Here is a 57,671-nt window from a genome sequence, read left to right as displayed (position 1 = left end):
GGATGTAAACCGTCCGCCCGGTCGCGCGCCGGGAGAGTTCCGCAGCTAATTTCACCCGCTGCGCCTCGCCGCCGGAAAGGGTGGTCGCCGGCTGGCCAAGCTTGATGTAACCCAAGCCCACGTCCTGCAAGGTCTTCAGCCGCCGGTAGATTTTGGGGAAAGCAGCAAAAAATTCAAGTGCCTCGTCCACCGTCATGTCGAGCACCTCAGCGATGCTCTTGCCCCGGAATTTCACCGCGAGGGTCTCCCGGTTATAGCGCTGCCCTTTACATACTTCGCACGGAATATAAACATCCGGTAAAAAGTGCATCTCGATTTTTACGATCCCGTCGCCCCGGCAGGCTTCGCACCGGCCACCCGGAACATTGAAGCTGAACCGCCCGGGCTTGTAGCCCCGCACCCGGGCCTCCGGCAGCAGCGCGAAAAGCTCACGGATGTCGGTTAAGACGCCTGTGTAGGTAGCCGGGTTCGAACGGGGCGTCCGGCCGATCGGCGACTGGTCCACGTTGATTACCTTATCGACGTGTTCTATCCCCTCAAGGCGCCGGTAGGCACCCGGCAACTCCCGCGCCCCGTGCAACTCACGGGCTAACGCCCGGTAAAGGATATCGTTTACCAGGGTGCTCTTCCCCGAACCCGAAACGCCGGTAACGCAAACAAAAAGGCCAACCGGAAAGGCCACGTCGATCTCCTTCAGGTTGTGCGCTGCCGCTCCAATTACCTTCAGCCACCGCCCCGTCGGCCGCCGGCGCGGCCGCACCGGAATCGTCTTGCGCCCGCTTAAATACTGCCCGGTGAGGGAAACAGGGTGGCGCATAATTTCCGCAGGCGGGCCCGCCGCCACGACTGTCCCTCCGTGCGCACCCGCGCCAGGTCCAATATCGATAACGTAATCGGCATTCGAAATGGTCTCCGCATCGTGCTCCACGACGACTACCGTGTTCCCTAAATCACGCAGGTGTTTCAGCATGGCCAGCAACCGCGACTGGTCCCGCGGGTGAAGCCCGATGCTCGGCTCGTCGAGGATGTAAATCACTCCCATGAGTCCGGAGCCAATCTGCGTGGCCAGGCGAATCCGCTGCGCTTCTCCCCCGGAAAGGGTATTGGCCGCCCGGTCCAGCGTGAGGTAGTCGAGCCCCACATTGACCAAAAAACCGAGCCGCGCCTTGATCTCCTTCAAAACCTGCCGGGCAATCGCTTCCTCCCGCGGCCCAAGCTGCAACCCCTCGAAAAAGGCCAAGGCCTCGCTGACCGAAAGCGCCGTCACCTCGTGAATAGCCTTCCCGCCCACTTTCACCGCCAGGGCTTCGGGTCTCAGCCTGGTACCGCCGCAGGCTTTGCAGGGACGCGGCCGCATCATCCGCTCGATCTCCGCCTTTACGTAATCGGAACTGGTTTCCCGGTAGCGTTTCGTGAGGTAGCCGATGACACCGTCAAAGGGCGCCACGTACTCTCGCCGCCGCCCCGCCAAGTCGCGGTAAACAAAGCGCACTCGTTCCCCACCCGTCCCGTAGAGGATAACCGCTTTATGTTCGGGAGCAAGGCGCGCGTAAGGAATGTCGAGCGGAAAACCGTAGTGGCGGGCAAGCCCCTCCAAAAGATAAAACTGGCTGCTGTAATAGGACCAGCCGGCAACGGCCCCTTCTTCCAGGGTTTTCTCCGGCTCGACCACTAGTTCCGGATCAACCTCCAGCAGCGCCCCCAACCCGGTGCAGGCCGGGCAGGCGCCGTAGGGGCTGTTGAACGAAAAAAGCCGCGGCGAGAGCTCCGGAAGGGAAACACCGCAATCTGGACAGGCAAACTTGCTGCTGAAAAGGATTTCCTCGCCATCCACGACTGCCGCAACCGCCAGCCCGTCGGCAAGCTTGAGCGCTGTTTCCAAAGAGTCGGCCAAGCGGGAAGCAATATCCGGCTTGATTACCACCCGGTCCACTACAATTTCAACGTTATGCTTTTTGTTTTTGTCGAGGCGGATCTCCCCTTCGCCCAACTCGTGGATGGTCCCGTCCACCCGCGCCCGCACAAAACCCTGCCGGTGCGCTTCCTCCAAAATGCGGGCGTGCTCGCCTTTTTTGCCCCGGACAACAGGAGCCAGGATGTAAACGCGCGTTCCTTCGGGGAGAGCAAGCAGCCGGTCCACCATCTGGGAAACCGCCTGCTGCTTGATCGGCAGGCCGCACCGGGAGCAGTGGGGCTGCCCGATCCGCGCAAAGAGGAGCCGCAGATAGTCGTAAATCTCCGTCACCGTGCCCACGGTGGAGCGCGGGTTGTGGCTGGCCGATTTCTGGTCGATGGAGATGGCGGGCGACAACCCCTCGATGCCGTCCACGTCCGGTTTGTCCATCTGGCCGAGGAACTGGCGCGCGTAAGCAGACAGCGACTCCACGTACCGCCGCTGCCCTTCCGCGTAGATGGTGTCGAAAGCGAGCGAAGACTTCCCCGATCCCGAAAGGCCCGTGATCACCGTAAGCTTGTTCCGGGGGATGCTCACCGTGATGTTTTTCAGGTTGTGTACCCTTGCGCCTCTTACGACAATGGCTTCCTGCATTTCTTTCACCGTTATGAGCCTAAAGTTTGGGCTTCTGCCCCCTAACCCCTCGCCCCTACCTTCCTCTTCACCCTTCCGCCTTCGTCCTGCCGCCTTTTCTCTCCAGCGCCTTCCCGCACCGCCAGTTCCGCCCGCAGCTCTAACAGCACATCCCGCAACTGCGCCGCCAGCTCGAATTCCAACTGCTTCGCCGCCTCCCGCATCTGTTTCTCGTAGGCCTTCGCGAGCTGCCGGAGCTGCGCCACCGTCATCTCCCGCGGCCGCAGCGTATAAAGGCCTTTCTCCTCAGCGACCTTTGTCGCTTCGATCACGTCCCGCACGGGCTTTTGTGCCGTCCGTGGTTCGATACCGTGTTCATGGTTGTAGGCGAGCTGCACCTGCCGCCGCCGCTCCGTCTCGGCGATCGCCCGCTGCATCGAGCCGGTCACCGCATCGGCGTAGAGGACCACCAAGCCGTTCACGTTCCGGGCCGCCCGCCCGGCGGTCTGAATGAGCGAGCGCTCCGAACGCAGGTAGCCTTCCTTATCGGCGTCCAGGATGGCGACCAAGCTCACCTCCGGCAGGTCCAGCCCCTCCCGCAGCAGGTTAATTCCTACTAATACATCGCAAACCCCTAAGCGCAAGTCGCGGATAATCGCCATTCGCTCTAAGGTATCAATGTCCGCATGCAGGTAGCGGACCTTGATCCCCAATTCCCGCAGGTAGTCAGCCAGGTCCTCCGCCATTCGCTTCGTCAGCGTCGTCACCAGCACCCGCTCGCCCCGTGCCGTTCGGGTCCGGATTTCCCCCAGAAGGTCATCTATCTGTCCCTGCGTCGGCCGCACCACTAAGGGCGGGTCCACCAGCCCCGTCGGCCGCACGATCTGCTCCACCACCTGCGCGCTGTGCTGCACCTCGTAGTCTCCCGGCGTCGCCGAAACGAAGACCACCTGGTTCACCCGCTGGATGAACTCTTCGAACTTGAGCGGCCGGTTATCAAAAGCCGAAGGCAGTCGGAAGCCATATTCGACCAACGCTTCCTTTCGCGCGCGGTCGCCTTCATACATCCCGTGGAGCTGCGGGACCGCTACGTGCGACTCGTCAATAAAAATCAAAAAATCCTGCGGAAAGTAATCCAGAAGCGTATAGGGCGGCTCGCCGGGCGCCCGGCCGGTAAGGTAGCGGGAATAGTTCTCGATCCCTTTGCAGTACCCGACCTCCCGGAGCATCTCCAGGTCGAAGCGTGTCCGCGTCTCTATCCGCTGCGCCTCGAGCAGCTTCCCCTGCGCCTGGAACCACGCGACTCGTTCCGCCAGCTCTTCTTCAATCGCCGCCAGGATCGCCTCCCAGCGGTCTTCCGCCGTGACGTAGTGGGTCGCCGGAAAGAAAGAAACATGGTAGCGCTCGCCGAGAACGTTCCCCGTCAGCGGGTCAAACTCTAAGATACGCTCCACCTCGTCCCCGAAAAACGCCACCCGCACCGCCCGTTCCGACTCCGCCGCCGGGAAGACATCTATCACGTCGCCCCGCACCCGGAACTTCCCGCGCGTAAAATTGATGTCGTTGCGCTCGTAGCGGATCTGGACTAACTTCCGCAGCACCGCGTCCCGGTCGTAGCTTTCCCCGCGCCGCAAAGAAACCACCTGCGCCGCATAATCAACCGGGTTGCCGAGGCTGTAGATGCAAGAGACGCTCGCTACGATGATCACGTCCCGCCGCTCTAAGACCGCCGCCGTCGCCGCGTGCCGCAGTTTGTCAATCTCGTCGTTGATCAGCGAGTCCTTCTCGATATAAAGGTCGGCCTGCGGCAGGTAGGCCTCCGGCTGGTAATAGTCGTAGTAGCTGACGAAGTACTCCACCGCGTTTTCGGGGAAAAACTCCTTGAACTCGCTGCAGAGCTGCGCCGCCAGCGTCTTATTCGGCGCCAGCACCAGCGTCGGCCGCCCCACCCGCGCGATCACGTTGGCCATCGTAAAGGTCTTCCCCGAGCCGGTGACGCCCAAAAGCGTCTGCATCCGGTAACCTTTCTCGATCCCGGCCACCAACTTTTCAATCGCCTGCGGCTGGTCCCCCGCCGGCGCAAAGGGCGAATACAGCTTAAAAACAGCCACTTGAACCACACTCGTTTAAAGGCCCTGTTTTCTCAATTATACCACAAAACAACCGGCCCCCTTCCGGGGGCCGGAACCAGACGGCACCAGAAAAACCAGATACAAAAGCTTGTTAGCACTCCACCCAACCCGACGAGTACACCAGCCGCCGCCCGCCTGCGCCACATACGTTTTTCACTCCTTCACTTTAGGTGCCGGATGCGCTAGGCAGCATTACTAACCTGCAATGCCGTCAAGCCGGGCCCGCAGCGCCGCGTAAAACCTCTGCGGCTCCACCGGGGAAAGAACTTATACCCGCCTTCCGTCCTAAAACGAACAACCTGTCGAACGGCAATTCTATCCCGCATTGCAGGGACGCGGCGCCCGCAGGAACCGCACTATTGCTGCCGCCGCCTCCTCCCGCTTTACAACCGCCGCCGGACCAAAATCGCCGCCCGGCCACGGAAAGAGCCTCAACCCCCAGGCCAGCGCGGCGTAGCCCCGGTCCGCAAGCGGCACCCCGGCGGCATCCGCGAAGGGAAGCCGGTAAAGCTCCGGTAACTCCGCCACCTGCCGGTAGCCGAGGCCCCGCACCAACAGTCGCGCCAGCTCCAGGCGCTGGACCGGCCGGTCCGGCGCTATCTCCTTTGCCTCGATAATGCCGCGCAGCCGCGCCTGCTCGTAAGCCTCGCTGTACCAAGGCGCGCCTCCTGCCGCCTGCGGCACCGCGACCGGGCTTTGTGCCGCCACGATCATCGCCACTAATTCCGCCTGCGTCACGGGGTCGCGGGGCCGGAAGCGGCCTTGGCAGCCCTTGACAACACCCGCTTCCTTCAAGAGGCCGATCTCCTGCGCGAAGCGGCTCCCCGCCACGTCGCTGAAAGCGGGCGCCGGTTTCACCGCTACCGGATTCCCTTCGTAATCGATAAACTCACCGCTCTGCGCGTCGAGCCAGACCGCCGGGTAGCCTCCAGGCAGCTTCAGCGCGTAAACCAGGCGGATCTCCGCCTTCTTCCAGCCGAAAGGATCATCAGGATCGCTGAAAACCTCCCGCGGTGTCCCGGCAACCAGCCGGATGTAGCGGGGTTCAAAACCAAAGGCGTCGAGGTAACGCTCCAGGGCCGCTGCGGGGGTTATGGCCTCCGCCGGCGGGGGGAAGACCGCCCGGACCCACTGCCGGCTGTAGCCGATCACCTCGCCCGTCACCGCATCCACCTGTACCGACAGGGAGTTGCTCGGGCACGGCAAGCCGTTGACGTACCGCTGGTAAACGCAGTGGTAGGCGGGATTCGGGTAGGGTAGGGCGAAAAACTCGCACTGCGCACACCGCGCCTCCGGCAAAAGGGCCGGGGCCGCTTTTTTCAGGAACTCTTCCGCTATCCGGCGCGCCTCTTCCCGGTCGAGCTTCGCTTCCTGCCGCTTTGCCGCAACCACCGGCCGGGGCTCCTCGTTTTCCGTTGACATAACGTAAAGATGCAAAAGTTCACCGGTTACCGCGCTGACTACCGCATCGATGCGGAGCCCGCGGTCCTTATTGCTGAAAGAGAGCTGCCACACCTTCTCCTCCTGCCAGGGGCCGCCGACATTGAGGCTGCTCCGGTCGAGGTCCGCCGCGGCGGCCTGCGGCACAAGCTCTCGTACCACCGCCACCGCCTTCGCCGCCGGGAGCAACTCACCTACTGCTTCTATTTCCCGCTGCTCCGCCGGAGAAAAAGCCCTCTCTCCGCCTCCGCCCGGCACCCCGAACATCTCACCGAAAGGCGTGGCGGCAGGCGTCATTCCCGTGAGCACCTTCCCGGTGAAGGCATCCACCGCCAGTTCCTCCGGCTCCAGGGAATAAACCAGGTAAGGCCGCTGGCGCTCGGGGTTCTCCGGCGCTACGGGCACGAAGTACTGGAGGTGCGGCTGCACCTGCTCCCGGTAGCGCCGCAGCGCCTCCTCCCGCGGCAGCATCCCTTTAGCCGCGGGGAAGACCGCGTCCGCGGTCCAGCTCAGCGTGTACTCTATCACTTCCTTGGTGTTCCCGTCCACCACCACCCGCACGCCGTTTTCCGGAAAGGGGATGCCGTTCACGTAACGGACGTAAATAAAAGCATGCTGCGCTGCATCCCAGGAGCGCCCGGGTGCAGCCTCAAGCCGCAGCACCCCCCACTTCTGCGGGGCTAACCTTTTCACCAGCGCTTCCGCTACCGGCCGCACCTCCTCCCGGGAGTAGCGCGGCAGGCGGCCGGCCGGCTCCCCACCTGCCCGGAAAGAATGAAAGCTCACGATTTCACCGGTACAGGCGTCCACGTTCACGCTAACGTTTCTTAATCCCCTGGGACTCAGCCAGTTGAGCTGCCAAAAGCTCCCGAGCGGCCCCTGCTCGAAGCCGGAATTAAAAACGGTGCACTCCGGCGGGATGCTGAGGTTCGCCCGCGCGGTGCGGATCGCCTGCTCCAGGCTCACCGGCACGTTTTCCCCCTGGGCCAGGGCAGGCGCGGCCACCATCAATGAAAAAAGCCCGCAGAGAAACAGAACCAAGCGAAACCGGCGCATCTCTCCCCACCTCCACAGTTTTACTAAATTTACTTCGTTAACCAGTTACCAAACTCCTGCCCACCCACCTTTTCAAAATTAAATAAAAACACCGCCCGGCCCGGCAGTGTTGTTAAAGGGAAGACTGCGCCAGCGTCGCCGCCCCAAAACCTATCCGTGTCTGGGTCCTAAATCTACCAACTTCTCTAACAACGATAGCACCTCCTTGGGCGAAGGAAGGTTGAACCGGGCCCGCGAGGGAGTCAGCCCCACCTTTAGCGAGTAGGCTGTCTCCGGAAGAACGGCGAAGAGATCCTCGTCGGTCCGGTCGTCTCCCGCAGCGAGGATGAAATCCCACGCCGCGCGGCCAATCCAGCGTAACGCCGCTCTGCCTTTATTAATTCCCGCGTTCTTTACCTCGACCACCTTGTTTCCTTCTAACACCTGGAGGTGCAGGTTGGCGGTAAGGTTGAGCAAGTGGTTTACCAGTTCCCGCGCCCGCAGCGCGCCCAATTCCGGTTCGGCCTTGCGGTAGTGAAAGACGAGCGCAAACCCCTTTTCTTCGATAAAGGCGCCCGGGGTCCGGTCAACGTACAACTCGAGCACCGGCCGGATCGCCTCTTTCCACTCGTTGGTCAGCGGTTCGATCATCTCCCAGTCCTTTTCCTGCTCCTTGATCCATACGCCGTGCTCGGCGATCAGGCCGATCCCTAAGTCCCCAAACCAGTCCTCTAAAGTCTCCTTGTCCCGGCCGCTGATAAGAACGACCTCGTTCCCAGGCACGGCAGCCATTCGCGCAAGCAGTTCCAGGATTTCGTTACCTGGCCTCGCCTCCTCCGGCCGGCCGAAAAAACCGGTGAGTGTCCCATCGTAATCTAACAGCAACAGCCGGCGCTTAGCCGACGCGTAGTCCCGCACCAGGCGCTCTTTGTTTGCCTGCCGCAGGCGCTTCACCAAAAACGCTTCCTGGCGTTCTTTCACTTCCGCCAATTTTTCCATAAATTTCTCCGCCCAGCAGGCCACGTTCCACCGTTTCAACCGCTCCTGCATCACCCGGTTACGGGCTACCTGCTCTTCCTCCGGCATCTGCAGCGCCAAATGCAGCGCCTCCGCGACTTCTGCCTTGTTATTGGGGTTTATCACCAGCGCCTCGCCTAACTCGCTCGCCGCCCCGGCCATCTCGCTGATGATCAGCACGCCTTTCCCGTCCCGGCGGGTAGCGATATACTCCTTCGCGATCAGGTTCATCCCGTCCCGCAGGGGCGTGACCAGCGCCACATCGGCCACCGCATACATTGCCGCCAGCGGATGGAAGGTTAAGGTGCGGTTGAGGTAGCGGATGGGCGTCCAGCCGACGCTCCCGTACTCCCCGTTGATCCGCCCGACAAGCTCATCCACCTGCCTTCGCAACAGACGGTACTGGTCGAGGCTTACCCGCGAAGGCGCGGTCACTAAAAGCAGGGTTACCTTGCCGCGCCACTCCGGGTACTTCTTCAGAAAAAGGCTGAACGCTTCAAGGCGCTGCGGAATGCCCTTGGTATAATCCAACCGGTCAATAGACAGCACCACTTTCGTGTCCCCCAACTGCTGCCGCAATAGCCTTATCTCTCTTCGCACGGCAGGTAATGCAGTGGCTCCGGAGAAGCGTTCGTAATCTATCCCCATAGGAAAGGAATCAACCTTCGCTGCGTGTTCCCGGGTGATGATTTCCCCTAATTTATGGTCGTAGCCCAGGATGTGGAGGACGCTGCTTAAGAAGTGCCGGGCGTAATCATAGGTATGGAAGCCCACCAGGTCAGCACCTAACAAGCCTTCTAAAATATCCCGCCGCCACGGGAGAAGGCGGAAGAGTTCAAAGGACGGGAAAGGGATGTGCAGGAAAAAGCCGATCGCCGCGTCCGGGAGCTTCTCCCGGAGCATTTTCGGGAGCAGCATCAGATGGTAATCGTGCACCCAGATGGTATCATCAGGCCTTGCCACCCGGAGTATCTCCCGGCAGAAAAGCCGGTTCACCCGCTCATAGGCCTCCCAGTAGCTTTCGTCGTAGACGGTATAAACGGGGAAGTAGTGGAAGAGCGGCCAGATGGTGCGGTTGCTGAAACCACCGTAGTATTTTTCTACGTCGGCAGGAGAAAGGAATACCGGGTGGCAGTTAAATTCTGTCAGCAGGCGCGCCCGCAGCTCCGCGCGCGCCTCTTCGTCCTGGATCTCCCCCGGCCAGCCGATCCAGAGGCTCTCCCACGACCGCTGAAGCGACTTTAGTCCCGTGGCCAGGCCGCCAATACTGGGGAAAAAGCGGTAGCCGCCCTTCTTCTGGAGCACGGTCACCGGTAACCTGTTGGAAACGATTAATAATCTACCCACTATGGCACCACCCTCCTAAAGCACCGGCGGCTTCCGGGCCTGCTTCGCTCTTCCCGCATCTTTGGGGCAGGTGGTTTCTTCAGCCGCAACCTCGGCCGGATACGCTACCACCCGGTTTTCCCAGGTGCGCAGCACAATCCGGCCGGGCTTCCGGTCGAGGATATAGCCAGGCGTTACCGGAGTCTTGCCCAACCCGCCCGGGGCGTTAATGATGTAAGTGGGTACAGCCAGTCCGGAAGTGTAGCCGCGCAACTGCTCCATAATCTCCAGCCCTTCCTCGACCGCAGTAATAAAGTGCCGCGTACCGCGGACCTCCTTGGCCTGAAAGAGGTAGTAGGGGCGAACCCGGATCTTTAACAACTCCTGGTTCAAACGGCGCATTACGAAGGGATCGTTGTTTACGTGCCGCAGGAGCACCGCCTGGTTGCCGAGAACCACACCGGCGCGGACCAGCCGGTCGCAGGCCTGCGCCGCCTCTGGCGTTACCTCCAGCGGGTGGTTGAACTGGGTGTTGAGGTAAATGGGCGGGTACTTGGTCAAAACAGCACACAACTCTTCGGTAATGCGCTGCGGCAGCGTCACCGGCGTCCGCGTACCCAACCTCTTAATCTCGACGTGGGGGATGCGGTGCAGTTCGCCGAGCAACCAATCTAACTGGTGGTCCGGCAGAAGCAAGGCGTCACCACCGGTAACCAATACATCCCGGATCTCCGGGTTCGACCGGATATAGTCAAGGGCGGCCTCCAGCACCCGGCGCGGCTGGTGGCGGTCGACCTCCCCGATGTTACGCCGCCGCTGGCAATGGCGGCAGTACATAGCGCACACATTCGTTACGTTGATAATCAGGCGGTCGGGATACCGCCGGGTAATCCCGGGCGCGGGAGAGGTCAACTCCTCGGCCATCGGATCGAGGCTACCGCCACTATCCTGCAGTTCCTCCAGCGACGGCACCGCCTGGCGCCAAACCGGGCTGCCCGGACCCGCAGCGGCAACAACGGCTGCGTAGTAAGGAGAAATCGCCCACCGGTAGTGTTTCGCGACTTCATTAATCTCCTCCAAAAGTGTTTCCGGCAGATCAACCAACTTTGCTAAAAAAGCGGCATCGCTAATCCGGTTCCGCATCTGCCAGCGCCAGTCTTCCCAGTCCGAGGCCGAAGCCTCCAAGAGCTCAATTATCCGCGCTTTGTAATACCCAATTTTCTCTGCCCAGGCAAAACCAGTAGGTATCGCGTCCCGGACCGTTAGATAATCGGCAATACGGCTTTTGAGTTCCCTGGCCCTTTCAAGCGCTATCCGCCGTTTCTCCTCAGGAGTTAAAACGCTGGTGTCAGGGCAACGGTTTACCATCATTGCACACCACCTGCCAGACAAAACTAAAACGCTCCGGAATCCTCTTCCGGAGCGCAAAAAGCAATACCTTACCTGCCTCCTAGCAAGGCCAGCTTTCCACGCTTGCGAGGTTAGCTGACGGGTTCGGGTCGAAAGCTAACCCTACCTGACACTCAAAATTCTCCGTTAACCAATCCGCCCTCGCTGGAAAATAGAGTGCCCGAACAAGGCCCGAAAGTTAGCACGGATCGAGTGCCAGGATTCACCCCAAAAGAAATGGGTCCCCCGCTTCTCCGAAGAGAATTCAGCGCCGCTTTTTTATTTTAGTATACAAAATATTCCCCCCCCAACGCAAGGGGGCACCAAAGACCGAGCGAGTCACTTCACTGTCTCAATTTTCTTCACCTCGCCCGGGACGTCGATTTCCACTGTGCGGCCGTCCTGCGTGGTGACGCGCAGCCGGGTTTTCTTTTCCGCACCCTTTTTGCCGCCTTTACCGGCTCCGCCGCCGCCACCGGCGCCTTCGCTGCGTGATGAACCCTTGTCCGGACCAGCCCCGCCGCCGTACTTTCGCCACCGTTCCGTAAGCAGATAAAGGTTTGCCGGCCGGATGAGCCGAACAGGAACAATCTGCGCCGGAATGCTGAAGTCTCCGGTCGCGACGCGCGTCTCGTAGGCCCACTCCCCGCGCCGCACCAGGTCCACCGCCGCCCGCAGCGCGGCCGTCCCGAGCATCTCCGGCTGCACGTCCACTTCGGCGCCGTGCTGCCCGGCGCTCATCAGGTCTGTCGCCCGGCGGTCGGCCCCCACTCCTGCCGTCACTACACGCCCAACCAGGCCCCGTGCCCGGAGCACTTCCACGGCAGCCACCGCGAAGCGGCTGTCAGCAGCCGCCACAGCGTCCACCGCGTTGCCGTAACGGTCCAGCGTACCCGTAACCAGGGGGCCCACCGCCCGCGGGTCGCTACGGGGCACGTTTTCCACGGTGACCGCCACCGCCGGGTAGGCGCCCAGAACGCCCCGGAAGGCCGCTCCGACTGCGGCCATCCCTGGGTCGTCCGGATCACCGCCCAGAAAAAGCACCCGTGCCGGCGATGTGCCGCCGCCCGGCAAGCTTTCGACCACAAAGCGCCCCAAAAGCTCCCCCGCCCGCGCGTGGTCGGAAGCGATATAGGCGTCTAACGGCGCATCCGGGACCAGCGTTTCCAGCGCTACCACCTTCACCCCTGCCTCCCGTAGCCGCCGCACCATTCCCCCGGCCGCCGCCGGGTCGACGAACTGCACCACCACCGCCTTTACCCGCTCTTTTTTCACCAGCCGTTCGAGCTCTCGCTCCTGCCGTGCCGGATCGTTTTGCGCGTCGGCGAAGATGATCCTAACCTTCTCGGCGCGTGCCTTTTGCGACATCACCAGTCTGACAACTGTATTCCCGTCCCGTGCCGCATCGGCGACGCACAGCCCGATTTTTAGCGGCAAAACGGGCTTGCGCGGCGCCTTCCGCGGGCATCCCCCGGCCAGAAACAGGATCAACAGCACCAGCGCCAGCGCACCTCTCAGACGCCTGCGCGACATCTCCGCTCACCCCTGGCGAAAACAGCCCTTAAAATTATCTTGCCCGCCAGCGCCAGAAATTCTCCGCCGGGCTAAAGCGGCAAGATTTTGCGGCCGCGAGTGCTATAAGCACCGCCGGCAACATAAAAATTTACTGACCTGTTTCCGGCGCCTTAAAAAGTTGCCGACCAGGGAGATCTAGGCGAAAAGGAAGGCTGGGTTACCGCAAAAATTAAGGAAGTGATAGGGTGCGCCTCGCCTGGTTAGACCGCAAAAAAGAAGGGCCCTCGCCCATCCTGATAGAATTCCACGAAACGCTTGCCCTGCTACAGCTTGGTTACCGACAACTCGATTTTTCGGAACCGGACTTCATCGACTGGATCATTTTTAATATCGGTGCTCTCGAGCGGCGGCTGGTCGCCCTTTTGAAGACTGCCCGCCGGGAGGGCGTAACCGCCTGGAAGCCGCCACCCGCCCCTTAACCCGCACTACGCCAGTCCCCTTAAGAAGGTCCGGCGCCCTTCTTGAGGGCGAAATAAGCGTCCCGCACCTTCTGAAAATCTTCCCAGACCGGACGCTTCTTCGAAGGATCGCGCAGCAGCGCCGCCGGGTGGTAGGTCGGCATCACCCTGGCACCAAAAATAGGCCCCAGCCATTGACCGCGCATTTTGGTGATCCCCGTTCCCCCACCAATCAAGTAGTGAAGGGCGGTTGAGCCAAGGAGCACGATCAACCGCGGCCGGATGAGCTCAATCTGCCGCCGTAAATAAGGCAGGCAAGCCTCCGCCTCCTCCTTCAGCGGCACCCGGTTGCCAGGCGGGCGGCACTTGACAATATTGGCGATGTACACCTCTTCCCGGGTGATGCCGCAGGCAGCCAGGATCCTGTCGAGCAACTGGCCCGCCGCGCCGACAAAAGGCCGCCCGAGCCGGTCTTCGTCCGCCCCTGGGCCTTCGCCTATGAGCATCAGGAGGGCAAAGGGGTTTCCCTCCCCGAAAACCACGTTAGTTCGCCCGGCGGCAAGACCGCACTTCTGGCACGCGGCCACGCTCTTTTTCAGTTCTTCGAGGGTCTGCGGGCCGATCAGATCCTCAAAGGTAAGTTGCAGGCTTTCTTTTACTCCCTTCACTTTTCCCGGCTCCTCGCCCCAGAGCAATAAAAGAAAAGCCCGCTTTACGGGCTGAAAGACTTCCTTTAACGCGTCAGTCTCTTTCGAGGATGATCTTATGGTCCACAAGGGCCAGTTCCTTAATCTTCGCCTTGATGATCTTCCGCCGGCCGTAAATATCCTCGAGAAGCAGACCGTCCTCGTAAGGCACCACTTTATCGACCATTTCCAGAACCAGTTCCTCTTTATCTCCTTCGCGCAGGTAAGCGTTAGCCTCGCACACTTTAACCCCACTCCTATTCTTGTAAAAATTCTCCTATCACGCCATTAAGAGGCCCCGTGACAGCCTTTTCGACGTAAAATTATAGGTGGCCCAGCGCCAGGTTGTCAACGGGTCAGCGGGCAACCGTCTTTTCCCCGGGCGCTGCTACGCCGGCCACTACCGCCCTGCCCCGCGCAAAATCTCCTGGGCGGCCGCAAGCTGCCGGTCCTCCCCGTTCGCCGGTTGCTCCACCTTCACGTCCGGCTCCACGCCTTTCCCGTTGATATCGTGCTTCCGCGGCGTCAGGTAGCGGGCCGTGGTAAGCTTCAGCCCGGCGCCATTTTTGAGCGGGTAAACCGACTGCACAACCCCCTTGCCGAAGGTCCGGGTGCCTACGATTTTGCCGCTGCCCGTCTCCTTGATGGCGGCTGCCACGATCTCCGCCGCGCTGGCACTATTCTCGTTCACCAGCACTACGAGAGGTAGCCCCAGCCGGGGCCCGCTCGCGCTGTAAACCTCGTCCTTGTCGTTGCGGTAATCAACGTAGACCACCGGCCCCGGGGGTACAAAATAGTCCGCTACCCGCACCGCAGCCTGCAACTCCCCGCCGGGATTATCCCGCAAATCAAGGATGAGCGCCCGCATGCCCTTCGCCCGCAGCTTGCCGAGAACCTGGTGCACCTCAGCCGGCGTCCGCTCGGTAAACTGGCTGATGGTGAGGTAGCCGATTCCGCCGGGGAGAAGTTTCCCTTCTACCGTCGGAACCGTGATCTCTTCCCGCTCAAGCGTCAGGGTTAGCGGTCCGCTTCCGGGCCGCATCAGCGTCAGCGTAACCGTAGTGCCGACCGGTCCCCGCATGAGACTCACCGCCGTTTCCAGGTCGAGACCCTGCGTTTGCCGGTCCTCGATCTTCACAATGACGTCACCCGCCTTGACCCCCGCCCGGCCGGCGGGCGTATCCGGAAAGGGCTTGATGACGGTAAGGCGCTGGTCCTTCATCCCTACAAGGATACCCAGACCCCCGAATGAACCGCGGATCTGTTCCTGAAGGTGCTTAAAGGTTTCCGGCTCGAGGTAAACCGAATAAGGATCGCCAAGTGCTCCTACAATTCCCTTCGCCGCGCCCTCCACCAGACGGCGCGTGCTTACTTCGTGCAGGTAGTCGGAGCGGATGATGGTAATGACCTCAAGGAGGTTTTCTACCTGCCGGTAGCCAAGCGCCATAACCGCCGCGCCCACCAGGCAGCCGACAATAAGGAGCACCGCGAGAAAGGTAACCAGCCAGAAGCGACCCGTACGCGAAAGCCGCACTTCTTCAACTCCCGTAGCGGTTTTAGCAAAAACCTGCCCTATTATACCATAAATAGCGGCCCCAGACGATAAAAAGACCACCAGCAGAAGCATCCGGTGGCGAACCAAACAGGGGCTGCCCCGCCCTTACACCGGACCAGCCAGCAGCTCAGAGATAATTGAGCGGGTTCTCCGGCGTGCCGTTCACCCGGACCTCGAAATGGAGGTGGGGCCCGGTAGAAAGCCCCGTGCTGCCTACGGCAGCTATTCTCTCCCCACGCTTCACCTCCTGGCCTTCGCCGACACAGGAGGACGACAGGTGCGCGTACAAGGTGGTAAGCCCACCGCCGTGGTCAACCATGACCACGTTGCCGTAGCCGCGCAGCGTCCCTACGTAAATAACGGTGCCGTCCTGGGCCGCCACCACCGTAGCGCCGTAACGCGCCGGAATATCGATCCCCGAGTGGAACCGGACCACGTGGAGTATCGGATGCATCCGGTTCCCAAACCCCGAGGAGATAACCCCCGAACTCGGAACCGGCCACTCAAGCGCCCCGGCGGCCCGTTTTGCCCTTTTGGCCCGCTCGATGGCGATCTGACGCAGAATTTCGCGCTCGCGTTCCTCTAAAGCGTCAAGTTCCGCCTGAAATCGTTCCAGGTCGTACTGCGCCCGCGAGAGGAGCGACTCCTTTTCATCCTGCCGGGCGAGCAACGCGGCTTGGGCCGCCTTCTCCTGGGAGCGGAGGGAAGCGAGCAGATCGCGGCGCTGGGCCACCCGGTTCCTGTACTCCGTCACCTCAGCCCGCCGGGTAGTCATCTCATTCACCAGCGCCGCGTCGTAGGCGAGGATATGCTTAAGAAACTCGACCCGCGAGATAAGATCGTTAAAATCACTGGCCCCGAGGAGAAAATCGAGGTAGCCGACGCTTCCTTCCGTATAAATGTCGCGGAGGCGTTGCCGGAACTGCGCTTCCGTCTCCCGCAGGCGCGCTTCCGCCGCCGCGAGCTCCTCTTCTGCCCGGGCCAGCTCCGCCTCGGTTTCCCCAAGTCTTACCGTGAGCGCTTCTATCTCGCGGGCTTTCGCTTCTATGGACCGGTCCAGAGCGGCAATCTCTTCGGTGAAGGCCTGAATGGTCCGCTTGGTCTGCTTTACTACCTGGCGCTTCTGGTTTATTTTCTGCCTCGTTTCCTGGAGTTTCTCCTCCAGACTCTGCCCCCAAGCCGCCGACCAGAAGCCGAAAATAAGCGCCAAGACCACTACTACCGCAACTGTTCGCCGGCCGAATCTCAAGCCCTTCCGCCCTCCTGCAAAAAGGTTCTACGTTCGACGTGCGGCGTTCAAATCACACGGTGAGAAAACGGTGGACCGAAAGCGCGCTTGATAAAGCCCCAAGAATTAGACCCGCCCCGAAAATGGCGCCGAAAACGGGCAGCAACACCGCCTTCTCGGTAACCGGCTGGAAAAAGATCAGTGCCGCCTGCTCTATCTGGCCCACAAGCGCAGCGTACCCCCAGTAAAGAATAGCGGTCGCTAACAAAGCCCCGCTCGTCCCGATGATCAACCCTTCCAGAATGAAGGGGCCGCGGATAAACCAGTTGGTCGCTCCGAGAAGCTTCATAATGCCAATTTCCTCTTGACGCGATAAAATAGAGAGCCGGATGGTGGTTACAATCAGGAAGACCGCAGCCAGTCCGAAAAGAGCCACCAGAGCAAGGGCGGCAAGCCGCACTGAATTGGTAATCTTAACAAGCTTTTCCACAACCCCCTCGCCGTAACGCACCTTCTCTACGCCCGGAAGGGCCGCTGCCTCTTTGGCGATCAGGGGCACCGCCGCCGCATCCTTGGGGCGTAAGCGAAAGGAATCGGGCAGCGGGTTTTGCTCTTCTAACCCGCTCAAAAGGCCGCTTTTGTCACCCAGATCGCGTTTCAGCTTGGCCAGCGCCTCTTCCTTCGAAACAAAGGTCACCTGCGCGACGCCCTCAATCTGCCGGAGTTCCCGCCCGAGCTGCCGGACGAGATCAGGAGCAAGGTTATCTTGCAGAAAAACGGCAACCTCAACCTGGTTTTCGACCAAGCGCGAAAAATGGGCCGCGTTAAGCGCGAAAAGGGAAACGAAGCCGAGGAGAAAGAGCGAAACCAGGACCATTCCCGTAGCCGAAGCCGCCAGCCAGCCGTTGCGAAAAAGCGAAACGAAAGCTTCCCGCCACCAGCGCCAGAGGATCCTAAGTGCCATACCGGTAACTCTCCTGCATCGCGTATTCTACCAGGCGGCCTTCGTCCAGGGCGATCACGCGCTTCTGGAGGACGTTGACGATATCGAGCGCGTGCGTAGCCATCAGGACCGTCGTGCCGTCCCGGTTGATTTCGAGCAGAAGGCGGATCAGTTCCCGCGCGTTCTCCGCATCCAGGTTACCAGTCGGCTCGTCCGCGATCACCAGGGCGGGCCGGTTAACGAGCGCCCGCGCTAAGCACACCCGCTGCTGCTCCCCGCCGGAAAGCTGGTACGGAAAAGAGTTCGCCTTACTCAGAAGCCCAACCCGGGATAGAACCTCCGGGACCCGTTTCTTAATCTCCCGCCAGGGCTGGCCGGTAATCTCCAGCGCCAAGGCTACATTCTCGAAAACCGTTTTCCGTGGCAGGAGGCGAAAATCCTGAAAAACCATCCCGACCTGCCGGCGCAGCAGCGAAACCTCCCGGGGCCGCAGCCGCGCGATGTTTTTTCCGTTGAAGATCACCTGCCCCCGGGTAGGCAGCTCTTCCCGGTAGATAAGCTTGGCGAGGGTGGTCTTCCCCGCGCCGCTTGGTCCCACCACGAAGACGAATTCCCCCCGGTTGAGGGTGAACGTGACGTCCACCAATGCCTTAGCACCGTTCGGGTATACCTTGGTTACGTTGTAAAAACGTATCACCGCCAACCACCCTGAAGTATAAATTCTTTTATAGTTAATCGGCCAAACGGCAACGTTTTTTTAGATTCGACATTCCCCCGAGAAATCCTCTAAAAAACGGAAAAAAAGTAAATTTCATTTTGCCACCGGGCAACAAAAAATAAAAAGCGGGAGAAACTCCCGCTCAAAACCGGTATTGCTGCAACTACAGCGCTCTATCTACGAATTTTTCCCTTTTCGCCCCAAAACCTCTTTTACCGCCGCTACGATGTCCGCCGGCGTCAGCCCGTATTTTTCGAGAAGTTCCTGGGGTTTCCCCGATTCGCCGAAGGTATCCCGGATGCCCACCCGTTTCAGCGGCACCGGGCAATGCTCGCCGAGAACCTCCGCCACCGCGCTTCCCAGACCGCCGATAATGCTGTGCTCCTCCGCCGTAACCACCGCACCGGTCTCCAGGGCCGCGCGCGTCACCGCCGCTACGTCGAGCGGCTTTATGGTGTGGACGTTGAGCACCCGCACCGCCACCCCTTCCTGCGCCAGCACCGCTGCAGCTTCCAGCGCCGCCGCAACCATAATCCCGGTGGCGATAACGGTCGCGTCGTTCCCCGGCCGGAGAAGCACCGCTTCGCCCGGGCGAAAGACGAAATCCTCCCCGTGGATCACCGGCACGGGCGCCCGCCCCAAGCGAATGTACACCGGCCCGTCAAGCGCCACCGCCGCCTTCACGGCGCCCGCCACCTCCACCGCGTCAGCCGGGACAAAGACCGTCATGTTGGGCAGCGCCCGCATAAGCGCGATGTCCTCCACCGACTGGTGCGAACTCCCGTCCTCACCTACGGTGATCCCGGCGTGGCTGGCGGCAATCTTAACGTTGAGCCGCGGGTAGGCGATGCTCTGGCGGATCTGGTCGAAGGCGCGCCCGGTAGCAAAGACCGCGAAGGTGGAGCAGAAGGGAATCTTCCCTGCCGCCGCCAGTCCAGCGGCCGTGCCCATCATATTCTGCTCCGCCACTCCAAAGTCGAAGAAGCGCTCGGGAAACCGCTTCTTAAAATCAATCGTCTTGGTCGACTTCGCCAGGTCCGCGTCCAGGACCACTATATCTGGATTCGCCGCGCCGAGCGCTACCAGCGCCCTGCCGTAAGCCTCCCGCGTAGCTATTTTTTCCGCCATCGTCAAGCCCTCCTAAAGTAGCTTTCCTTGGCCGCACTCAGCCTTCCAATTCTTCTAACGCCCGCGAGGCTTGGTCAGCTTTGGGGGCCGTGCCGTGCCAGTCCACCTGGTTTTCCATGAAGGAAACCCCCTTCCCCTTCACCGTGCGGGCGATAACCATCGTTGGTTTCCCCTTCGTCTCCTTTGCCGCCGCAACGGCCCCGAGTATTTCGCGGAAGTTATGACCGTCAATCTCGATCACGTTCCAGCCGAAGGCCCGCCACTTGTCGGCTACCGCCCCGAGGGACATAACCTCTTCTACCGGGCCGTCGATCTGCAGGCCGTTGTAATCGAGGAAGGCCGTCACGTTGTCGAGCCGGTAGTGGGCCGCCGCCATCGCCGCCTCCCAAACCTGCCCTTCCTGGCACTCCCCATCACCGAGCAGCACGTAAACCCGGTAGTCCCGCCCGTCAAGCCGCGCCGCTAAAGCCATGCCGTTGGCCGCCGACAGGCCCTGACCGAGCGAGCCGGTCGACATCTCCACGCCCGGGAGCTTGCGCATATCGGGATGTCCCTGCAACCGGCTTCCTAACTTGCGGAGCGTTATCAGCTCCTGCTCCGGGAAAAAGCCCCTGAGCGCCAGCGCAGCGTAGAGAAGCGGCGCCGCGTGCCCTTTGGAGAGGACAAAGCGGTCCCGGTCCGGGTCGTCCGGCCGTTTTGGATCAAGGCGCATCACGCCGAAGTAAAGCGCCGTAACGATATCGGTCGCCGAAAGCGAGCCGCCTGGGTGCCCCGATCCTGCAGCCGCCGTCATCAGGATGATGTAACGCCGGATCTCCTTTGCCTTTGCCTCGAGTTTCCAGATGAGGGTCTCTTCCATAAGACTAAATACCTCCGTTAGTGCAGCCGTCCAACCGCGCGGCCAGCGATTTAAGTAACTCTCTACCCCCTGAACTCCTTGAAGCCTTCGCCCAGCACCTCGTGGGCATCCACCAGGATCACAAAGGCCCGGGGGTCAATCCGGTAAACGGCTTCCTTCAACCGCGTCACCTCGCTCCGCGAAACAACCGCCAACAACAGCGTGCGCGTAGCCCCGGTGTAGGCTCCCTTCCCCTGCAAGAGCGTGGCGCCGCGGTTCAGCTCCGTGAGGATCAACTGGGCGATTGCCGCGTGCTTTTCCGAGATAATCAGAAAAGCCTTCGTATAACTGATGCCTTCCTGGACAAGGTCGATCACCCACGCCGACAGGAAGATGGTGATGATAGCGTACATGGCCAGCTCCGGCGACCGGAAGGCGAACCCGGCAGCCAGCACCACCGCCCCATCCACCAAAAAAAGCAACTGCCCGACATTGATGCCTACATAGCTCTGCAGGATCATCGCCGCCAGGTCCGTCCCGCCCGTGGTTGCCTTAGCCCGGAAAACGAGGCCCAGGCCAAGTCCCACCAGCACCCCACCGTAAAGGCTCGCCAGGAGCGGGTTGGTCGTGAGCGCGGGCAGGAAAGGCACCAGCCCGTCCACCACGCCCGAAAGCAGGGCCGTTCCGAAGAGCGAGCGGAGCCCGACGCCGAAGCCAAGCCGCCAGAAGCACCACAGAAAAAGGGGGATGTTGAGCACCAGCATCGTGGCGCCAACCGGGAAGCCGAAGAGATGGTGCAGGATCGTGGCGATACCGCTGACGCCGCCCGCCGCGATCTTGTTCGGCACCAGGAAAAGGTCAAGCCCCAGGGCCACCAGGACCGTGCCGAATAGGAGAAGCGCGGCGTCCCTTACCGTTCTAACAAACATCTGTACCCCCGGCTTAGCATTCCCATAGCGCAAAACGTTTTATCTATTCGAGCCGTAGGGGGAAAATCCTGCTTTCCTCGTTTCAATTTGGCAACATCTGAATTGACGATCGTGATATACCGCGTTTCAAAGAAACCGGGCCAAATCGAAACCGGCGGCAAAAGGGTTAAGAAAAGTAACCCCTTCAACAGTGCTCCCGGAAGCAAAGCCCTCACTCAAAACAACGGGGATCTGGTTAAGTCTGGCGGTGGCCCATATCTGCGCGTCCCAATAAGAAAAGCGGTGCTCACGCACACCGCGCACCGCCTCTAACACCACAAAGCTTGTAATGTCGAAAACGGTCCAGGAACTCAGGTAATTTTCCACGCTCTTCTGCACCGCTTTGAGGTCTAACGGCTGCTCGATCTTGCGGGTCACGGCTACGACGAACTCCGCCAGAACTTGGGCACTGAGCACTCCCCGGCCTGACTGCGCCAGTTCATCAAGAACCTTAAAAGCCTGCTCCTGCTTTACCGGATCAGAGAAATCGTAGGCGTAAACAAGAACATTTGTATCCACCAGCACCTTACCGGTCATAAAGCTCCTCGCGCCGCCAATGCCGCTCCTTGCGGGTTCCACCCTGAGCCAACTTCATCCTGCTCCGGATAAACCGCTTTTCCGCCTCCCAGGCGTCCGGATTCGGCCGGATACTCTCCCCGGCGCACAGATGCTTCTCAAGAGCCTGCCGTACCAGTTCCGCTTCCGCCAGTCCAAGCGCTCGCGCCTTCCGCTTCAAAAGCGCCTCCTGATGAGGCGCAATATATATTTGTTTACGAATCATTTTTTCCGCTCCTGCTTTATCCTTTATACATTATTTTATACATTACACGCCATTAGCGCAACCAGTTTCCCGATTCCAAACGACTAACAACCGGCTACCGTTACGAACACTTCTGCAACTAATCATTTTAGCCCCCTTCCACGCCTAATAAACCCTGCCCGCCCAGCGCTCAGGCGGCCTCCGGCCAATCGCGGTAGAGACTCTCCGCCTGCTCCGTAATGACCGGGACAACCGGGCAACAACGCCGCCCCGCTTCCTTTAAACTGATTCTTCATCCGGCTGTTTTTTCGCCGGCGCCCCGTCCGTAAAGTAGAAGAACCAGGCGCCTTCTGTAAAACGATCCGGCTTCAGCAGACCCGGTTCTTTGCCCGCCGCTTTATAGTTCCGGTGTACCTCTTCGGCGTCTTCTTTCTTTCCGTACACCTTAACATAAGAGCGGCCATTCCTGGTCTTACCGATTTCGGTGCGGCAACCGCAGGCATTTCCGTTTGCAGTTGTGCCTTCAGGCAAAAGCTCCCGTGTCTCGGGCGGTGTTCTTTGACCGCTGAGCGGCCCAGCGCTAACCAGGGCTCCGGCTATGGCATCTATCTGCTCCGGGCGAAGCACCATGCTTTTCTGCTGCCGGCGGATGTGCCAAGCCAGAGCCATGCCACTTTCGAACACCGGCATGGAACATTCCTCGACCCTGAGCCACTTCGCCCTCGTGAAGAGCACTACCGGGAACAACCACGCCTCTATCTCGGCCGGTATTCTGTCGCCCAACGTATTCTCCAGCCAGTACTTAAAAAGGCGCAGGTGGCGCAGATTTTGCTTCGTCGGACTCTCACACCGCACCCACGAGCCGCCTTCCTTGCGCCGCCAGCTGTCTTTAAACCCCGTAAAGGCGCCTTCCCAGGCTTTGGTTTCAACCAGGTAAATCCCCGGCGGCCCGATCAGGACGTGGTCCAACTGAATAAATTCCTCCGGCTTGGGCTCTAAAACCACATCGTTAACCAGGACCCATTCCTTAGATAGAAAAAGCCAGAAATTGAAAGCGGCGCGACTTTCGCCGCCCTCACCCCGGTTATTATCCCGGCGGCGCTGCATATCGAAGGATATGCCCGCAACCGGTTTCAAGGCCCACGCAATCCAGGAAGGGAGTTCACCATCGATGCGCTGCAGCATCCTCTCCCTTTCGCGGGCCACTTTCTCTTGAATCTTGCGGCGGAAAAGCTCTTTGATCGCCTCGTTCTGGTGCATCACCCGTGCCGGCACCGTGTTTCCCCCCGGATTAAACCTTCAGATAGGCTGCCAGCGCCGCCATAATCCGCTTCTCCCGCGCCTGCAAAAAGCCTTCGTAATCATCTCTTTCCATAGCCGCCAGCGCTGCCTCGTCAATCAAATGGGTAGCCATGATTTCCTGTTTCCTCTCAGACGCAACCAACTTGGCCAGGTACTCGCTCGGTTTCATTCTACTGATCCGGCGGTTGGTGGCCTGGCCAAGCTTAGTTACCACAGGAGTTTTCTGGGTACTAAGAATAGATTTTTTCCAACGCCGCTTTTGCCTCCGCCAGTACTCGTGGCGAAAGCCAGAGCGACGAACGCGACAGCCGGTCCAAAACAGCCTCCGCTTCCGGACGGTTAAGCCGGCCTGTGGCTGCTGCCCAAAGGACAATCCCGAGCGACCCGTGAACCTCGATTCCCAATGTCTGCGCAAACAAGCGGGCAGCGGCATCATCGGTTACCAGCCAGTCAGCACAAATCTGGCGGGCGAGCGCAATCGCCTCGGCTTCTCCGGCATGAAGCAATCCCGCCTCCAGCCATAATTCCGCTTCTGTGCTATGAGGTGGAACAAGGTTATCTACTATGAGCCATGCCGGCCGTTGCTCCGGCCATTTTTCAGCTTGAAATCTCATCTCTATATCTACGGCCTGCGGAACGTGGATTTCCCCCGCTTGCCCCAGCAAATTGAGGGCCTGTGCTTCGCCAAGATGCAGGAGAGGGCCTGTGTTAGACACAATACGCCTTACGTTTTCGTTTCTTTCTTTTGCCGGAGCGCCCACGCGATATCCTCCCGCTGAAAATGTTCCGCTAACTCAAAGCGGCGGCGCCGAACGAACTCCAAAAGCGCCAGGCGCACAACCTCATCCTCGCTGCGAAACCAGCCCGCTTGCACCAGCGCCGTAATCTCCGCTGCCAACTTATCGGGTAAATCTACCTGAACAGGTTTCATCATATTTCACCCCCTGCACCTTCATCATAACCCAAATCAAGCGTTTTCACTATCCGTTATAGCCCCTGTTCCCCAGAAGTAACCTGCCTCAAGCCGCTTTGTTTCGAAAAACTCCCGCTGTTAACAAAACCCTACGCCGCCTCCGGCCAGTCGCGGTAGAGGCTCTCCGCCTGCTCCATAATGACCACCGCCAGCGCGGCACACGCCGCCGGTTTATACCCGTACCTTTGGAGCAGCCGCTTCACCGCCGCCCGGATCTTCGCCTTCACGTTCTCGTGGTCGGTCCAGTCGATGCTCAGGTTCTTCTTGATCGCCGCCACCAGTTCCCGCCGGCGGTCATTTGATTGTGCTATACAGCTTTTCTTTAAAAAAATGTCTGTACGTTCTTTATCTGTCACCGTTCTCATCAAGAGCTACATCGAGTTCTGAAACAAAGTTGTAATTCCCGTCCCTCACAAACTTAAAAAATTTGTCGTAGTCTTTAGGCGTCAGGAAATGAAAGTGATAGATATGCTCGGATTGCAGCGCGTTGAGCGTTGTAAAATGTTGGCGGGCCGCTTTATATTTTGCCTTATTTTCATCGGACGGTTCCTGAAGCTCCTCGTCTCCTTTTATCTCAATAACCAAAATATGGCTACCTCTTTTGATAAAAAAGTCGGGGTTGAAATAACCACGCTTAGGATGCTCTCCTTTCCGCCAGGCGTACTCAATCGGATAAAATTCCTGATCTGTAGACTTAACCCACGAATCAATAACGGTAGCATTCTCTGGCTTAGTTAGTTGTCGAATAAAATCCCGCTCGGGCTTATGGTCAGCTATAGCCACATTAAGCGGCGTTTTGAAATAAAAACCATTGTCTATTTTGTGTACCGCGGATCGCGGCAGGTCTTCATCGTCCAAAATAGCCTGTAGAACCACCTGTGTTTCTTCGTCGCTCAGCAAAAGTGAATTATCGTCCAGGAAAACGGTCGCCTCGCCGCGCCTTAGAGAACCTATCCCTACGCTGTTCCGCTTACGGTTAGCGGTATTAATAGATATTACGGCGTTAGGTGTCATCCGGTAACGCACAGATCTGGAAGCTTTACGATGCACTACGCCAAAGGCTTTTTGCAGTCGTTGACGGTTTTCTTCGCTGACCTGATCTCGAGTTTCACCTACCCGGCGCAAAGATTCGCGAATCAATGCCCGCAACCAGTCGAAGCTATATCTTTCTGCATAACTGGTACCTTCTTCAGTATCGATAGCCTTAAGTTTAGCGTGAATATGCTCGGCTACTTCATCCACCGTGAACATCTGGTAACGGACCAAGGTCTTTTTTTGCCGCCGCTCCCCAGTCGTGGCGCGGACATAAGTGGTCTCACGCTCCAAAGCGGGTACTTGCGATACCAGGGTGATATACCCTTTGGTAAACTCATACTCAACCGTTTGCGGAAATTCTTCGATCTCCTGGGTTTTGCTGTAATCAATCTGGTACAAAGTGAAATTATAGTCCGGTGATTTGGTAACCGGATAAGAGTACACACGTTTTTCAATCTCCATCACTTCGTCCACCAGATGCTTGATACGGCTGGACCAAGCATCGTGATTAAATACCGTGACAACGGGCCGTTCACCACGGTAGGCATCGGGAATGCGCAAGCCGCGCCCCAGCACTTGAGCGATAAGCAACTTGCTATTAAAGGCACGTTCCTCATGCGGTACTATCTGAAATACGTTCTGGACATCCCAACCCTCGGTAAGCATACTTACGGAGGTAATCCATTCAACCGGATTATCAGGCCGGTCTACTTCCTCCAGCACCCGCACATTGGCCTCGTGCTCCCGTGCTGACGTGACAATCAGTACCTTTTTGGCTGCCTCCTCAGTCGAAATTTCTTCTCGCTGTGCCAAAAAATTAATCAAGTCACCTGTTAATCGCTTGCAAGCGGCAATGTCACGCGTAACCAAAATGGTTAGTGGCTTGACTTTTCGGTAAAAATGCGTTTTATTTTGAAGATGGTTATCATATATCTTCTGAAACTTTTCATCTTGGGAAGTAGACGTGTCTTCGGCCACATAATCAATCGCCTTGACATAGCCTTGCTCAATTGCCTGACGCAGCGAGTAACGATAGATCACATCGGCAAAGTATTCATCACCGATATAGCAAGTACCAGAAAACCCAGCTATGTAGCGAAAGCGGAATTCGGGGTCGAGGAGAAACTCCTTCCATCGCTTGAGGTCTTTGCCAGTCGGATTGTAAACGTGATGTACTTCGTCGTTTAGAATTAGAGTCCGTTCACCCTTGCCTTTCAGGCTGTCTCGGACAGAGGACTTTACATGTTGTAGGGTGGCGTGAAAGTTTTCAATGCAAATTGTGCCGTCCACGATGGACTCCGTACCATTGATAATGTGCGGATTACGTACGCGGGAGTCGTCGGGCAGAAGGCTCTTGAGTGTCATATCGCCCGAAAGCTGGCGGAATTTTTCCGTCAAGCCCTTTTCAATGGTACGTGATGGACACAACACAAGGACCCGGTCTATTGCGCCGTGCGCCAGCATGATGCGCGCGATACCATACATCACGTAACTCTTGCCCGTAGCAGTTGCCAGGTCAATCGAACATGAAAGTTGGTCAGGTAACTGCAGATGGTGTTCCATATCTCGGAATGTGGCATACCGCTCTTTCAAAACGTCATTAGAATAAAAGTTTTCTTCGGCCAACTGCCGCAAGTTGGCATAGCGGCCACCCAAGAAGTACCGCAACACCACGCGGATCGCTTCTTTCTGGTACACGCGCGTACCGCACAGCGCCTCAATAAATGGCTCGTACCGCGCGATGTCGAAAAGAGCCGGGTCAACGTTGTGGCTAACACGTAAGACTAAATCCTCATTGCGAAATCGCTGTTGGTGAAGCATAGATCATATTCTCCCTTATTCGCCTATATTTTCAACAAAGTCTGCAGACGCTTTAACTTCGGTATACTCGTTACCGTAAATGTCTATATAAATCACCATGATATACTCACCTAATAAATCAAAAGGCATCCTTACTTCCCAACCGGCCGCCTGGATATCACTAGCAAAAAAGACGGCATCAAGTTGGAACGGTGGGAAAGGTTCCTTCCCTTTACGCGCCGGATCGTAAGGGTAGTTATAATCCACCAAAACCATAGAGAGGGTCTCTAAGTTGCCTTTTGAGCTGGCTCCTTTTGCCAGTGCCTCACTCTTGAAAGTCTTAATTTTCACTACGGCGTCTTTGGTTCCTCCACCTTCACGCCGGCGAACAAAGTATTCACATTCGACTTTTGGAGGCCTGATAAAGTCGAAACCAACTGCTTCAACCGTTTCATTAACCTGTGCCTCATCCACAGGCTGAGTAATGGCTTCAAAATCACAGTTATGAAGTTCGTTAATAATAGAATACGGTATCCGCAGAATATAATATCGCGTACACCCCTTATCTATGTAGTCTTCGAGGAATGCTACACTGGCAGCAGGGGCAATAATAAAAAAGCGCGGGCCAATCCTGGAACCGATCTGGGCGTGTAAGTCATCAATGAAGCCGTAGTCTAGGACAACACCGCCACCCAGGGTGTGATTGAAAACCAGCACGTCGTCGCCACCGCGATAGCCGTCCAGTTCAATGCCAGCGACTTTATGGGGTTTATCTTGGCATTGAAACAGGCCAAGTGCATAGGAACGCCATCCTTCCCAGGGCAGCTCTTTAAGGCGTGCAAAGTCGTATAGGCCTGCGTTATAAAGAACGAATGGCTTAGGCTTTAACGGCTTGCCTTTATTACCGATTTCACTCTTGAGATTAAGCATTCTTTTTTGAATGGTATAAATGGCCAGTTTACCGCAATCTATCCCGATCCAGCGGCGGCCCAATTTTTCAGCCACGGCCAGTGTTGTACCAGAACCAGCAAAGGCGTCGAGGACAATATCCCCAACTTCCGATGCAGTAATGATTACTCGTTCTAGTAACTCCTCGCTATTCTCGGTTGGATAGCCTGTTGTAAAGGCATAACCTTTAAGATCTGTCCAGTTATTATCAACTGGTACCGATTCGGTTTGTAAATATTCTGGGCGTCCCTTAACCAAATTGCCATTTAAGTCGTAGTAAGAGATATCAGGATTAATCCTCACTCTACCTTCTCGTGCTAATTCGTCTATTCGCTCCTGAGTAAAGGTAAAGTGCCTTCCCCTTCTTGGGAGATACTTCTTACCGAAAATGATTCTTTCTGGAGGATTTCTCAAACCAGGAGAAACCATGTCCAACCACTGTGGTTCCTTCTCCGCTCCGCAATAATAGCATCTCCGAGAAGTTTCAGGATTGTTAAAGTAGTAGTTAGAACTTTTGGAGTAAAAATATAATGATTCGACACTCACATTGAATCTAGTCAGATTTCGTAAAGATCTCTTCACCCTACTAATGACGATTTCGTTTCTAAAATTGTGTTGGCCAAAAACTTCGTCCATTATTACTTTTAAGTAGTGTCCGAAGTGATAATCTAACCTAACAAAAACACTACCGGTATCTGCGAGTAATTCTCTGATAAAGATAAGTCTCTTTCTAAGAAATTCAATAAACCTAGCTCCTTGAACTTTTGCTGAGTAAGATATCTCACCATTTGCTGGCCCATACTCATTACCTGTTCCAAATGGTGGGTCAATATAGACCAGTTTCACTCCCCGCGAACCGTCAGGATTTATCAGTCGCCCCTGTTCCTTCATTTTCAGGAGAGTTTTCATTGCCTGAAGGTTATCACCAAAGATGAGCATATTGTGCCAACCATCGCCGTTGCCGCCAAAGGCGCGGATCGGCTGCAGGGGCACCCCCATCGTTTCAGCCAGGATATCTTCTTCGCGCTTTTTGCCGGCGTACACCAGCTCATACTCCTGACGCTCGGGCGGAAACAATAAGTGCTTATAATCCAAGGGTAACTCGGCACCTTGTTCCAGGAGTTCTATGATATGTTTACGTTGAGAATCAGTGAGGCTGGACATATAGTCACACTCCTACTATTGAAAGAGTTCCTTAACTCGTTTTTCTAATTCATTGGTAATATTATCTGGGTTCTCAAAGTATTTCTTGGCATGATACGTGCTTCCGAAATGACCGCTGTGGTCTACAAGATCTTCCAGCCGCTGAGGTAACTTAACGCATCGATTCCCATTTAGTAGATTAATAATCCTTATATTTTCATCGTCTTCTTCACTTTTACCATCCAATTCAAGCCAAACAATATAAGGAAGCTGAAACGCATTCAGTAACTTCTGAAATTTAGGGATTTCTTGTTTATTGCCGGCTATTATAATCGTATAGCCAATCTCTTCTGGAAACTCCTTGAATAGTCCAAGCTTTCTCCCTGCCGACATAATCGCTATACTGTCTTGTTCTCCTTCAACCAAGATAACTTTCTTAGCAAAGAATAACTGGTTTTGTTCTAATCCAAAGCTATTTAAGAATTGAAACCCTTTCTTTTCCTCGGGAGATCCCAGTACGCCTGGATCACACTGGTATACATGTGTCCCGGCTTCGACAGTATCTTTTCTCGTAACTCCAATGCAGTGGTAATCTGCTACATCAACAAAGGCAGGGGAGTGCGTGGTATAGATAACTTGATCAGACTCTGAGAACTCGCGAAGTACGCCAAAAACTAATCTTTGCATTTGGGGGTGTATATATAGCTCAGGTTCTTCAATTGCCAAAATAATTGGCCGGAAAGATTCTGTTTCACCTTCACCTAATGGCAACAATTGTCCCCGTTGATTCATGATTAAAGTCTGTAATAGTCCAAAGACGACGCTTCTTTGTAGCCCGTGTCCTTTCTCTAATACATCTGTTAAAACTCCGTCATCTACTTTAAGGGAAACACCTTGCAAAAATAAATCCCTTGTCCCTTCCATCATGACCTTAAGACATACGGAATTTACAGAGGGCATAAGCCTAACAATCGTCTTTTGGAGCGTTTCTTCAATCTTCGAGAGTACATCCAGCCTCTTCAAATCTTCCGGTCGGTCTTCGCCACTTTCCGGCGGGTTCAGCAGGTTCTTAATCCTTTGTAGTGATAACTCTATTTCAGAGTAGCGGGGGTCCGTTTTTATGATTCTGTCTGCTAAATCCCCCATAAGCCGCCGGAAAACGGTTGAGGAAGACCGGCGGTCTATCTCGTTAGAATAATCCGTAATTGCAGGTAATAAGTAAAAACCTGGCAAGTGACTCAAAAGAACAGGTTGAAGTCCAAGGGCTTGGCTGTTTCCAGGAGTAGGGTCCTCATATTCAACATCGTCCCGCTCTTGCAACAAGCGTCGTAACCCCGCTTCATAGCTTGCTTTAGTTACTTTTCCATCTCGAGATACGTATTCCAAAATACCATTTTCTTCTGCCACTTGACGCCAGTTCGGCTTGTCTCCTTTTTCGGCGATTACGCCCTCAACAGATAGCCACCAATCCTTTGGCTTAGCAACGTATCCGTGATACTCTGCCACTACTTTAACCTTTCCGGTCTTTTCTTCCGTTTGTGCTACGAGATGCTTTTCTAAAATTAATTTGTCACCCAAAAGGTACGGGCGAAGTGCCCTACGTTCCTCTGGGGTTAAGCCAGTAAACATACAAGTAATTACAATGGGCTGTGATTTATCGAAAAAATTACTTTCTTGGACTCCACCCGCCCCTGGTGCAAGGAAAACGTCAATTGCTTTTAAGATATTAGACTTACCTGCGTTATTTTCGCCGACAAAGATCTGAAACGGCTCAATACGAATATCGCCTGAGTCAACAATCGAGCGATAATTCTTAATGCGCAAGTTACAAAGTCTCACCAGTAAGGCCTCCTTCTAAGGGTTCAGTATGAGGGCTTGTCTTTCGTACTCTTCTATTAACCCCTCATCCGCAAAACTGAAATAGCGCCCATCACCAATGATCAGATGATCAAAAACACGAATTTCCATTACCCTCCCGGCAACCACCAGATCACGGGTTAGGAGTTTATCTTGCTCGCTTGGTGTTGGGTCACCCGAAGGGTGATTGTGGACGGTAATCAGCCCGGTAGCATAGGCTTGCGCCGCACACAACATGATCTTGCGTATGGACGGATGGGCTTTCGTAACATCACCTTCGTCAATATCCACCACGTCTATCACCCTGTTGCCTTGATCTATTAAGATTGCTTTAAACACTTCGTGCTTGAGGTCGCGCAGTAAAGGCGTCAGGAAATCAATCACATCGGAAGACGAACGGATTGTCCTCCCCAGGGCACGCTCTTCGCTCATCATCCGACGGCCCAATTCAACAGCTGCTTTGATTTGGGCGATCTTGGCGGTGCTTAGGCCTTTGATTTGGCGGAATGCGGCAATATCACAGGCGCTCATTTGGCGCAGCGTCTTGAACTTTTGTAGTAGTTCTCGCCCCAGATCAACCGCGCTGGAACCTTTAACACCAGTGCGGATCAAAATCGCCAGTAATTCAGCATTACTTAACATATGCGCCCCGTGCTTGAGCAGCTTCTCGCGCGGCCTGTCGTCTTTCGGCCAGTTAACAATCGCTCGTACATATTGCTTTTTTCTGGAAGCCATATTCTTATATAACCCTCATCTCTGAACTAATTTAACAGGTATCCTTCTGGTTACTGAATTTCTTAAAGGAGAGCATCGACTGCTGCTGTTATTCGGCAATCCCCACCTTTTTCCTCCCAAAAATCCTTTTTGCGGATCTCTCCCTCCGTGCCGCCCACGGAAAGGGAGCCGTTGGCCATAACGAAGCCGGCCCGGCCGTTGGGAGCTAAGTGGTGGATGAAGTGTTGGATCCACATATAGTTGGCGTTGGTGTTTGGCGGCTGGCCGAATTTGAGGCGGATATCGCCGGCCACCTTGTCCGCACCCCACTCCTTCATATTGAAGGGCGGGTTGGTGATGACGAAGTCGGCGCGCAGGTCCGGGTGCAGGTCGTTGGTGAAGGTGTCGCCGAGGAGCTCGATGGCCGCCATCGCCTCGTCAATCAGCCGGCCGAGATTTGGCTGGTGGGCGTTGGCCAAAAGGTAAGACCAGCGGGCCCGGGGTGGGATCCAGAAGACGTTGGCGGCGAGGTACTCGTCCTTATCTTCCGCTACCGAAGCGATGTACTCCGCCGGCGCTTCTTTGACGTAGTATTCCGTGTTGGCGGGATCGTTCACGGCCCGCAGCAGGAACTTATGCCTGTTTTCGAAGGCGTCGGAGAGGTACTTGAGAAAGAGCAGCCCGAGGATGATGTGCTTGTATTCCGCCGCCTCCACCGTGCCCCGCAGCCGGTTGGCCGCCGCCCACAGCCGGTCAGCGAACTCCAGGTCGCCGTTACCGTTTTTCGCTACGTTTTTCTTCTTCGCCATATGCTCCTCTCCTACCGGACAAACCTAAAGCTTTACTAAATAGCCGTTTTTGGCGGTTCAAACCGTAAAGGCGCGTACCATTGTAATTACCTGCTTTTGGGCTATTCGCTAAGCGCCGCCAAATTTCCTGCCGGACTTCCTTCGCCTTGCAGCGGCAAAAAGGGCGGGGTTTGGGCTCGCCTCGGTTAGAGTACCCCGGGGAATTCCTGTAGAAACGTAGGAAGGGCTACGTTTGGGGCTCGCCCCGGTTGGGCTACCGCCCGGGGAGAGCGGTGCAGCGCCAGAGCATCATCCCGGAGCAGATGCGGCGCCGGTAGCGGTAGAGGCCCTCCGGGGCCCGGGCGCGGATGTAGGCGGCGATTGTTTCCCGGATGGCCGGGGTTAGCACCATGTACTGGTCGAAAAAGGACGTGAGTTCGGCGATGTATTCGTCAGCGGGGCTCTCACCCCGGAGTTCTTCGGTGGTGAAACAGAGGAGCGGCCGGTAGCCCGTGGTATAGAGGTAAAGGAACGGGTAGATGATCTCGGCGCGGCCGGGGTTCAGCTCCTCGCCGAAGAATTGGCGCCAGAGGTCAACGCGCGCCGCATCCCAGCGGGGTCCGGCGAAGGAGCTGTAGTAGCAGAACTCCCGGGAGGCAGCGATCATCTTGTCGAGCATCGCGGCGCTTTGCACACCGGGGCTCATCGAGGCGAAAACGAGATCGAAGCCGTTCCGCCACCCCTGCCGGTCGAGGTCGATCTCCTCCCAGGTGGCCGCGACGCAGGTGATGTTAGCGATCCCTTCCTGCGCCGCCCTTTCCTGCAGGAGACGCAGCATCGCGGGAGCCGGCTCTAAAGCCACCACTTCGGCGGCGACCCGGGCGAGCGGCAGGGCGAAGTTCCCCGGTCCGGCGCCGATATCGAGCACCCGGATGCCCGGGCGCAGCGCCCCCTCCTCGCGGAGCAGCGCCAGCACCTTCTCCCGCTGCTTTACGGCGCCCGCGCCGGCCGTTTGCCGCGCAAAGCTTGCGGCGCGGCGGTTCCAGTTTTCGATCTGCTCCGCCTCGCTGTAGCGCCACCGGCGGCCGGTCGGGCTGTTTTTCGCCGCCTCCTCCCAGGCCCGCGCCCAAAATTCCGGCGTCAGCAGTTGCTCCGTCACGCAGGATCACCCCTTGTTTTTATGGGTGGCGGAAACCCGCCCTTGCCCTACCCTTTTCGCCGGTCACTCTACGTTTCCTCCCGTAAAATGTAAGGGGCGGCCTAAAACCGCCCCCGCGTATGACAGAGATATTTTTACCGCTCTAATCTTCCAGCAGCTCTTTAATCTTCTGCGTATAAAACTCGGCGAGCGATTCAGCGATCTCCATCGAGGCGCCCTCGCTGAAGACGCGGCAGACCGGCTCTTCGGGGTCCGGGAGGATGAGCGCCCAGCCGTCGGGGTGGTAAACCTTTACGCCGTCGATGAGCTCGAGTTCCTGCTGCGGCTTTTCCTCGATGAGCCGGCGGATGACCATGCCCTTGGTTTCCCAGGAAACCGGAACCTCGCGCCGGGTGACAAAGTAAGCCGGCACCTCGTCAACAAGGTCGCCGAGGGTTATCCCTTGCTCGGCGGTAAAGGAAAAGATGCGCACCAGGGCCGCCAGGGCGTCAAAATGGAGCAGCGCCTCGTAGGCCTGGGCCATGAGCGCCTGTTTCCAGAGATCCTGGCGCGCAGCCTTGGTGCGCACCACTTCTGCCCGGTAGCGCGCGGCGAGCGCGTCGATGGCCCGCGGCGCCGTGACCGGCACGACGACGGGACCGCCGCGCTGTTTCAGAGCGACGAGGGCCAAAATGGCGGTGAAGAGGTCGTCCTGGATGATCCTGCCGCGCTCGTCTATTAGGATCATGTAATCGGCGTTGGCGTCGATCACCGCGCCGCCATCCGCCCCCTTCTCCACCACGGCCGCGCAGAGTGACGGCAGGATATCCTGGTATTCCTGCCATTGCCGGGGGCGGCTGGCTGGGCCTTCCCGGTTGTAGCTCAAAACGGTGACGCCCAACTCGCGGCTCAGCGCGGTGATGAAGCGCCCCAGGTTGGTCTCCTCATAAAGGAGCACCAACTTCAGCGCCGCGTCTTTAAGCTGGTCCGAAGCATATTCGCAAAGCGACCGCAGGTAGGCCTCCGGCACGCCAGGAAGGTACTGCAGCGCTTCCACTTTGAAAACCGGCGCCCGGGGAAAATCCTCGCGGTAGTAAAGCTGCTCGATCTTGCGTTCGGTGCCGCGGGAGATGTCCGCACCGGCCGCGTCGGTGAAAATTAGCCGGAGTTTGTCGGGATCCTGGGTCGAGAACTTGACGTGCACGCCGCCGCTTAGCCCGAAATTCCGCACCCCAAAACGGTGCATCGGCGTCGTTCCAGAGCCGAAATCGCGCACTTTCAGGCCGACCGACTGCAAGCCCGCGGCGAGCGCCGCCTTCGCCATCCCCGAAACCGGGTAGGCGTCGCTCGAAATGGCTACGGTGGCCCCTTCCTTCAACACGGCACCGAACGCGCTCCCCAGGCGGGCGGTGAACTCGGGCGTGATCTCAATGTTCGCCAGACCGCTTACTCCCTCGCTTCCAAAGAGGTTGCGCCGGACACCGTTTCCCCAGACAAGGCTATCGCTTACCGTGGTTCCCGTATCCACAAACTTATGCGGCCAGAGTTTGACTTTGGGCTTTAAAAGGCTACGCTCCTTGATCACCGAATGGTCGCCGACAACCGCCCCTTCATAAACGCCGGCGTTGGCCTGCACCTGCACTCTGTTCCCTAAAACGGCGCCGCGGAGGGCTGCCCCCCGCCCGATAAAACAGTGGTCCCAGACGACGCTCCGTTTGATGCTGGCCCCGGCTTGAACGGTGCAACCGGTGCCGATCACCGAATACCTGCCAACATAGGCCCCCGGCCCGATCTGCGTGTGCGCGCCGATCGCCGCTGGCCCCTCAATGCGGGCACCATCATCGATCACCGCGCCTTCTTCGGCCCAGACCTGGGGCCGAACCTCCCGCCCGGGCAGACTAACTTTTGCCCTGCCGGAGAGAACGTCTTCGTGCGCCCGGAGGTAAGCCTCCAAGCCCCCGATGTCGCACCAGTAACCGTCGAGGACAACCCCGTAGAGCGGCTTTTTCTCCCGGAGGAGAAGCGGAAAAAGGTCCTGGCTGAAATCGAAGGGCTGCCCCGCCGCGAAATAGTCGAGGGCTTCAGGCTCCAGGACGTAAATGCCGGTATTCACGGTATCGCTGAAAACCTCACCCCACCCCGGTTTTTCGAGGAACCGCCGGATACGCCCCGTTTCGCCCGTGATCACCACGCCGTACTCGAGGGGGCATTTGACCCGGGTGAGAACGATAGTAGCGAGCGCGCCGCGCTGCCGGTGAAAGTTAACCGCCTCGAGGAGGTTTACGTCGGTTAACGCATCGCCGCTCACCACGAGGAAGGTCTGGTCGAGGAAAGGGGCGGCGTTCTTAACGCTGCCCGCCGTACCGAGGGGATTCTCCTCGACGAAGTAGTGCAGGCGAACCCCAAATTCGCTGCCGTCGCCAAAGTAATCCTGAATCGCCTCGGGTAAGTAGCGGAGCGTCACGCCGATCTCCCGAATGCCGCATTTTTTCAGGAGGTCGATGCAGTAGGCCATAATCGGCCGGTTGACCACGGGAACCATCGGCTTGGGCCGGTTGCAGGTCAAAGGGCGCAGGCGGGACCCCTCGCCGCCAGCCATAATGATCGCCTTCAAGATATCCCCCTCCCAAAGTCAGGCGTAACGTCCCAGAAACTGATAAACCTTGCCCGCCGGCCGGGGCCGGACCGCGAAGGGGTCGGGCCAGTCGATCCGCCGCCGCTCATGCCAAACCGCCTCGTAGACGGCCCTGGTCCGCCGGGCAATATCACCCCAGTTATAGTCCCTGAGGGTTTTCTGGTAGGCCCGCGTCCGTAAGGCCTCCGCCAGGTCCGGGTTGCCAAGCAGCGCAACAATCTTGTCGGCGAGGGCCTGGGGATTATCCGGCGGGCACTTGAGCCCATCCACCCCGTCCTGCACAATCTCCCCGAGTCCCCCTGCGTCGGTCACGACCACCGGAACCTTTGCCGCCATCGCCTCGAGGGCCACGATGCCGAAAGGCTCGTAGAGGCTGGGGAAAACGGCGACCGCCGCCCAGCTGTAAAGCGCGTTGCGGGTGGCGTCATCAACGTAGCCGGTGAAGTAGACGCGGTGCGCAATGCCTAACCGCTCCGCAAACTGCCGGAGCTCGTGCTCGTAAGGCCCCTTCCCCGCAATCACAAACTTCGTCTGGGGGTGCCGCGCGAGAACCAGCGGGGCTGCGGCGAGCAGGATGTGGACTCCCTTTTCCCGCACCAGGCGACCGATGTAAAAGACGATCTTCTCGTCCGGTGCGGCAAACCAATCGCGCGGCGGATGGGCCTGCCGCACCAAGTAATTTTCCGGGTTTACGCCGTTAGGGATGACCGCAAGTTTGTCCTGCGGCACCTGGAAGATGTACTTGAGCTCGCCCTCCATGTGGCGGCTGCAGACAATCACCTTCCAGGCTTCGTAGCAGAGCCACCATTCGATGCTGCTGATGAAGCGTTGCAGGTCGTTGTGCAGTCCGTTGTGCCGGCCGAATTCCGTTGCGTGGATCGTGGCCACCAACGGCACGCGCAGTCCGTGCTTGAGCGCCCGCGCCGCCCAGGCCACGAGCCAGTCGTGGGCGTGCACCACGTTCACGCCCCGCGCCCGCTCGATGGCGGGGAAGGCCCGCTCGAGAAGGGCCACGTTAAGCTGCATGACCCAGGTAACGAAGTCCGGAGTCCCCGGCGTGTAGGGATGGACCCGGTAAACCTTTGCCCCGTTTACTTCTTCAATTTCCGGCACCCCCGGCGCACCGCAGGTAAAGACCAAAACCTCAACGCCCCGGCCGGAAAGCGCCGCGGTTAAATCATAGACGTGCTGTGCTAATCCCCCCACCGTTTTCGGGGGGAACTCCCACGAAAGCATCGCCACCCGCATCAGTTCTCCTCCTCCGCCCTATCTTTCCGCAAATCAGCCACGAGGCAAGCCACAAGCCGGATTCTTCTCACCCCCCACCGGTTACCGAAAATCCTTTCCCGACCGCCACCCTACAAGCATATGCGTAAGGTGGAATAATAATGACCCGCGAGTTTGAAGAGCGGTTCCATTTCGCAATTTTGCCCGGATTTAGTATCTCCCGAAGAAAAAAGCAAAATCCAGGGTTACGGAGGCCCGGCGGGGAAATTGAACGGTGCGGCAAACGGAGTATCTTACGATGGCTAAAGCCTCCCTCCGGATAACCAGGGCGCGCTCAGTTGGAGCAGCAACGGTGCTCTGGCCGCGGAGGGAGGCCCGCAGGCGGGGGAAAAACCGGCTTCAAATGATCCTGCCGGCGTGAATGATGTAACTCCAGTTAAGGCCGTTGTTATTATCCCACTTGTAACGGTTGCACCGGAAGCAGAAGTTGAGCCGTTCCTCGTCAAAGGGAACCTCAATCGTTTTTACCCAGCCCCAGCCCGTCCGGGACATTTTTAGATCCTGAACCCGGTGCCAGTTATCGGGCGCGCCGTAGCCGAGGTGCAGGAAAATCTGTTCCGCACCTTGGCGGGCCAGCTCCCCGTTATAGAAGATGGTAATCTCCTCCCCGGCAGTGATAGGGACCGGCTCGACAATCACGCCGCCGGGAAGGTGGGCGGCGTTGAGGCCCCCGATGCGTTCCGCGTGCGGTTCGTACTCCACGTGGTGAACCATCTCTCCTGACCTCCCAACCAGAATTTCTTCCTGCAGGCGCCGCTGAATCCGGCCGGTAATATTATGCCCCCGGACAGGCCTAATAACCCGCCGGGGGCGTAAAAGAGCCCCAAAGCGTTTTTAGACTTTATTCAGGGGCTACTTGCGCGACTGCTCAGCCGCTACCAGCCGCGTCAGTTCCTCCACCGCCTCGCTTACGTTCGCCACCAATATCTCTATGTCTTCGCGGGTGGCCGCTTCGATGTGCACGCCCGCCACTACTACCACCGGCTGCGCGCAGGCGACGGCTAATTTTTCCGCCGCCGGGCGGGCGATCTCATCATCCCGGTGGCCGTAAAGAGGCACGACGGTAGTGCTGGCCCGGAGTTTACCGGGCGAACTTAGGCTCGGTCGCGGCAGCGCTAAGGCTACCGCGCCCACATGGGGCTTCTCGCCGCCCAGGATCTGAACGATGAGGCCCTCCGCCGTTAACGTGGTGAGCACTTCGATCCGGTACCTTCCCGTACCGGCCGTTACGGTCAGGGTACGCACCATTTCTGTTTCCCTATTTTTTAAGCAGGACTCTTTTATCGCCCACGCGCCGCGTCACCCGCTTCTGGTCGAAGTACTCGAGCAGCGGGAGGGCGAACTTCCGGGAGGTTTTCAACAGGTCGCGCACCTCGGCAACGGAGATCTCGCCCTGTCGCCGCAGGACCGCCACGACTATATCCTGCGCTTCCCGCAAGGCCGCCGCGTGAAAAATCAGGTCCCCGTCGATTTTCACCAGGGTGTTGTTGCGGAGGAGGTAGGCGAGATATTCCCCCGCCTCCTCCGGCGGAATCTTGAGGCGGGCCGCCGCTTCTTTCCAGCCCGGCGGCTGAAAGCGCGCCTCCCGGTAAAGCGCCGCTAACTGAGCGAGTAAGCGCTCCGTCGCCGGCGGCAGCACCCGGCCAAAGCCGGCTAGCGCCACCGCTTGACCCCGGAGCTCCACCAGCCCGTCGTCGGCCAGCGCCTGCAGCAGCGTCTGGAAAACGCGGGCCGGGACATCGGGGAAGAGGCGCGACCGGAGCTCCTCCTTCGGATAGCCTTCGCGCAGCGGGAACTCCCGGTGGTAGGCGTTGAGAATCTCCCCTATTCTCTGCTTCAGCTTGTCGTAAAACCGGGCGTCCAGAACAAAAAGCTGATTTTCTACCGGCAAAACCTTCACGCGGCCCGCAGCCGCGAGCTCCTGTACCTGGCGCGTGACCTCTTCCGGCGGCATACCGGTCGCCGCGGCTAGGAAACTCACCTCTCGCGGCGCCTCTGCCGCGCCCAATTGCTGGAGCACTTTTTCGGCAGGCGAACCCGACTCTAACGTTCGCAGGCGGTCGAGCACTTCCGGCCGGAAGCGCTTGTGCCGCTCAGCCGCCGGGTCAAGCACTACGCCGCCGCCGATCGTCTCTAACGGGGAGAAAGACCGCAGCACAAAGCGGTCCTGCCGGTCCGCCACCACCGGTTCCTCAAGGAGAAGCTGGGCGTAGGCGGAAGCGCCCGGGGCCAGTTCGTCGCGGTCGAGGAGCACCGCCCGCCCCATAACCTCGGCCGTGCCGAGGTGAAAGCGCACCCGCGCCCGGTTCTTGAGCGGGCGTGCCGCAGGCAGGAGGAAAACCCGCGCGTCAAGCCGGTGGGAGGTCCTAAAAGCGCCGGGGGTGGCCAGGACGTTGCCCCGCTGCACCGCTTCCCGCTCGACCCCCGCTAAGTTGACCGCCACGCGCTGGCCGGCCCGCGCGCTACGCGCCTTCTGCTTGTGGACCTGTAAGGAACGGACGCGGCCGGTGATGCCCTGGGGCAGCACGGTCAGGGTATCTCCCTCGTTAACCGTTCCGGAAACCAGGGTGCCGGTCACCACCGTTCCGAAGCCGGCGACCGTGAATACCCGGTCGATTGGTAACCGCACCGGCCCCCCGGCAGGTCGCTCCTGAACCTCCTGAACAGCACGGTCGAGCGCCGCGATGAGTTCCCCCAACCCCTCTCCCGTAACCGCCGAAACGGGAATTACCGGCGCCGCTGCAAGCACCGTCCCGGCAAGATACTCCCGGACTTCCCCCAATACCAGCCCCAGCCATTCGGCATCCACAAGATCGACCTTGGTGAGCGCTACCACGCCGCGCTCGACGCCGAGGAGCTGAATAATGTCGAGGTGCTCCCTGGTCTGCGGCATTACGCCCTCGTCGGCCGCGATCACGAGGAGCACGAGGTCGATGCCGCCTACGCCCGCCAGCATGTTTTTAATGAAGCGCTCGTGCCCGGGAACATCAACAATACCCGCCCTGATACCGCTCGGCAGGTCAAGGTAGGCAAACCCGAGTTCGATCGAGATGCCCCGCTCTTTTTCTTCTTTAAGACGGTCGGTGTCGATTCCGGTGAGGGCCTTGACCAGCGCCGTCTTGCCGTGATCGACGTGCCCGGCCGTGCCGATGGTAACCGATTTCACTGCGTACCACCCCGCAGCAGCGTCCTGCAGGCGCCGGTAAGCAGCGGGAATTCGGCCGGGTCGATGGTGCGCAGGTCGAGGACCAGGGCATCCCTTTCCACACGGGTCACCACCGGCGGCTCCGCCCGGAGGAGCCGCCGGGCGGCCTCCCCGGCCTCAAGCTCCGGGAAGGAGAGACACACGCACGCCGTGCGCGGTAAAGCCGTCGGCAGCGCGCCCCCGCCCACCTCGGAGCAACCCTCTTCAACCCAGACGGCAACCTCCGGGCCGAGCGCCGCCGCCAGCTCACCGGCAAGCCTCCCGGCAAGCGCTTTAAGTTCCTCAAGGGGCCGCGTCAGCAGCCGCAACGTCGGGATGGTCGTAAGGGCCTCCTGCGGGTCCAGGTACTCGCGCAACGTAGCCTCCAGCGCCGCCAGGGTGAGCTTGTCGATTCGCACCGCCCTGGTCAACGGGTTTTTCTTCATCCGCGCAATATACTCCCGGCGGCCGACAATGATGCCGGCCTGCGGGCCTCCCAAGAGCTTGTCGCCGCTGAAGGTGACTACGTCCACTCCGGCGCCCACGATCTCCTGGACGGTCGGCTCGTACGGCAGGCCGAAGCGCCGCAGATCAACCAGTGTACCGCTACCTAAGTCGGACATAACGGGAAGGCCGTGTTCGCGCCCCAGACCGCTCAGTTCTGCAGGCGAGACCTCGCGGGTGAAGCCAACAATCCGGTAGTTGGACATGTGCACGTGGAGCAGGAGGGCCGTCCGCTCGGTAATCGCGTTGCGGTAGTCGGAAAGGTGGGTCTTGTTCGTGGTCCCGACCTCGACGAGAATCGCCCCGCTCTGCCGCATCACGTCCGGAATGCGGAAGGAGCCCCCAATCTCCACTAACTGGCCGCGGGAAACGATAACCTCCCGTCCTGTAGCCAGGGTGCTCAGGGCGAGGAGCACTGCCGCGGCGTTGTTATTTACTACCAGGGCCGCCTCAGCGCCGGTCAGGCGGCAAAGGATTTCTTCCACCAGGGCGTAGCGCTCGCCCCGTTTTCCCCGGTTGAGGTCGAACTCGAGATTGGTGTAGCCGCCCGCTGCCGCTGCAATCGCCTGCAGCGCCCGCTCGCAGAGCACCGCCCGCCCTAAATTCGTATGCAGGACCACTCCCGTGGCGTTAACCACCCGCCGCAGTTTCGGCAGCACGGCTTGCGCCACCCCGGCAGCCACCGCTTCCGGTCGCAGGTCCACACTCTCACCGCGCAGTAGGGCCGCGCGCAGGCCGCCGAGCACCCCGCGCACCGCTTCTACCACCGCACCCCGCGGGTAAACCGCGAGCAGATCGCGCACTTCCGGGAAGCGGAGCACCTCGTCCACCGCCGGGAGCTGCCTCAGCGCCGCATTTTTGTCCTCGGGCGTCATCCTCTCCTCCTTCCGCGACCGGCCTTTAACTAAAGCTGTAACGTAGAACGTCAGAACGTCCTTATAATCCGGTAATCGGTCGTCCGCTGTGCCGGCACAAAACCGGCGTCCCGGATCACCCGGAGAATTTCGCTCTGCGGCACGCGGTAGGCGGCACCCGCCGCCCGCACCACATTTTCTTCTAACATTGTGCCGCCAAAGTCGTTTGCCCCGAAGGCAAGGGCCACCTGCCCCACCCGCGCGCCCTGAGTCACCCAGGAAGCCTGGATGTTGGGCACGTTGTCGAGAAGCACGCGCGCCAGCGCCAGCACCCGCAGGTATTCGACCACAGGCGGCGTGCTCCCACCCAGGGCCGTGTTCCCCGGCTGGTAACTCCAGGGGATGAAGGCGGTAAATCCTCCCGTCTGGTCCTGGATTTGCCGGATACGGATAATGTGCCGCACCCGCTCTTCAGGGGTTTCCACGGTTCCGAACATCATCGTGGCGCTCGCGAAGAGCCCTAATTTGGCGGCGGTTACCATCACCGCCGCCCACTCCTGCCAGCTTATCTTCCGGGGGCTAATCACCCGGCGCACCCTGTTTACCAGGATCTCCGCTCCCCCTCCCGGCAGGGAGTCAAGGCCCGCCTCTTTAAGCCGCTCCAGCACCTCACGCACCGGTAAGCCTTCCAGCCGGGCAAGGTGAACGATTTCCGGCGGCGAGAGGGAGTGGATGTGCACGGGGAAGCGCGCCTTGATCGCTCGGAAAAGGCTGGTGAAGTAGGCGAGGTTCAGGCGCGGGTGCAGGCCCCCCTGAATGAGCACCTGCGTCCCTCCCTGCGCCACGAGTTCCTCAATCTTCCTCATTATCTCGTCGTGGCTCAGGACGTATGCGTCCGGGTCGTCTTCGCGCCGGTAAAAGGCGCAGAAAAGACAGCCCGACTGGCAGACGTTCGTATAGTTGATATTCCGGTCGATGACGAAGGTGACGTAGCCCTCAGGATGCAGCCGCCGCCGGATGAGGTCCGCCGCACGGCCGAGGCTCAACAGGTCGGTTTCGTAGTAGAGCTGCACCCCCTCCGTCTCGGAAAGGCGCTCGCCGGCCACCGCCCTGGCAAGCAGTTTCTCCGGGCTAGCCAACGGTCTCCCCCCAGATGTGGAGCGTGTTCACCCGTTCCTCAATCAGCCCCAGCTTATAGGCATAATCGTAAAAACGCAAGAGGCCCCGCCGGTATTTTTCGTCAAAATCGTGCCTTATCAGGCCGAAATAATCCTTTAGCACTTCTTCCGGCAAACCGGTCGTCCGCCTGGCCTCCCGGACAAGTTCCCCGACGCGCCGCGTGCCCTCAGCTTTCGCCGCCGCAAGGGTCTGCACCAGCGCCGCCGTCTCTTCCGGGTGGTTCACGGCGAACTCCCGCCGGACCGTCCAGAGGGCGTAAACCATCATTTCCCCGGTAAACTCCTTCCAGGCGGCGCCCAGATCAATAACCCGCAAGGGCAGGCCCTGCTCCCGCACCCGCGTGGCGGCCACCAGCGCATCGTCGCCGATAAGGAGGGCGGCTTCCGCTTCCCGGAGCATAGCCTCTAGGTCCGGCGGCCGGACGGTGAAACTCGCCTCTACCTGGTAGTGGTAGGCAAAAAGGATCCGGACCAGCGCCACCGAAGTAGCCGAAGAGCCCGTAAGCGCAACCGTGCACCCTTCCAGTTCCAGCGGCGGCCGGCGGCTGAAGAGCATGATGCTTTCCACCCGCCCGTCCGCGCTCACCGACAATCCCGGCAGGATGATTGTTTCGTCGGGCCGCCGCGCGTACTCGATGGAAGAAAGGGGCGTCACGTCAAGCCGACCCTCGATAAAGAGCCGGTTGAGAAACGCGGGCACCCCCTTAACGATCTCCAGGGGAACACTACAGGGAACTAACTTTTTCTCGAGTGGGTAGTAAACAGGGAGGCAATTGAGGTAATCGACCTGCCCCAGCCGGACCGGCATTCTTAAAACCCCTCCCTCACGGTGTTATAGAGGGCGTCGCGCTCCACAGGCACGTAGCCCGCCGTCCTGATAAGTTCCACCAGTTCCTGCCGGGCCAGCCACTCGGGGCTTTCGGCCCCGGCGCTATGGGTGATTTTTTCCTCCACCACCGTCCCCTCGAGGTCGTCGGCACCAAAGTGGAGCGCAATCTGGGCAATCTTTGGCCCGAGCATCACCCAGTAGGCTTTAACGTGCGGGAAGTTGTCGAGAAGCAGCCGGGCTATGGCGATGGTCTTTAAGTCGTCGAAACCCGTAGGGCATTCCTTTACCTGCCCCGCGAGCGCCGTGTTGCGGGGGTGAAAGGCCAAGGGCACGAAGCTCAAAAAGCCGCCCGTTTCGTCCTGCAAGCGGCGGAGGGCGAGCAGGTGGTCCACCCGCTCCGCAACCGTTTCGAGGTGTCCGTAAAGCAGGGTGGCGTTCGTCGGAATCCCGAGGCGGTGGGCGGCGGCGTGGATGGCGAGCCACTTGTCACCGCTGATCTTCCGCGGGCAAATAAGCTCGCGGACACGGGGCGCAAAAACTTCGGCGCCGCCCCCCGGCAGGCAGTCAAGCCCCGCCTCCTTCAGGCGTGATAGAACTTCCGTTATTGACAATCCGTGGCGCCGCGCCAAAAAATCGACCTCGACGGCGGTAAGCGCTTTTAGCGTCACACCGGGCAGGATTTCCCGCGCCCGCCGCAGCAGCTTCTCGAAGTAGCCGAGATCCAGCTCCGGGTTGAGCCCCCCGACGATGTGCAACTCGCGCACGCCGAGCTCCTTCATCCGGAAAAGCTTCGCCTCCACCGCGTCAAGCGACAGGGTGTAGGCGCCCGCCTCGCCCGGAGCGCGGCTGAAGGCGCAAAACCGGCAGCCGTTAACGCAAACGTTGGAATAATTAAGGTGGTGGTTGACAGCGAAGTAGACCCGCTCGCCGTGGCGTCGTTTCTTCACCACCGCGGATAGGTATCCTAAGGCCAGCAGGTCGTTTGACCGGTATAGGGTGAGCGCGTCTTCCCGGTCAAGCCGCTCTCCCGCCGCAACCTTACCGGCTATTTCCTGCAGGGCCCCGTCCAGTTGCCATATTTCGGCCAAAACCATTCCTCCGTTCGGCTACCAAAGGATATCGAGCAGGGTAAAGACAAGCATCCCCGTGCTAAGCAGGCCGTTCAGGTTAAAGAAGGCAATACCCACGCGCGAAAGGTCGTCCGCCCGGACCAGCCGGTGCTCGTAAAAGAGGAGCGCCACGGCTACGGCAACGCCGGTCCAGTAGAAGGCACCGAGTCCTAAAAGCTTACCGGTGAGGGCGAAAAAGAGCGGCGCCAAAACGTGGCAGCCCCGCGCCACCCAAAGCGCCGGCCCGATTCCGAACCGGGCCGGCAGCGAAAAGAGGCCCTCCCGCCGGTCGAAGTCATAGTCCATGCAGGCGTAAACGATGTCGAAGCCGGCGACCCAGAAGAGCACCCCTAGACCTAGGAGCACCGGTGGCAGAGCAAACCCATTGGTGATCGCCACCCAAGCGCCGACGGGGGCAAGGGCCAGGGTCAGGCCCAGGTAGAAATGGCACGCCCAGGTAAAACGCTTGGTGTAGGAGTAAAACCAGAGGATAAGAACGGCAAGCGGAGAGAGTTTGAGCGCCAGGGGACTGAGCTGCCACGCCGCCACTAACAGCAGGCCGCAAGAGAGAAAAACGTACACCCACACCTCCCGGGCCGCAAGTAGCCCCTGCGGCAACGCGCGGTTAGCCGTGCGGGGATTTTTCGCGTCTATCTCCCGGTCGATGAGCCGGTTCAGCGACATCGCCGCCGTCCTGGCTCCCACCATCGCCACCGTAATCCAGAAAAGGTCGTGGGCTGAAGGCAGCCTCTTCCCCGTTAGGAGGGCCCCGATGTAGGCAAAAGGAAGCGCGAAAATGGTATGCTCAAACTTGATCATCGCGAGAAAAATCTTAAACTTTTTCCATGAAGGGTTCAAAACCCCGCTAAAGGCCATACTCCGGCCACCTCCGGTCGACCAGCGCCTTGACCTCCGGGCTCATCACAATATCCTCCGGCCACTCCCGCTCGTGTCCCTCGCCCGGCCACTTCCGCGTGGCGTCGATGCCCATCTTCGACCCGTAGGCAAAACGGGGGGACGCGTGGTCGAGCACATCGAGCGGCCCTTCGGAAAGAATGATGTCCCGGCGGGGATCGATGTTGTTGAAGACCCGCCACCAGACCTCGCTCATGTCCTGCACGTTGACGTTCGCGTCAACCACGACCACTAACTTGCTGAAGGCGAGCTGCCCCATTCCCCAGACGGCGTGGATGATCTTTCGCGCGTGCCCGGGATACGCCTTATTAATCGAAAGCACGACGCAGTTATGGACCACACCCTCCACCGGAAAGTTGATATCGACCACTTCGGGAAGCTGCAACCGGATGAGTGGCAGGAAGAGCCGCTCCGTAGCCTTACCGATGAAGGCGTCCTCCATCACCGGCCGCCCGACGATCGTGGCTGGGTAGATGGGGTTGCGCCGGTGGGTGATGCAGGTGACGTGAAAAACCGGGTAGTAATCGGCCAACGAGTAGTAGCCCGTATGGTCCCCGAAGGGACCCTCGAGCCGCTGCTCCTCCGGGTCGACGTAGCCCTCGAGGATGATTTCGGCGTGCGCCGGGACTTCAAGGTCGACCGTCTCGCACCGGACTAACTCCACCGCCTCCTTCCGCAGAAAGCCGGCGAAGAGCAGTTCATCGATCCCCTGCGGCAGCGGCGCGGTGGCGGCATAAATCGTGGCCGGGTCGGCGCCGAGGGCAACCGCTACCGGCAGTCTCCTGCCCTGCGCGCGTGCCTTGCGATAGTGAGCAGCGCCGTCCTTATGGATGTGCCAGTGCATCCCGGTCGTCCGGGCATCGAAGACCTGCATCCGGTACATCCCGACGTTGCGCCGGCCCGTCTCCGGGTCCTTCGTGAAGACGAGCGGCAGGGTGATGAAGCGCCCCGCGTCCCTCGGCCAGCACTTCAAGACCGGAAAACGGGTGAGATCCGGCTCCTTTACCACCACTTCCTTACAAGGCCCGGTACGCACTACCCGCGGCACAAAAGAAGAAAGCTCCGCCAGCCGCGGCAGTGCCTTCAGCTTGTCCCAGAGGCCCTGCGGGAGTTCGGGTTGCAGGAGGGCGCACAGCTCCTCCCCTATCGCGTCCAGGTCCTCAGTGCCGAGGGCCAATTTCATGCGCGCGAGCGTCCCGAAGAGGTTGGTAACGACGGGAACCTCGTAGCCGCGAACGTTTTCAAAAAAGAGCGCCGGGCCGCCTGCTTTGACGACGCGGTCCGTAATCTCGGTAATCTCGAGCTCCGCGTCCACCGGCGCCGCAACCCGCTTCAGTTCCCCGCGCTCTTCGAGAACCTTGATAAACTCCCGGAGATCCCGGTAGCTCAAAAAACCACCCCGTTTTTTACGGCTTTGTCCCGACGTGCACCGCCACGATGCCGCCGGTCAGCTCAAAATAGTGGGCGTCCTTCAGCCCAACCGCCGTGAAGATGTCACGGATCTCGTCCTGGTGCGGGAAAACGCGCAGCGAGTTGGGCAGGTAGCTGTAAGGGCCGCTGGTGCCCACCCCGAGACGGCCGATAAGCGGCACCAGCCGGTTGAAATAGAAATAGTAAACCTCCCGGAAGCCCGGCATCCGGGGTTTAGCGAGTTCCAGAGATACAACCTTTCCCCCGGGTCGCACCACCCGCATCATTTCCCGAATCGTCTGGGTGATATCCGGAACATTGCGGAGGGCAAAACCGATGGTGGCACAATCGAAAGTATCGTCGGGGAAAGGCAGGTTCATCGCGTTGCCCCAAACAAGCTCGATCACGTCCCTGTATGGGGTGCGGGCGATATTCTCCCGTCCTTTTGCCAGCATCTCCTCGCAGAAGTCGACCCCCACAACCCGTCCCTGGAGGCCCACCACCTTCGCCTGCTCCAGCGCAAACATACCCGTGCCGCAGCAGACATCAAGCCCGTAGCCGCCGGGCTTCAGGCCGCACTGGGCCACGGCGAAGCGCCGCCAGTACTTATCCCGGTTAAAACTCAAGACGGTATTCAGGAGGTCGTAACGGTGCGCAATGCGCGAGAAGAGCGCGTGCACGTAAGCTTCCTTTTTCTTGTATTCCTGCGGAATATCCATCAAGTCTCCCTCGTTGGTGTTGTTTTACCGGGTGGCGGCAGCCTCCACGCCCAAAACCGCGCGGGCCGTAGAGTTCAGCAGCTTTTCGAGGTAGCGCCGCGCGGGGCGCGCCGGCAGCCGGGCCAGCGCCGCCTGCGCCCCGGCAAGGTAGGGTGTGGCCAGCGATAAGGGAGCACCACGCCGGAGCAGGCCGTAGAGCATCCCGAGATTGAGCCCGAAATCATGCAGCTCCCCCAAAAAGGGCGCGTCGGCCAGCGTTCCCGGCAGGCGGCAGCACTCGCCGATCAAGAGCGCCACCTCCTTCTTTATCACCGGGGGCTCAAGGCTCTCCTCTGCCGCAGCTCCGGCGACCGCGGCGCACTCGGCCTGCACGACCTGCGCGAGCGGGATGAGCAGGTGCTGCAGCGCGGCATCCGACAGAAGGCGGAAAGAAGCACTGTAAAGGTAATCGCCCAGCAGAATCAGGTTCTTGAGCGTGTCGTCTTTCGCATCAGCAGCACTGGCTTTCCGGTGCAGCACCCCGGCCAGGAAAATAAACTGCACCGCCGCCGCCAGCGGGAAAAGCGCGGCCGGCGGGGCGCCGCAAAGGCGGCCCGAGAGGAAAACAAGCGCCGGACGGAGGTGGTCCTCCAGCGCCTCTTTCTCCAAAAACCGCGGTGATAGCCGGCTCCCGCTTTTACTGATCGTCTCGTCTACCGTTGCCCGCACCGCGACTAATTCCTTGCGGAGCGGCAGCAGCGATTCAAGGTTTTTCAATTCCCTGCCTCCGTCAACCGGCGTTAAACGGCCACCGTATCCGGTTAGCGCCTTCTCATCGATACCTTATATTCGCGCGCAGCGTGCTTTTTCCTGCCGTAAAAAGGACGCCTTTTAAAACAAATCGGCCTTGCGTCGCTTTTTCGCTTCGCAAGGCCAACCTAACCGTGATACGCTGACTCTTTCCGGTATTCTCTTAGGCCCGTACTAATAAACACCCCTCCTTCAGACTGCCTGGGCCGCCTGCGGTGAAGTCTCGAAAATAAGACCTCGCTTTTGCTCCTTGGCGAGGACCCGCTTAGCCCGGAAACCGCGGGTCAGGTAGTTACAGGCCTCCCAGGGATCCACCTTATCGCCACAGGTAAAAACATCGACCGCGGCGTAGCCCAATTCCGGCCACGTGTGAATCGCGAGGTGGGACTCCGAAATGACCACCACACCGCTTACCCCTTGCGGGCTGAACTTATGAAAGACGAACTCCCTAACCTCTGCGCCTGCCTCGAGTGCGGCATTGACCATAATCTTTTCCACCAGTTTGATGTCGTTCAGCGTGTCAAATTCGCAGCCGTAGAATTCGGCCAAGACATGCCGACCCAAAGCCTTCATCTTGGTTCCCATCCCCCTTTGCAAAGTTTTTCTTTGGCACAATCAACACAATTTTAACACATCCCCCCCTGTTGTCAACAAAATTTTGCACCCCTCCGTCACGCCGCGACCACATGGTTGCGCAACTTGCCGATCCCCTCGATTTCAACCACCACGCTGTCTCCCGGTTTCAGGGGCCCCACGCCGCTCGGGGTGCCGGTCAGGATGACGTCCTCGGGATACAGGGTCATCACCGCCGAGATGAAGCTCACCAGGTAGGCAACGTTAAAGATGAGTTCCTTCGTAGAAGAATGCTGCCGCCGCTCCCCGTTGAGGTAAAGCGAGATCGTGCAGTCGCCGGGGTCAAAAGCGGTGACAATGAACGGGCCTAAGGGGCAGAAGGTATCGAAAGACTTGGCGCGGGTCCACTGCCCGTCCTTTCTCTGCAGGTCGCGCGCCGTAACGTCGTTGGCGCAGGTATACCCGAGAATATATGCGGCCGCCTCTTCCGGCCGGACGTGGCGCGCAATCTTCCCGATCACCACCGCCAGCTCCGCCTCGTAATCCACCTGTCGCGCCATCGCCGGATAACGGATCGCCTCTTCGGGGCCGATCACGGTGGTTGGCGGCTTAAGAAACAATACCGGCTCCTCCGGAAAAGGGTAGCCGAGCTCGCGCGCGTGGTCGCGGTAGTTGAGACCAACACAGACAATTTTGCTCGGCCGGCAGGGAGCTAACACCTTCAGCGCGGCGAGCGGGTATCCCTCCGGCTCGGGTCGCCCACCGAAGCCGCCCCTTAGCGGGTAGACCATATCCCCGTTCACCATGCCGGCAAAGACCTTACCTTCCCGTTCGAAGTAGCCCAGACGCATCGCTTAACACTCCCGCAACAGGATATAGAGCAGCGGCGGGATGCCAAAAATTGTCGCCATAGCCGCCGCTACGGTTCCGGAGTCGTTGAAGGCAAAGGCCGCCACCGCGGTTACCACCACGCCGACGAAGCCACTGAAGAGATAGGGGTAGCGGACGCGAAATACGCGCATCACCCCCACCGGACGGTAAAAAAGAATCAGCAGGCCCCCAATACCCGCCGCCAGCACGCGCGACCAGATGGTGTAGCGGAAAAGCTTGATATTCATGGCCATCTTACGCTTGATAATGTCGAGCGCGGCTCCCGGGTCCTGGAGGACCAGCAGGAGGTTCCGGCCGACGTGCGACTGCGCCCCTTCGCCCCGCAGAAGATCGCAGACCGCGAAAAGCCCGGGCAACAGTAGGCCCACACCGCAAACGGTCAGCGCGGAACGCCAGGTAAGGCGGACGCCGGCAAAAACGAGTGAGCTGATGGCGAAGGCCACCACCGCCGTCAGCAGGCCACCGAAATTAGCCCCGAAGCCCGGTGCGCCGAGCGTAGCCGTGGCTATACCCATCAAGAGCAGGACACCGGGGAAAACGCGCCGGCCCCAGATGGTGAAGGCACAAGCGCCGCCGAAAATTACCGCGCTGATGAGGACCCCCATATACTCGTTGCCTATCCCGTAAAAGCGGGCGCCTCCCATGAGGTCGTAGCTAAGCAAGGATGCTTTAAGGAGTCGTGCACCCGTGAAGGCATCCGCAAGAATCAAACCCGCTGTGGCGGCAGAGAGAAAGATGAAACCGGCGAAGGGCTGCTTCCTTTCGAAGCGCACCATAATCAGGGTAAGAGTGGCGACCAGCACAGAAAGCCCCGCAATGTAAGGGAAAGGTTTAAAGACGCCCAGACCCGGCATAAGGAGAACGGCAAGGGGCACAACCATCACGCTCAGCAGGAGTGGCGCCAGCCGCAGCCGCCTGGGAAGCTCCTTTTCGCGCGCGAGAATGAAAAGCACGGCGCCGGTAATGACGGCAATCGTATAACTGAGATAAATCTTGATTACCGGAACACGGAAGTTATGGACAAAGAGACTTTTTTCGCGCAGGTCATCCAGAAAGGAAAGTTGGTCTCCCGCACGGACCGCCGTAGCCGGCCGCCCCGACATGCATTCCGGTACCCGCAGGCCAAAGAACTCCAGCACGGTGGGTGCAATATCGGTGTTCATAATGACTCCGGGACGCTTAGTCGAAGGAGAAACCAGGACTGTACCCTGAGGCACGCCGCGCCCGACCATTACCACCGGCGTGACCCAATCACCGTTTTCGAGGGCTTCAGACGCCGGCGTAGGCGCCACCACCAGCAGCAGGTCCCGCCGGAAGTCAAGGCTAGCCGCAAGTTTACCCAAAAAGGCGTCGGCCCGGGCAAGGGCCTCCTCCCAGCGCTGGCGGAAAATCGGGTCTGCGACCTCTTCCTTCGCGGCGTGAAGCCGGCTGGTATCACCGAGGTCAATAACCACAAAGTCGGCCGTCTTCAGGCGCAACCACTTGTCCCAAAGGAGGTCGTAATTGGTCCGCCAGCCGCCCGGGAAGTAAGCGTCCTGCACCAGCAGCTCCCGTCCGACAAAACCGGCCTCTACCACGCCGCTTTCGTCCATCGCTATGGTGGCCACCTGCCTTCCGAGGCCGTCGCGCCAGTCTGCATTCCCCAGACAGGCAACCTTAAGCCCAGCAGCCTTAAGTTCCCCGCCGAGGGCCCCCGGAACTACCGGATACTCTAATTTTGCGTTCTCCTTGACGATGCGGGCAATGTCCAAGACTACCACATTACCCGGACGCGGCAGGTAACCGGTCCGCTGGGCGAACTCTGCGGCAAGCTGTCCCCCCTGCGGGGGTCGTTCGGAGCATTCGTAAGCCGCCAGCGCCGCCTTCGTCCCCACAGCGTGGGCGCCCGCGCCAATGGTCGGGTAAGTATTTGCCGGCACCCGGCTGCCACCCGTAGTCGTGTTGAGTAGCGCGACCCCCCCCTGATGCATCAGGCGTTGCAGGTTTCCGGTCACCGGGCGGCCCAAATCCTCCAGCGTCAGGTAATCGATAATCACCATAACCACGCGGCCCCGCTCACTCCCGGCGGCGTAAGCAGAAGCGCCGCCGCAGAGTGTCGCTCCGAGCACCAGCAGGCCCAAAAAGTAGAAAAGAAGCCCAGTTCCGCATCGCTTCCGCATCAAAAGCGATTCCCTCCCCGCCCGCAGCGACTTTTACGGCAAACCAATCCAATTTTAAGCTACCCTTCACCCCGCTGGCAATAATCAAACGTTCGCGAGGAGCCCCTTTCGGGCGAGTTCCGCCTCGTAGAGCGCCATAACGGCGCGGGCCATCCTTTCAACTGTAAAAAGTTTCGTCACGCGCTCCCGGCCGGCCCGTCCCATTTTCGCGGCTAGTTCCGGGTCGCCGAGGAGCCGCCCGATGGCCGCCGCCAGTGCGGCCGCATCTCGGGGCGGGACGAGGATGCCCGTTTCGCCGTCCACTACGACCTCCGGTATCCCCCCTACCGCCGTAGCCACCACGGGCAGCGAAGCGGCCATCGCCTCCAGGGCCGCGATCCCGAACCCCTCGGTGAGCGAGGGGAGCACGAAAAGGTCGAAGGCGTTGAGGAGCGCGGGCAAATCTTCGCGCATTCCCGTAAAAAGGAATTTCCCGCCGGTAGAAGCCGCGGCCAGCCGCTCAAGCTCTGCGCGGCGCGGCCCGTCGCCTACGATGACGAAGAAGGGCTGCCGCCCCGGTGGGAGAAGGCCAGCAGCCTCAATAAGGTAGCGCACCCCCTTCTGGGGCGCCAGCCGCGCCACCGTCCCAACCACCCATGTATCCACCGGAAGCCCCAGGCGCGACCGGAGCACCGCGCGGCTCTCACCGACACGGAACTCTTCGGGGTTAACCCCGTTATAAATGGTAACCACCTGCTCCGGCTGCAGCCGCTCCTGCGCGATATACTCGCGCCGGAGGGCTTCGGAGACGGTGATGATCCGGTTGGTACTACGGGCGAGGAGGTTTTCGGCCAAGGCAAAGAGCCGCTTCTTATAGCCCGGCCACTCGGCGTAAAAAATCGAATTGTGCACCGTTAAAATACGGACCGGCGTTCCCGCCAGGACGCCTGCCAACCTCCCAACCAAACCCGCCTTTGCGCCGTGGGCGTGCAAAATGGCGACGCGCCGCCGCCGCAGCAGCGAACTCAGTTGCACTGCCGCGCGGCAATCATGCAGGGGGTCAAGCTCACCCCTGAAGGACACGGGGAAGAATTCGCCTCCCGCCGCGGCGACCTGCGCCGCCAGATCACCCACCGGACCAGCAATCATTAGCCTAAAGCGGGACCGGTCCGTATAGCGCAGCAGATCGATTAGATGGCGCTTCATCCCGCCGGCAGCGGGCCGTATGACGTGCAGCACGTTATAAGGCGGCAACCTTTTCCCCCTCCGGAGATACCATTCTTGCCGGATCGTCTCTTAATTCGCCGCCCGGCCGGGATTTCCTCGTAGCCAAAAGAAAATCCCCGCCATAAGCGGGGCTTGGAGACGGCTCCTGGGGCCACATAGCGGTTTTTCACGAAGCAGCCGCCATCAGTGCGCCTTGATAGCTTCTGTCGGACAGCTCTCCACCGCTTCCTGACAGGCGTCTTCCAGGTCTTCGGGTACCTCGCTTCCGGTAGCCACCGCTTTTTCCTCCTCCTCCGACCACTCGAAGACCCCCGGACAAAGGTCCACGCAGGTACCGCAACCAATGCAGAGGTCCGGATCTACTTCCACGCGCATCCGCGAAGCCCCCTTACGCAAATTTTTGACGGTTAAAAGTCTTGCTCCGGGGAAGGTAAAATATACGCCGGACTTAAGCGCGAAAAGCCGGCCGTTACACCCGTGGCCTTTCGTTCTGCGTGGCGGCAGGCAAGATGGTGCCCACCTTGACGCTGCCCCCCCCGGTAGTAAGGGCCCGGATGACTGCGGATTCGCTCAAAACTCCTTTCCATTCACCCCGGTAATCGGTCACCACAACAAAGGAAAAGCAGCCGGGGCGGAAAAGATGGGCCACATCTAAGAGTCGCGCCTCCTCAAGCGCAACCAGCACCGCACCCGGAAGCACCCGCGCGGCGGCGAACTCCCGTTCTTTGGCCAGGAGCTGCCGCAGAAAGAGGTAGGGCGCGAAGCGGAGCTCGCGGGTCGCCGCCCAGATAAGAAAAAGACCGACCCCGGCCACGTCCAGCCCCCAGCGGCCGGAAAGCGGGCCCAAAACGCCGCCGGCGAAGGTGAGCAGCCCGGTGAGCTGTCCCAGCCGCGCGCCGAGGTAAGTCGCCCGGTAAAGGCCCTTTTTGCGTGATAGAAAGGCGGCGAGCACCCGCCCGCCGTCAAGGGGTAGCCCGGGCAGCAGGTTGAAGGCCGCCAGGAGAAGGTTCACGGTTAAGAAAAACTGGCCCGTTTTCCCGGTAAGGTAGCCGTAGCGGACCAGCCCGAGGCCCGCACAGAAAAGCAAAAGGTTCGTCGCCGGCCCGGCAAGCGCGAAGGCGATCTGCCCGGTAAGGCTAAGGGCATTGACGTTCTCCACATAGGTGATACCGCCAAAGGGAAGGAGTTCGATCCTCCCGGTTACCGCACCCAGGCGGCGACCCGCTATCAGGTGGCCTGCTTCGTGGGCGAGTAGCGCCGCAAAAGCCGCTGCCGCCCGCTCTATCATGCCGGCGGCGAAATAAACCGTAAGGAAGAGGAATAGCAGCGGGTGGATGCGGAGCCGCGGATAGCCGGAAGTAAGGGCCACTATTCCCTTTGCCCCTTACCGGTGACCGCGATACGCTCGAACGGATCAACCGGCCGCCCGTTTTCCCGGTACTCAAAGTGCAGGCCGCCCCCGGCAACATCACCGTTATCACCGGTTGTGCCGATAACCTCGCCCGCAGCAACCTTCTGGCCTAGGGTTACCTCAACACTGCCGAGATGCGCGTAGAGGGTTGCCTCGTTTTTCCCGTGGTCAAGGAGGAGATAATTCCCGAGCGCGGGGTCGGTGCCGATTTTGGCCACCTTTCCGGCCGCCACCGCCCGGACCGGCGTCCCGGGACTGGCTTCGATATCTACGCCGGGATGAAACTCCTCCAGCCCCGTAGCCGGATTCTTATTCCAGCCGTAGCCGCGGCTAACCCGGCCCGATACCGGAACAAGCAGCTTCGGCGCCGCCGGTGCTCCTGCCGGCTTCGCGGGCTCACCCCAAAACGGCAAATCCGCACCGACAGCGAGCAGCCCGTGGCGGACAACCCTTTCCAGCACCGGCTGGTAGTTCCACTCGGTGGTAAGTACCCTGCGCAGGCCCACTTCTACCTTCTTCCCTACCGGCCCGCCGCTCTCTTTTAAGCCCAGAACAACCAGAAAAAGCGCTAAGGCCGCTACCACCTGGTAGAGCAACCGTTTCCCCGTTCCGGCCCTTTTCGGTTGAACCTGCGGCCAGTCGCCCAGCCCTGCCAATGGCCTCACCCCCGGGTAAAGATATAGGGCCTGTCTTTACCAACAAAATCCTACGGGCGAAGAGGGTTGAATATGCTAACCGGCAGGTAAAAAAAATTAGCGGGGCTTTGCCACCCCGCAGGAGAACGCCTTCAGGTAGGGTATGATCAGGTTGGCTGGAGGATATTCCCTATGAAAGACCGAAAGCCATCTCGAAGCGGAAGGCTTCCGGCCGCTGCATTGGCGCTCCTTTTTCGAGGCAACGGAGGAAGGCCTCTACCACGGCCGGGTCAAACTGGCTGCCCGCACACCGCTTTAGTTCCGCGATGGCCGCCTCGGGAGCCAACGCCGGCTTGTAGACCCGCTCCGAAATCATCGCGTCAAAACTGTCCGCCACACAAAGGATGCGTGCCCCCAAGGGAATCTGCTCCCCTTTGAGGCCGTAAGGATACCCCCTACCGTCCCACCACTCGTGGTGGTAAAGGGTGATAATGGCAATCTCCTGCAACTCGGGAATGTCGCGGAGGATGCGGTAGCTTAAAACCGGATGGCGCTTCACTTCCTCCCACTCTCCAGGGAGAAGCCTGCCGGGCTTCTTCAAAAGGGCTTCCGCAACACCAATTTTACCGATATCGTGCAGCAGCCCGGCAATGTAAATCGCCTCCCGTTGGGCGCGCGGCAAATCCATCTCGCGCGCGATTGCCAGCGCGTAGCCGGCAACATTATGCGAGTGCCGGGCCGTATGGGGGTCGCGGGCGTCGAGAAGGTTGCTGAGCGCGCTGACCGTACCAAAGAAAATCTGCTGCAGGCGCAGGGCTCTTTCCTCCGCCTCCTTCCTGAGCGCCGCCGTCCGGACAAAGGCTCCCACGATCAGGTAGAGCGCCAGCACGGAAACGAGGGAAACCAAGAGCATGGCGTTATCGGCCGCCGCGTAAGGGAGAAAACGCCCTTTCAGGACGGGTATCAGTGCTGCGCTTAGCGCCCCCACCCCGGCCACCACGATGGCCATCAACCGGGAGATGAGTAGCGCTAGCAAAAGCGGCAGAGTATAAAAGAGCGGCAGCACTATGCTGTGCAACGGCTGTTCCTCAGTCAGATAATCGACGGCGATTACGGCAACAAGAAAGATCAGCACAGCGGTGGCGGCCAGCCAGCGCTCCAACCGGGGGTCGACGGAAGGAAAGAATTTTTTCTTCAAGCCCGCCCTCCATTCTCTTCCTGGAGACGAGATTTCTGCTTATAAATCTATTTTTTATTCGCTACGAATTCCAAAATTCCTCCTCTTCTTCGATAAAATTCGACGATTTTTCTAAAAAATTGAGTTCCTGCCGCTCTAAAAAATTACGTGTGCCAGCGATTGCCTAACCAGTTTTATCGATCCGGAAAACGAGCACCGCGCTGAAAGGCCGCGCGAAGGCAGAACCGAGCAATTCGAAAAGCCCGGTGTACCGCAGGCAAAATTCCGGGCAACAAGGGGGAAAATAAACGGCGCCCGCCCACCGGAGAGGGACGCGACCAAGCGTCTCTTTAATCAGGGCGCGCATCTCTCGGTAAGAGTAGAAGTGGGCGTGGGCGAAAACACCACGGCCCGCCCGGGCCCAGGCCCAAGGGCTTAAAGCGTTCAGCACCCCTAAAACCATGCGGCCGCCGGGTTTTAGGACCCGCCACATCTCGCGCAACGCCTCCCCCGGGCGGGAGACGAACTCCAAGGCGGTGAAGCAGACCACCCCGTCAAAGGCGCAGGAAGGAAGCGGCAAAGCGGTGATGTCGGCGCAGGCCAGGACAACATTGGGAAACTCCCGGGTCTTTTCCCGGGCCACCGCCAGCATAGCCGGCGAAATATCGATTCCCGTCACGTTCACGCCGCGGGCCGCCAGTTCCCTTGTCAGAAGGCCCGTGCCGCACCCCGCGTCGAGGATCTCTTCGCCGGGCCGCGGCCGCAGAAAGTCGCAGAGCAGCTTCCGCTCTACCTCCCAGACCACCTGGCCCCGAAGGGTTGTGAACCATGCGTCGTAACTTCTT

51 protein-coding genes and 1 riboswitch (2 of these 52 running past the window's edge) are annotated in these 57,671 nt (G+C 59.3%); of the genes, 1 reads left to right on the top strand and 50 read right to left on the bottom strand.

The window, feature by feature from the left end; genetic code table 11:
- The 6 genes from uvrA to EDD75_RS01080 all read right to left on the bottom strand — a co-directional run.
- Nucleotides 1-2,548 carry the 5' portion of an excinuclease ABC subunit UvrA gene (uvrA, locus tag EDD75_RS01105; RefSeq protein ID WP_123926810.1) on the bottom strand. It extends 296 nt beyond the left edge of the window, so 2,548 of the gene's 2,844 nt are visible here — the first part of the coding sequence; its start codon is at nt 2,546-2,548; its stop codon lies off the left edge, out of view.
- Between the two features lie 41 nt (nt 2,549-2,589).
- Complete coding sequence (gene uvrB / locus EDD75_RS01100; protein ID WP_123926806.1) at nt 2,590-4,638, bottom strand: excinuclease ABC subunit UvrB; 2,049 nt, start codon at nt 4,636-4,638, stop codon at nt 2,590-2,592.
- 336 nt (nt 4,639-4,974) lie between these two features.
- The gene (locus tag EDD75_RS01095; protein WP_123926803.1) at nt 4,975-7,155 is read right to left on the bottom strand and encodes a YcdB/YcdC domain-containing protein; all 2,181 of its coding nucleotides are present in this window, start codon (nt 7,153-7,155) and stop codon (nt 4,975-4,977) included.
- Nucleotides 7,156-7,305: 150 nt separating this feature from the next.
- Nucleotides 7,306-9,498 carry a bifunctional alpha,alpha-trehalose-phosphate synthase (UDP-forming)/trehalose-phosphatase gene (locus tag EDD75_RS01090; protein WP_123926799.1) on the bottom strand — a complete coding sequence of 731 codons (2,193 nt, stop codon included), beginning with the start codon at nt 9,496-9,498 and terminating at the stop codon, nt 7,306-7,308.
- Between the two features lie 15 nt (nt 9,499-9,513).
- Nucleotides 9,514-10,848 carry a glutamate 2,3-aminomutase gene (eam, locus tag EDD75_RS01085; RefSeq protein ID WP_245963018.1) on the bottom strand — a complete coding sequence of 445 codons (1,335 nt, stop codon included), beginning with the start codon at nt 10,846-10,848 and terminating at the stop codon, nt 9,514-9,516.
- A gap of 84 nt (nt 10,849-10,932) precedes the next feature.
- Nucleotides 10,933-11,147, bottom strand: a riboswitch (cyclic di-AMP (ydaO/yuaA leader).
- A 58-nt stretch (nt 11,148-11,205) separates the two neighbouring features.
- Nucleotides 11,206-12,399 carry a sugar ABC transporter substrate-binding protein gene (locus tag EDD75_RS01080; protein WP_123926796.1) on the bottom strand — a complete coding sequence of 398 codons (1,194 nt, stop codon included), beginning with the start codon at nt 12,397-12,399 and terminating at the stop codon, nt 11,206-11,208.
- Between the two features lie 227 nt (nt 12,400-12,626).
- Here EDD75_RS01080 and EDD75_RS01075 point away from each other — a divergent pair, with 227 nt between their 5' ends.
- Nucleotides 12,627-12,860 (top strand): hypothetical protein, encoded by a 234-nt coding sequence (locus EDD75_RS01075; RefSeq protein WP_123926793.1) that lies wholly within the window; start codon nt 12,627-12,629, stop codon nt 12,858-12,860.
- A 20-nt stretch (nt 12,861-12,880) separates the two neighbouring features.
- Here the strand turns inward: EDD75_RS01075 and EDD75_RS01070 are convergent, their stop codons facing one another.
- From EDD75_RS01070 to EDD75_RS00855, 44 genes are all read right to left on the bottom strand, one after another.
- On the bottom strand, nt 12,881-13,507 hold the full coding sequence (locus EDD75_RS01070; protein ID WP_342780945.1) for a uracil-DNA glycosylase: 627 nt from the start codon (nt 13,505-13,507) through the stop codon (nt 12,881-12,883).
- A 73-nt stretch (nt 13,508-13,580) separates the two neighbouring features.
- The gene (locus EDD75_RS01065; RefSeq protein WP_123926790.1) at nt 13,581-13,769 is read right to left on the bottom strand and encodes a CooT family nickel-binding protein; all 189 of its coding nucleotides are present in this window, start codon (nt 13,767-13,769) and stop codon (nt 13,581-13,583) included.
- Between the two features lie 156 nt (nt 13,770-13,925).
- Complete coding sequence (locus EDD75_RS01060) at nt 13,926-15,059, bottom strand: S41 family peptidase (protein WP_245963017.1); 1,134 nt, start codon at nt 15,057-15,059, stop codon at nt 13,926-13,928.
- A 148-nt stretch (nt 15,060-15,207) separates the two neighbouring features.
- Complete coding sequence (locus tag EDD75_RS01055) at nt 15,208-16,329, bottom strand: murein hydrolase activator EnvC family protein (RefSeq protein ID WP_123926787.1); 1,122 nt, start codon at nt 16,327-16,329, stop codon at nt 15,208-15,210.
- 52 nt (nt 16,330-16,381) lie between these two features.
- Complete coding sequence (gene ftsX, locus EDD75_RS01050; protein ID WP_123926784.1) at nt 16,382-17,272, bottom strand: permease-like cell division protein FtsX; 891 nt, start codon at nt 17,270-17,272, stop codon at nt 16,382-16,384.
- A complete protein-coding gene (gene ftsE, locus EDD75_RS01045; RefSeq protein ID WP_123926782.1) occupies nt 17,262-17,948 on the bottom strand; it encodes a cell division ATP-binding protein FtsE in 687 nt (228 codons plus the stop codon). Before ftsE ends, ftsX begins: the two co-directional genes overlap by 11 nt.
- Before the next feature lie 198 nt (nt 17,949-18,146).
- Nucleotides 18,147-19,097 (bottom strand): transketolase family protein, encoded by a 951-nt coding sequence (locus tag EDD75_RS01040; RefSeq protein ID WP_123926779.1) that lies wholly within the window; start codon nt 19,095-19,097, stop codon nt 18,147-18,149.
- Nucleotides 19,098-19,134: 37 nt separating this feature from the next.
- Entirely contained in the window at nt 19,135-19,956 is an 822-nt protein-coding gene (locus tag EDD75_RS01035) for a transketolase (RefSeq protein WP_123926776.1), read from the bottom strand.
- A gap of 62 nt (nt 19,957-20,018) precedes the next feature.
- Nucleotides 20,019-20,864 carry a YitT family protein gene (locus EDD75_RS01030; protein ID WP_123926773.1) on the bottom strand — a complete coding sequence of 282 codons (846 nt, stop codon included), beginning with the start codon at nt 20,862-20,864 and terminating at the stop codon, nt 20,019-20,021.
- A 126-nt stretch (nt 20,865-20,990) separates the two neighbouring features.
- Entirely contained in the window at nt 20,991-21,440 is a 450-nt protein-coding gene (locus tag EDD75_RS01025) for a PIN domain-containing protein (RefSeq protein WP_123926770.1), read from the bottom strand.
- Nucleotides 21,430-21,639, bottom strand: coding sequence for a hypothetical protein (locus tag EDD75_RS01020; RefSeq protein WP_211328032.1), 210 nt, complete (start codon nt 21,637-21,639; stop codon nt 21,430-21,432). Before EDD75_RS01020 ends, EDD75_RS01025 begins: the two co-directional genes overlap by 11 nt.
- Nucleotides 21,640-21,942: 303 nt before the next feature.
- Entirely contained in the window at nt 21,943-22,938 is a 996-nt protein-coding gene (locus EDD75_RS01015) for a nuclease-related domain-containing protein (RefSeq protein ID WP_123926765.1), read from the bottom strand.
- A 16-nt stretch (nt 22,939-22,954) separates the two neighbouring features.
- Entirely contained in the window at nt 22,955-23,134 is a 180-nt protein-coding gene (locus EDD75_RS01010; RefSeq protein WP_123926762.1) for a hypothetical protein, read from the bottom strand.
- A gap of 61 nt (nt 23,135-23,195) precedes the next feature.
- Entirely contained in the window at nt 23,196-23,726 is a 531-nt protein-coding gene (locus tag EDD75_RS01005) for a PIN domain-containing protein (RefSeq protein WP_123926760.1), read from the bottom strand.
- The gene (locus EDD75_RS01000) at nt 23,690-23,896 is read right to left on the bottom strand and encodes a ribbon-helix-helix domain-containing protein (RefSeq protein ID WP_211328031.1); all 207 of its coding nucleotides are present in this window, start codon (nt 23,894-23,896) and stop codon (nt 23,690-23,692) included. Before EDD75_RS01000 ends, EDD75_RS01005 begins: the two co-directional genes overlap by 37 nt.
- Before the next feature lie 131 nt (nt 23,897-24,027).
- Nucleotides 24,028-24,216 carry a type I restriction enzyme endonuclease domain-containing protein gene (locus EDD75_RS00995; RefSeq protein ID WP_211328030.1) on the bottom strand — a complete coding sequence of 63 codons (189 nt, stop codon included), beginning with the start codon at nt 24,214-24,216 and terminating at the stop codon, nt 24,028-24,030.
- A gap of 67 nt (nt 24,217-24,283) precedes the next feature.
- Nucleotides 24,284-26,794 (bottom strand): DEAD/DEAH box helicase family protein, encoded by a 2,511-nt coding sequence (locus EDD75_RS00990; protein WP_123926751.1) that lies wholly within the window; start codon nt 26,792-26,794, stop codon nt 24,284-24,286.
- A gap of 15 nt (nt 26,795-26,809) precedes the next feature.
- Nucleotides 26,810-28,885, bottom strand: a complete 2,076-nt coding sequence (locus EDD75_RS00985) for a site-specific DNA-methyltransferase (protein WP_123926748.1) — start codon at nt 28,883-28,885, stop codon at nt 26,810-26,812.
- Nucleotides 28,886-28,900: 15 nt separating this feature from the next.
- The gene (locus EDD75_RS00980) at nt 28,901-30,703 is read right to left on the bottom strand and encodes an ATP-dependent nuclease (RefSeq protein WP_123926745.1); all 1,803 of its coding nucleotides are present in this window, start codon (nt 30,701-30,703) and stop codon (nt 28,901-28,903) included.
- 15 nt (nt 30,704-30,718) lie between these two features.
- Nucleotides 30,719-31,456: a RadC family protein gene (radC, locus tag EDD75_RS00975; protein WP_123926741.1), complete on the bottom strand. Its 738-nt coding sequence runs from the start codon at nt 31,454-31,456 to the stop codon at nt 30,719-30,721.
- Between the two features lie 62 nt (nt 31,457-31,518).
- Complete coding sequence (locus EDD75_RS00970) at nt 31,519-32,244, bottom strand: type I restriction-modification system subunit M (RefSeq protein WP_123926738.1); 726 nt, start codon at nt 32,242-32,244, stop codon at nt 31,519-31,521.
- A gap of 253 nt (nt 32,245-32,497) precedes the next feature.
- A complete protein-coding gene (locus tag EDD75_RS00965) occupies nt 32,498-33,382 on the bottom strand; it encodes a class I SAM-dependent methyltransferase (RefSeq protein ID WP_123926735.1) in 885 nt (294 codons plus the stop codon).
- 142 nt (nt 33,383-33,524) lie between these two features.
- Nucleotides 33,525-35,975 carry a mannose-1-phosphate guanyltransferase gene (locus tag EDD75_RS00960; RefSeq protein WP_123926732.1) on the bottom strand — a complete coding sequence of 817 codons (2,451 nt, stop codon included), beginning with the start codon at nt 35,973-35,975 and terminating at the stop codon, nt 33,525-33,527.
- Nucleotides 35,976-35,993: 18 nt separating this feature from the next.
- Nucleotides 35,994-37,244 carry a glycosyltransferase family 4 protein gene (locus EDD75_RS00955; protein WP_123926728.1) on the bottom strand — a complete coding sequence of 417 codons (1,251 nt, stop codon included), beginning with the start codon at nt 37,242-37,244 and terminating at the stop codon, nt 35,994-35,996.
- 378 nt (nt 37,245-37,622) lie between these two features.
- Complete coding sequence (locus tag EDD75_RS00950) at nt 37,623-37,997, bottom strand: carbohydrate-binding protein (protein ID WP_123926725.1); 375 nt, start codon at nt 37,995-37,997, stop codon at nt 37,623-37,625.
- A 138-nt stretch (nt 37,998-38,135) separates the two neighbouring features.
- The gene (gene lpdD / locus EDD75_RS00945; protein WP_123926722.1) at nt 38,136-38,531 is read right to left on the bottom strand and encodes a prenylated flavin chaperone LpdD; all 396 of its coding nucleotides are present in this window, start codon (nt 38,529-38,531) and stop codon (nt 38,136-38,138) included.
- A 10-nt stretch (nt 38,532-38,541) separates the two neighbouring features.
- Nucleotides 38,542-40,449: a selenocysteine-specific translation elongation factor gene (gene selB / locus EDD75_RS00940; protein WP_123926719.1), complete on the bottom strand. Its 1,908-nt coding sequence runs from the start codon at nt 40,447-40,449 to the stop codon at nt 38,542-38,544.
- Nucleotides 40,446-41,846, bottom strand: a complete 1,401-nt coding sequence (selA, locus tag EDD75_RS00935; protein ID WP_123926716.1) for an L-seryl-tRNA(Sec) selenium transferase — start codon at nt 41,844-41,846, stop codon at nt 40,446-40,448. Before selA ends, selB begins: the two co-directional genes overlap by 4 nt.
- A gap of 50 nt (nt 41,847-41,896) precedes the next feature.
- On the bottom strand, nt 41,897-42,964 hold the full coding sequence (mqnC, locus tag EDD75_RS00930; RefSeq protein WP_123926712.1) for a cyclic dehypoxanthinyl futalosine synthase: 1,068 nt from the start codon (nt 42,962-42,964) through the stop codon (nt 41,897-41,899).
- A complete protein-coding gene (locus EDD75_RS00925) occupies nt 42,957-43,811 on the bottom strand; it encodes a menaquinone biosynthetic enzyme MqnA/MqnD family protein (RefSeq protein WP_123926709.1) in 855 nt (284 codons plus the stop codon). Before EDD75_RS00925 ends, mqnC begins: the two co-directional genes overlap by 8 nt.
- Nucleotides 43,812-43,813: 2 nt before the next feature.
- Nucleotides 43,814-44,920: an aminofutalosine synthase MqnE gene (gene mqnE / locus EDD75_RS00920; protein WP_245963016.1), complete on the bottom strand. Its 1,107-nt coding sequence runs from the start codon at nt 44,918-44,920 to the stop codon at nt 43,814-43,816.
- Between the two features lie 18 nt (nt 44,921-44,938).
- On the bottom strand, nt 44,939-45,817 hold the full coding sequence (locus EDD75_RS00915) for a UbiA-like polyprenyltransferase (protein ID WP_123926703.1): 879 nt from the start codon (nt 45,815-45,817) through the stop codon (nt 44,939-44,941).
- Nucleotides 45,807-47,246, bottom strand: coding sequence for a menaquinone biosynthesis decarboxylase (locus EDD75_RS00910; protein WP_123926700.1), 1,440 nt, complete (start codon nt 47,244-47,246; stop codon nt 45,807-45,809). The genes EDD75_RS00915 and EDD75_RS00910 overlap by 11 nt, the downstream gene beginning before the upstream one ends.
- Nucleotides 47,247-47,262: 16 nt before the next feature.
- Nucleotides 47,263-47,985: a demethylmenaquinone methyltransferase gene (locus EDD75_RS00905; RefSeq protein ID WP_123926698.1), complete on the bottom strand. Its 723-nt coding sequence runs from the start codon at nt 47,983-47,985 to the stop codon at nt 47,263-47,265.
- A 24-nt stretch (nt 47,986-48,009) separates the two neighbouring features.
- Nucleotides 48,010-48,741, bottom strand: coding sequence for a polyprenyl synthetase family protein (locus EDD75_RS00900; protein WP_123926696.1), 732 nt, complete (start codon nt 48,739-48,741; stop codon nt 48,010-48,012).
- A 225-nt stretch (nt 48,742-48,966) separates the two neighbouring features.
- Nucleotides 48,967-49,347: an adenosylmethionine decarboxylase gene (speD, locus tag EDD75_RS00895; RefSeq protein WP_123926693.1), complete on the bottom strand. Its 381-nt coding sequence runs from the start codon at nt 49,345-49,347 to the stop codon at nt 48,967-48,969.
- Nucleotides 49,348-49,445: 98 nt separating this feature from the next.
- Nucleotides 49,446-50,198 (bottom strand): fumarylacetoacetate hydrolase family protein, encoded by a 753-nt coding sequence (locus EDD75_RS00890; RefSeq protein WP_123926689.1) that lies wholly within the window; start codon nt 50,196-50,198, stop codon nt 49,446-49,448.
- Between the two features lie 3 nt (nt 50,199-50,201).
- Nucleotides 50,202-52,397 carry an alkaline phosphatase family protein gene (locus tag EDD75_RS00885; RefSeq protein WP_123926686.1) on the bottom strand — a complete coding sequence of 732 codons (2,196 nt, stop codon included), beginning with the start codon at nt 52,395-52,397 and terminating at the stop codon, nt 50,202-50,204.
- Between the two features lie 84 nt (nt 52,398-52,481).
- Nucleotides 52,482-53,630 carry a glycosyltransferase gene (locus tag EDD75_RS00880; protein WP_123926683.1) on the bottom strand — a complete coding sequence of 383 codons (1,149 nt, stop codon included), beginning with the start codon at nt 53,628-53,630 and terminating at the stop codon, nt 52,482-52,484.
- A gap of 156 nt (nt 53,631-53,786) precedes the next feature.
- Nucleotides 53,787-53,978, bottom strand: a complete 192-nt coding sequence (locus EDD75_RS00875; protein WP_123926680.1) for a ferredoxin — start codon at nt 53,976-53,978, stop codon at nt 53,787-53,789.
- 94 nt (nt 53,979-54,072) lie between these two features.
- Nucleotides 54,073-54,972: a site-2 protease family protein gene (locus tag EDD75_RS00870; RefSeq protein ID WP_123926677.1), complete on the bottom strand. Its 900-nt coding sequence runs from the start codon at nt 54,970-54,972 to the stop codon at nt 54,073-54,075.
- On the bottom strand, nt 54,972-55,670 hold the full coding sequence (locus EDD75_RS00865; protein ID WP_170157645.1) for a murein hydrolase activator EnvC family protein: 699 nt from the start codon (nt 55,668-55,670) through the stop codon (nt 54,972-54,974). The genes EDD75_RS00870 and EDD75_RS00865 overlap by 1 nt, the downstream gene beginning before the upstream one ends.
- Before the next feature lie 169 nt (nt 55,671-55,839).
- Nucleotides 55,840-56,847, bottom strand: coding sequence for an HD-GYP domain-containing protein (locus EDD75_RS00860; RefSeq protein WP_211328029.1), 1,008 nt, complete (start codon nt 56,845-56,847; stop codon nt 55,840-55,842).
- A gap of 163 nt (nt 56,848-57,010) precedes the next feature.
- Nucleotides 57,011-57,671, bottom strand: partial view of a class I SAM-dependent methyltransferase gene (locus tag EDD75_RS00855; protein WP_123926671.1) — the 3' portion only. It continues 23 nt past the right edge of the window; 661 of the gene's 684 nt are visible here — the last part of the coding sequence; its start codon lies beyond the right edge, outside the window; it ends in the stop codon at nt 57,011-57,013.

The organism is Thermodesulfitimonas autotrophica (assembly GCF_003815015.1).
In the GTDB taxonomy this organism is placed as follows: Bacteria; Bacillota; Desulfotomaculia; order Desulfotomaculales; family Ammonificaceae; genus Thermodesulfitimonas; species Thermodesulfitimonas autotrophica.
This window is presented reverse-complemented; position numbering and strand designations above follow the sequence as displayed.

Bases quoted from the DNA above. Each gene is read 5' to 3' on its own strand.
- EDD75_RS00905 (WP_123926698.1), bottom strand. From the start codon at position 47,985: ATGGATATTCCGCAGGAATACAAGAAAAAGGAAGCTTACGTGCACGCG.
- EDD75_RS01030 (WP_123926773.1), bottom strand. From the start codon at position 20,864: ATGTTTGTTAGAACGGTAAGGGACGCCGCGCTTCTCCTATTCGGCACG.
- ftsX (WP_123926784.1), bottom strand. From the start codon at position 17,272: ATGGCACTTAGGATCCTCTGGCGCTGGTGGCGGGAAGCTTTCGTTTCG.
- EDD75_RS01010 (WP_123926762.1), bottom strand. From the start codon at position 23,134: ATGAAACCGAGCGAGTACCTGGCCAAGTTGGTTGCGTCTGAGAGGAAA.
- EDD75_RS00875 (WP_123926680.1), bottom strand. From the start codon at position 53,978: ATGCGCGTGGAAGTAGATCCGGACCTCTGCATTGGTTGCGGTACCTGC.
- lpdD (WP_123926722.1), bottom strand. From the start codon at position 38,531: ATGGTGCGTACCCTGACCGTAACGGCCGGTACGGGAAGGTACCGGATC.
- selA (WP_123926716.1), bottom strand. From the start codon at position 41,846: ATGACGCCCGAGGACAAAAATGCGGCGCTGAGGCAGCTCCCGGCGGTG.
- EDD75_RS00955 (WP_123926728.1), bottom strand. From the start codon at position 37,244: ATGCGGGTGGCGATGCTTTCGTGGGAGTTCCCCCCGAAAACGGTGGGG.
- EDD75_RS01080 (WP_123926796.1), bottom strand. From the start codon at position 12,399: ATGTCGCGCAGGCGTCTGAGAGGTGCGCTGGCGCTGGTGCTGTTGATC.
- eam (WP_245963018.1), bottom strand. From the start codon at position 10,848: ATGATGGTAAACCGTTGCCCTGACACCAGCGTTTTAACTCCTGAGGAG.
- EDD75_RS01095 (WP_123926803.1), bottom strand. From the start codon at position 7,155: ATGCGCCGGTTTCGCTTGGTTCTGTTTCTCTGCGGGCTTTTTTCATTG.
- EDD75_RS01040 (WP_123926779.1), bottom strand. From the start codon at position 19,097: ATGGCGGAAAAAATAGCTACGCGGGAGGCTTACGGCAGGGCGCTGGTA.
- speD (WP_123926693.1), bottom strand. From the start codon at position 49,347: ATGAAGGCTTTGGGTCGGCATGTCTTGGCCGAATTCTACGGCTGCGAA.
- EDD75_RS00925 (WP_123926709.1), bottom strand. From the start codon at position 43,811: ATGCCGGTCCGGCTGGGGCAGGTCGATTACCTCAATTGCCTCCCTGTT.
- EDD75_RS00885 (WP_123926686.1), bottom strand. From the start codon at position 52,397: ATGCGGAAGCGATGCGGAACTGGGCTTCTTTTCTACTTTTTGGGCCTG.
- EDD75_RS00890 (WP_123926689.1), bottom strand. From the start codon at position 50,198: ATGCGTCTGGGCTACTTCGAACGGGAAGGTAAGGTCTTTGCCGGCATG.
- EDD75_RS01035 (WP_123926776.1), bottom strand. From the start codon at position 19,956: ATGGAAGAGACCCTCATCTGGAAACTCGAGGCAAAGGCAAAGGAGATC.
- radC (WP_123926741.1), bottom strand. From the start codon at position 31,456: ATGGCTTCCAGAAAAAAGCAATATGTACGAGCGATTGTTAACTGGCCG.
- EDD75_RS01000 (WP_211328031.1), bottom strand. From the start codon at position 23,896: ATGAAACCTGTTCAGGTAGATTTACCCGATAAGTTGGCAGCGGAGATT.
- EDD75_RS00970 (WP_123926738.1), bottom strand. From the start codon at position 32,244: ATGGCGAAGAAGAAAAACGTAGCGAAAAACGGTAACGGCGACCTGGAG.
- EDD75_RS01025 (WP_123926770.1), bottom strand. From the start codon at position 21,440: ATGACCGGTAAGGTGCTGGTGGATACAAATGTTCTTGTTTACGCCTAC.
- EDD75_RS00915 (WP_123926703.1), bottom strand. From the start codon at position 45,817: ATGGCCTTTAGCGGGGTTTTGAACCCTTCATGGAAAAAGTTTAAGATT.
- EDD75_RS00985 (WP_123926748.1), bottom strand. From the start codon at position 28,885: ATGTCCAGCCTCACTGATTCTCAACGTAAACATATCATAGAACTCCTG.
- EDD75_RS00990 (WP_123926751.1), bottom strand. From the start codon at position 26,794: ATGCTTCACCAACAGCGATTTCGCAATGAGGATTTAGTCTTACGTGTT.
- EDD75_RS00950 (WP_123926725.1), bottom strand. From the start codon at position 37,997: ATGGTTCACCACGTGGAGTACGAACCGCACGCGGAACGCATCGGGGGC.